This window comes from Rhizobium johnstonii 3841, assembly GCF_000009265.1.
Taxonomy (GTDB): Bacteria; Pseudomonadota; Alphaproteobacteria; order Rhizobiales; family Rhizobiaceae; genus Rhizobium; species Rhizobium acaciae.
Genome location: NC_008380.1, coordinates 125,172 through 181,195, shown reverse-complemented (window position 1 = coordinate 181,195; position 56,024 = coordinate 125,172). Strand labels below are relative to the sequence as shown.

The following is a 56,024-nucleotide window of genomic DNA, read 5'->3' as shown; positions in this document are numbered from 1 at the left end:
GGCAAAAGCGGACTTTTACGAAACTCTGGGTGTAGCCAAGTCGGCGGACGAGAAAGAGCTGAAGAGCGCCTTTCGCAAACTGGCGATGAAATACCATCCGGACAAGAACCCGGATGACAAGGACGCCGAGCGGAAGTTCAAGGAAATCAACGAAGCCTACGAGATGCTCAAGGACCCGCAGAAGCGGGCGGCCTATGATCGGTATGGTCATGCGGCCTTCGAGCATGGCGGCATGGGCGGCGGCGGCGGCGGATTTGCCGGCGGCGGTTTCTCCGATATTTTCGAAGATATCTTCGGCGAGATGATGGGTGGAGGGCGCGCGCGCCAGCGCTCGTCGGGCGGCCGCGAACGTGGCGCCGATCTTCGCTACAATATGGAAATAACGCTGGAAGAGTCTTTCTCCGGCAAGACGGCGCAGATCCGCGTTCCGACGTCGATCACCTGCGACGTCTGTTCGGGTTCAGGCGCCAAGCCCGGCACGCAGCCGAAGAACTGCGGCACCTGCCAGGGAACGGGGCGCGTGCGCGCGGCACAGGGCTTCTTCTCGATCGAACGGACCTGCCCGACCTGCCACGGCCGCGGCCAGATCATTCCCGATCCGTGCCCGAAGTGCCACGGCCAGGGCCGGGTGACGGAAGAGCGTTCGCTCTCGGTCAATATTCCCGCCGGCATCGAGGACGGCACCCGCATCCGGCTGCAGGGCGAAGGCGAGGCCGGCGCCCGTGGCGGACCGGCAGGCGACCTCTATATCTTCCTGTCCGTCAAACCGCATGAATTCTACCAGCGCGACGGAGCCGATCTCTATTGCGCCGTTCCGATCTCGATGACGACGGCCGCGCTCGGCGGCACCTTCGACGTGGCGACGCTCGACGGCACCAAGTCGCGCGTCACCGTGCCCGAGGGCACCCAGGTCGGCAAACAGTTCCGCCTCAAGGGCAAGGGCATGCCGGTGCTGCGTTCGGTGCAGACGGGCGACCTCTACATCCAGATCCAGATCGAGACGCCGCAAAAGCTCACCAAGCGCCAGCGCGAATTGCTTCAGGAATTCGAGCAGCTTTCCTCCAAGGAGAACAATCCCGAATCGACGGGCTTCTTTGCCCGCATGAAGGAATTCTTCGAAGGCTGAGCCGCAATCGACATGCCCATTACGAAAGCCGGGACGGAAACGTCTCCGGCTTTTTTGTTTTAAGAATCTTGATTTGCGACATTCGCCGTCCATGCCGGCGAATCTGTCCCGGATCGATACGGCAGCGGGCGGGACGACGACTTGCGTTAACGCAGCCAGATGATGCCGCTTGCAAGTTTTCCAAATGAATTCAGTCTCTGCCGTCAGTGCATGACCCCGGGAGCCGGAATCGATTTCGGGGTCATGCACCAAATCAAAGTGATAGAGCGTCCTTAGCGCTAGCGGGAACAAACAAACCAAGGGTATCAGCCATGGCGCCAGCCTTTTCATCTCAGTCCGAAGACGTCGACGTTCTCGCCGGCGCCATCTACACATGGTGCGCCGAGCGCAACATCAAGCTTCGCAGTCAGCAAGGCCTTTCCATCGCCAGCATTGCGATCGACCTCTATCATGCCGGCCACCAGACGCAGGACGATCTGCTGATGGCGCTGCACGAATGCGAGCTTCACTGAAGCGCGCGGCATCGAACCTCAATCAGGCGGCCTGCTTCCGGTCTTTGTGCTGATGCACTTCATCCCCCAATACCGCTGCACGCCCGCGGGTGTCCGGAAATCATCCAGACCTTGAATAGGTCGTGCTTTCCGTGGGAACCGTGATTGCTGCGATGGAATCAGGCGGTGGTTTCGGCTGATTCGCCCGTCATGAGGGTGACGATGGTCTTGACCGCTTCCTTGCCTGCCGGTGAGTTCAGCTTGTCGTAGCTCAGCGCAAGCGCATAGGCGTCGGGGCTGAGTTCGACACGGCTGCCGAATGGCGACATGCCGGCACCCTCGAAGAGAGCAGAGATGTCGACGTCGAGAAAAACCGCAATCTGATGCAGCTTGCTGGCGGAAACGCGGTTCGCCCCCTTTTCGTATTTCTGGATCTGCTGGAAAGTCAGTCCGAGTGCTTCGCCAAGCTCGAGCTGGGAAACACGGCGAAGGGCGCGAAACTGTCTGACGTTGCGACCGACGATAATATCAACCGGATCTGGCACTTCATCACTCTCTTATACGTAAACGGTCCGTTTACCATATCGTTTGCATCGGATAACTCAACCCTACAGTTGCAAAGTTCAACCAACTTTTTTTGGGCTTTACGTAACGTCAGTAGCCTTAAAGGATGGCGGCAAACCTTGAATATCCGGCGCTGGAAGACATTGGCAATGACTGTCGACGGGATCGGCTTGGCGATGTCAGGCCATCTCCGATGGTTGTATTTTTAGCCGAATTTTGAAAGTGCCATGGCTGTGGTGCCAGCCGCTGCGCCCTGACGTCCGGCAGCAGCGGCGGTACACGATCCGCGGCCAAAAAGCTGCCAGCCTTGCCATCAGCGCCGCTTCGGCTTAGCTGTCACGCTTTACGATTCCGGACATTCGATGCCGCACAAGGTTTCTCTTTCCCGTCTGAAGCTGACAGACTTCCGCAACTATGCGGCGGCGGCCCTTGCCCTTGATGGTCGGCATGCCGTGCTGACTGGAGACAACGGCGCCGGCAAGACCAATCTCATGGAGGCAGTCTCGTTGCTTTCGCCTGGCCGTGGTCTGCGCCGCGCGGCTTATGGCGACATTACCCGCGTCGGCGCGGCCGGCGGCTTTTCGATCTTCGCCGCGCTCGACGGCATGGAGGGCGACGTCGAGATCGGCACCGGCATCGAAACGGGCGAGGAGACCACCGCCCGCAAGCTGCGCATCAATGGCACGACGGCAAAGACTGCCGACGAACTGACCGACCATCTGCGCCTTCTCTGGCTGACACCGGCGATGGACGGGCTCTTTACCGGCGCCTCTTCCGACCGGCGCCGCTTTCTCGACCGGCTCGTGCTGTCGCTCGATCCCGCCCATGGCCGCCGCGCCAGCGATTTCGAACGCGCCATGCGCAGCCGCAACAAATTGCTGGATGAAGGGCGCTTCGATCCCTCTTGGCTTGCCGGCATCGAGGAGCAGATGGCAAGCCTCGGCATCGCCATGGCGCTCGCCCGGCAGGAGATGCTCGGCCTGCTGACCCGGCTGATCGAGGAAACCCGCGAAACGTCGCCCTTCCCTTCGGCATCGCTGCAGCTTTCGGGCTTCATGGACGGTCAGTTCTCGCGCCCCTCGGTCGACCTCGAGGACGACTACGCGGCGATGCTGGCGGAGAGCCGCTACCGCGATGCCGGCGCAGGGCGCACGCTCGAGGGACCACACCGGGCCGATCTCATCGTGCATCACCGCGAAAAGGCGATGGAGGCGGAACGTTGCTCCACCGGCGAGCAGAAAGCGCTGCTTGTCGGCCTGGTGCTTGCGCATGCGCGGCTGGTCGGCAATCTCACCGGCCATGCGCCGATCCTGCTGCTCGACGAGATCGCGGCCCATCTCGACGAGGGCCGCCGCGCCGCGTTATTCGACCTTATCGACGGGCTCGGCGGCCAGGCCTTCATGACCGGAACGGATCGCGCGATGTTTTCAGCACTCGGCGACAAGGCGCAGTTTTTCACGGTGGCAGACGGAAGGGTGTTCGAATGACCGAGGCGGCTTTTCCCGGCGTCGGGCGTCATGATAACATCGGCGCCATGGAACCGCTCAGCCCGGAAGAAATCGCGCGGTATCACCGCCACATCCTGCTGCCCGAGATCGGCGGCGCCGGCCAGCAGAAACTGAAAGCCGCCCGCGTGCTGGTGATCGGCGCCGGTGGCCTCGGGGCGCCGGTCCTGCAATATCTGGCCGCAGCCGGCGTCGGCACGCTCGGTATCGTCGACGACGACCGGGTGTCGCTGTCGAACCTGCAGCGCCAGGTGATCCATGATTCCGGCACGATCGGCGAATTGAAGACCGAGAGTGCCGCCTTCGCCATCGCCAGGCTCAATCCACATGTCCGACTGATCCGCTTCGAGGAACGCTTCTCCCCGGAGGCCGCCCGCCGTCAGCTCTCAGGCTTCGATCTGCTGATCGATGGCTCCGACAATTTCGACACCCGTTATGCCGCCGCCGATGCGGCTGATGAAGCGCGCATTCCGCTCGTCACCGGCGCCGTCGGGCGCTTCGACGGCTCGCTGACGGTTCTCAAGCCCTATGAAACGGCTGAGGACGGAACGCCCAACCCTAGATATCGTGACCTGTTTCCGGAAGCGCCGCCGGCTGGATTGATTCCTGCATGCGCCGAGGCCGGCATCATCGGCGCGCTGACCGGCGTCATCGGCACGATGATGGCGATGGAGGCTATCAAGCTCGTCACCGGCATCGGCGAACCGCTGGTCGGACGGCTGCTGCTCTATGACGCGCTCTCGGCCCGCTTCGACACCATCCGTTACAAACGACGCCGTACAACACAGAGACAGGCGGGATGAGGATTGTTCCGCTTGATCAGACTTTCACGCGCTGGGACGAACTGCTGGCGCTCATCCTTTCCGCCTTCGCCTCCATGAACGGCAGGATCGACCCGCCATCTTCGGCGCTCAAGCTGACGACGGCATCACTGGCCGAAAAGGCCGGGACCGAGATCGGTCATGTCGCCATCGACGGCGAAAAACTGATCGGCTGCCTCTTCCTGCGGCCGGAGGCCGATTGTCTCTATGTCGGCAAGCTCGCCGTTCTGCCTGAGGTGCAGGGCAAGGGCCTCGGCAAACGGCTGCTGGCACTTGCCGAGGAGACCGCTGCGGCGCTCGACCTTCCCGCCTTGCGGCTGGAAACGCGGATCGAACTCACCGACAACCACGCCGTCTTTGCCGCCTGGGGATTTTGCAGAACCGCCGAAAAGGCGCATCCCGGCTTTGCCAGGACGACATTCGTCGAGATGCGCAAGGTCCTTGCGCCTCCGATCTGCGTCGCCTGATTTACAGCGTTCTTCAACGACCCGGCAGTACCCGATTCGGCGGTCTATGGCCGTCGATGAAGGTGCGGATATTGATGATGACCTTGTCGCCCATGTCGATGCGGCCTTCGATCGTCGCCGAACTCATATGCGGCAGCAGCACGACCTTGCCCTCATTGGCGAGCTTGATGAGCCTCGGGTTGACGGCAGGCTCGTTCTCGAAGACGTCGAGGCCGGCGCCGGCAATCCGGCCCTCCCTCAGGCATTTGATCAGCGCAGCTTCGTCGACCACGTCGCCGCGTGCGGTGTTGACGAGATAGGCCGTCGGCTGCAGCAATGCCAGACGGCGGGCCGAGATCAGGTGGAAGGTCGCCGGCGTCGACGGACAATTGACCGAAACGATGTCGACGCGGGCAAGCATCTGGTCGAGACTTTCCCAATAGGTCGCCTCCAACTCGTCCTCGACGGCCGGATTGACGCGCTTGCGGTTGTGATAGTGGATCGACAGGCCGAAAGCCTTGGCGCGGCGGGCCACCGCCGTGCCGATGCGGCCCATGCCGACGATGCCGATGCGCTTGCCGTGAATGCGCCGGCCGAGCATCCAGGTGGGAGACCAGCCTGCCCATTCGCCCGGCTTGTCGGTCAGCACGCGCGCACCTTCGCCGAGCCTTCTCGGAACTGCGAGAATCAGCGCCATGGTCATATCGGCGGTGTCCTCGGTCAGGACGTTCGGCGTGTTGGTGACGGTGATGCCCTTGCGCGCCGCCGCCTCGACGTCGATGTGATCGGTGCCGTTGGAGAAGCTCGCAATCAGCTTCATCTGCGGTCCCGCCTGTTCGATCAGCGCCGCGTCGATGCGATCGGTGACGGTCGGCACCAGCACATCGGCGGTCTTGACCGCGGCGATCAGCTCGGGAACGGAGCGCGGCGCGTCGTCGATGTTCAGCTCGGCGTCGAAGAGTTCGCGCATGCGGGTTTCGACGGCATCCGGCAGCTTGCGGGTGATGTAGACCTTCGGTTTTTTCTTCGCTGTCATGGCTGCCTGTGGTGCCTTGTTCAGAGGTCTTTAACCAAGAGGGGTGATAATTTTCCCATTCCGGGCATTTTCTACCAGACCCGCACGCGAAGACAAACAAAACTCGTGGTGCAGCCGGGGAATGTCAGAGCCCGGAGCGCGAGCAGGCCGGGCCTGCCCGCGAATTCGAGCAAACGGAAACTTCCATGCGCAGCAAAGTCCTGAAGTCCTGCCTCGCCCTTGCCATCGCTCTGGCTGCATCCATGGGAAGCGTCGAGTTCGCCCATGCGCAGGCGGCCAAGGGGCCAAGCGGACTGCCATTGCCGCGTTTCGTCACGCTGAAATCCAAGCGCGTCAACCTGCGCATCGGTCCGGGAACGGATTACGCGGTGTCGTGGATGTACCTGAAATCCGGGCTGCCGGTGGAGATCATCCAGGAATACGACAATTGGCGCCGCATCCGCGATGCCGACGGCACCGAAGGCTGGGTCAACCAGTCGCTGCTGTCAGGCCAGCGCGCGGCGATCGCCGCCCCGTGGATGAAGACCAAGGGCAAGGGCATCTATGTCAATCTGCGCCGCGAGGCGCAGCCCTCCGCCTCGATCGTCGCCAAGCTCGAACCCGGCGTGATGCTGACGATCGGCGAATGCAACGGCGACTGGTGCCGCGCCGAATCCGACGGCGCCTCGGGCTGGGTGGCGCAGTCGGAGATCTGGGGCGCCTATCCCGGCGAAGCCTTCAAATAAGCCCTGCCCGTTTGGCGGCCTCGGAAAGCGAGGTCATCGGGCGCGGGCCGATCTGCTGGATGACGATGCCGGCAGCCAGGCAACCGAGCTTGCCGCAATCCTCGAGAGATCGTCCCTGCGTGTAACCATAGAGGAAGCCGGAGGCGAAGAGATCGCCGGCACCGGTCGTATCGACCACTTCCCTGATCCTGATCGCATCGACGTAAAAACGCTCGCGGCCCTTCAGGATGACGGCGCCATCCTCGCTCATCGTCACGGCGGCGATCTTGCAATCGGCGGCGATCCTGTTCAGCGCCTCCTCGAAATCGTCGGTCTCGTAGAGCGACAGCGCTTCCTGGCGATTGGCGAAGACGATATCGACCTTGCCGGAGCGCATCAGATCGAGGAATTCGCCGCGATAGCGGTCGACGCAGAAGCTGTCGGACAGCGTCATCGACATTTCGCGGCCGTTTTCATGGGCGATGCGGGCACAATCGAGGATCGCTTCCTTGGCGCGTGGCGGATCCCAGAGATAACCTTCGAAATAGGTAACCTTTGCGTCGGCCACGACGTCGGTCTCGACGTCTTCCGGGCCGAGCTCGACGCAAGCGCCGAGATAGGTGTTCATCGAGCGCTCGCCGTCCTCGGTGACGAAGATCATCGAACGCGCCGTCGGCGGGAAGGTGCCCTTCGGCCGGGTCTGGTAGTGGACGCCCTGGGCGCGGATGTCATGCGCGAAGATGTCACCGAGCTGATCTTGAGCGACATTGCCGAAATAGGCAGCTTTGCCGCCGAGGCTCGCCACGCCCGCCGCGGTGTTGCCGGCGCTGCCGCCGGAAGCTTCGAGCGCCGGTCCCATGCGCGAATACAAGAGTTCGGCGCGTTCGGCATCGATCAGGTTCATCGCCGCCTTGGTAATCTGGTTGTCAATGAGGAACTGGTCGTCGCAACGGGCAATGATATCCACGATTGCGTTGCCGACTGTCAGAACATCGAATCTTGTCATGAAATGGGGGGTCCCGGAGTTTGTGATAGCCGGGGTTTGGTCTTAGCGAAATTTCCGAGGTTTGGAAGGATAAATGGTGGATGGCCTCTCTATTTCTTCGCAAAAGTGCCGCCTATTCGTCATGTCCCTGTCATTTTCAATATCTAGAAATACTCGCAAGAAGACCGGCATGAGCAGCTTTCAGTTGCAGTCGGGCTCACGAGGGATGATCCCTTCGATCTTACCGGCGCGATGCTGACCACGGATGAACTGGCAGCTTCGTGATCCGGATATCCGGCACGGCCGGAGCGGAAAAGCGGGCTGTGCCCGCTTTTTTTGCTTTCGGATGCCCGGGCTGCCGGATCGGGCGGCGATTGGCTTTTCAATCCAAGCCGTTTGCTGTTACTGCATAATTCCTTAATTCAAAGTACTACAGCGTCCTTTGCGCGTCTTGAAAAGACGCGGCGCTGTAGAGGTCGTATACTCCCCGCGCAGAGCAGCCTCCCGCATGTCAGCCATCATTTTCGACGTCCTTCCCGTCTTCATTCTGATTCTCATCGGCTGGGTGATCGTTCGCAGCGGGTTGATGGCGTCGAATGTCGGCGAAGCGCTCAGCGAATTCGTCTTCAAGATCGCCGTGCCGCTTCTGCTCTTCCGCACCATCGCCGAGGCGGATTTTCACGGCGCCTCGCCCTTCCGGCTCTGGATCGTCTATTTTTCCGGCGTTGCCATCACCTGGACGGCCGGCCATATCGCCGCCACACGCCTCTTCGGCCGCGACGAACGGATCGGCGTGCTGGCCGGCGTTTCCTCGGCCTTCGCCAACAATATCTTCATCGGCCTGCCCCTCGTCGAGCGGACCGTCGGCGACGAAGGGCTGGTGGCGCTGTCGATCCTGCTTGCCGTGCATCTGCCCGTGATGATGGTCGCCGGCACGGTGCTGATGGAGCATGCCGAGCGCAAGATCGCCGGCAAAAGCGATCGCAGCATGGTGCTCGTGCTTCGCCAGATCGCTGTCAACCTCGTGCGCAACCCGCTGGTGATCGGCCTTGCGGCCGGCATGGCCATGCACCTTTCCGGTCTCACCATGCCGACAACGCTGGCAACGGTCGTCGGGCAGATCGCCGGCATTGCCGGCCCGGCGGCGCTGATATCGCTCGGCATGGCGCTGGAGAGATACGGCGTTTCCGGCAATCTCGGCATCGCCAGCGTCACCTCGAGCCTGAAGCTGCTGCTGCTGCCCGGCTGCGTATGGGCGGCGAGCCGTCTCCTCGGCCTCAGCCCCGAATGGACGGCAGCGATCGTGTTGACCTCCTCCGTCCCAACAGGCGTCAACGCCTGGCTGATCGCCAATCGCTTCGGCGTCGGTCACAGCCTCGCCGCCTCGACGATCACCGTGACGACGGCGCTCGGCGCCATCACGGTCTCGCTCTGGGCCTATTTCCTCGGCGCCTGAACTGATATCCGCACAACGAAAAGCCCGGCTTGCGGGCCGGGCTTCGATGTCATGCGATTGTCTGCCGCGTTACTGCGTCGCGGCGTTCGGATCCGGCAGCGGTCCCGGCGAATCGGCAAGCGTGTGCAGGTAGAGGATGACGTTGGCGCGCTCCTGATCCTTCGCCAGACCGGCGAAGCCCATGGCGGTGCCCGGAATGTCCTTCTTTGGCGCCAGCAGGAACTTGTTGAGATATTCGAAGGTCCACTTCTCGCTGCCACCCTTGGAGAAATCCTTCATGGGAGCGGAATAGGCGAAGCCTGCATGCGAGGCGATCGGGCGATCTACGACACCAAAGAGGTTGGGACCGACCTTGTTCGGTCCCCCTTTGGTGCCGTCATGACAGGCCTGACACTTCTTGAAGACAGTTTCACCGGCCTTGGCATCTGCAGAAGCGAGCAATTGCGCGATCGGAACGGCAACGGCAGGCGCAGCCTCGCCGCCAGCGGCGGGCGCCTCTTCGGCAACGATCGCGAAACCTTCCTTTTCCGGTGCTTCGGAATGGAAGATCCCCTCGGACGCGATGGAGACAGACATCAGAACGAAAATCGTTCCGAGCAGCGCCCCGACGGCCGTATTGACGTATGAATTCATCTGCAATGCTCCCCTTGCAGCCGGCAGACCATAAACCGGACCATCTTGAAATCGCGCGGAACCTATGTCTTTTGGTTGATCGTTGCAACTGTCTAAATGGTCTTGTGCGTGAGACTTTTTGACACTTTTCAGCCCGGAATAGAAGGCCCGAACAATGAGTGATTCAAATTTAGACGGCGTGCTCGTATTGATCCCGGCGCGCATGGCCTCCACCCGGCTTCCGGGCAAGCCGCTGGCCGATATTTGCGGTCTGCCGATGATCGTGCAGGTGGCGATGCGTGCCAGGGAGGCAGCCATCGGCCGTGTCGTCGTCGCCGTCGACGAAACAAGAGTGTTCGATGCCGTGGCCGCCGCCGGCTTCGAAGTCGTCATGACCCGCGTGGACCACCAATCGGGTTCCGATCGAATCTTCGAGGCGCTGACGAAAGTCGATCCGGAGGGAAAGGCGAAAATCATCGTCAACATCCAGGGCGATCTGCCGACGATCGATCCCGAGACGGTGCGCGCGGCCTTGCGCCCGCTCGAGAACGAGGCGGTCGATATCGGCACGCTGACGACCGAAATCGACAATGAGGAGGACAAGACGGCGCCGCACATCGTCAAGATCATCGGCTCGCCGATTTCCGGCAACCGGCTGCACGCGCTCTATTTCACGCGCGCAACCGCACCTTACGGCCAGGGGCCACTCTACCATCATATCGGCCTTTATGCCTATCGGCGCGCGGCGCTCGAACGGTTCGTCTCGCTCGGCCCCTCGACGCTCGAAAAGCGCGAATCGCTGGAGCAGCTGCGGGCGCTGGAAGCCGGCATGCGCATCGACGCCGAGGTCGTTGACACGGTTCCGCTCGGTGTCGATACTCCCGCCGACCTCGAAAAAGCGCGGCGCATCCTCTCCGCAAAGTCGAACTGACGGAACCATCATGAACATCAAGACCAACAGGATCGCCTTCCAGGGCGAATTCGGCGCCAATTCCGACATGGCCAGCCGCGATATGTTTCCGACCATGGAGCCGCTGCCCTGCCAGACCTTCGAGGATGCGTTCACGGCGGTCGACAACGGCGACGCCGATATCGGGATGATCCCGATCGAAAACACGATCGCCGGGCGGGTCGCCGATATCCACCATCTGCTGCCGGAGTCGCGGCTGCACATCATCGGCGAATATTTCATGCCGATCCGCTTCCAGCTGATGGTGCTGCCCGGTGTCACCAAGGACGAGATCCGCACGGTGCACAGCCATATCCACGCGCTCGGCCAATGCCGCAAGATCGTTCGTGCCAATGGCTGGAAGCCGGTGATCGCCGGCGATACGGCGGGGGCGGCGAAACTCGTGCAGGAAACCGGCGACCGCTCGATGGCCGCCTTGGCGCCCCGCCTTGCCGCCGATCTCTACGGCCTCGAGATCATCGCCGAAAATGTCGAGGATACGGAAAACAACGTCACCCGCTTCGTCGTCCTGTCCCGCGACGAGGAATGGGCGCAACGGAATTCGGCGGAAGAAAAGGTCGTCACCACCTTCGTCTTCAACGTCCGCAACATTCCGGCCGCGCTCTACAAGGCGCTCGGCGGCTTTGCCACCAACAACATCAACATGACAAAGCTGGAAAGCTACCAGCTCGGCGGAAAATTCGTGGCGACGCAGTTTTACGCCGATATCGAAGGCCATCCGAACGACCCGAACGTGCGTCGGGCGTTGGAGGAACTGCGGTTCTTTTCCGAGAAAGTCCGCATCCTCGGCGTCTACAAGGGGCATGCGATGCGAGGCCTGCTTTAGAACAGGATGAAGTCATCCTGTTCTAAATTAAATAGTTAGAGCATGATGTTGTCCGAAAACCGCTGACACTTTTCGGCATCATGCTCCAAGGCAAGCCCCGCAAGTCGCCTGAATTATTTATCCGGCTCACAGACACGCAGCCGATGCCCATCCGGATCGAGTACGACGAAGGTCGGGCCGAAATCCAGTTCGGTCAGTTCCTGGGCGATCGGCAGACCGCGCTGGCGCCAGTCTTCATAATGCCTGGCGACGGCGTTTTCTCCTTCGACCATGAAGGCCACTTCGCCGCGGTTGCCGATGGCGGAGGGCTGCGGCTCGACCTTGCTGCGCCGCCAGAGGCCGAGCGTGAAGCCGCCCTCAAGCGGAAAAGCGACGAAATTCGGCGCTTCCACGGCCGGTTCGCGGTTCAGCAGATTCCGGTAGAAGCTGGCGCTTTCACCGGGGTCCTTGACGTAAAGAATGATGAGGTTGGGGCTGGTCATTTCGGTTCTCCCGTTGTTTAAGAATGGCGCCGCGAGAGATCTCGCCTGCTGACAAATTATGGCAGCAGACTACCGGAGCCGTTGCGATCGCAACGCCCCGTTCTCGTCGGGCAGAATGTTGATAAGGATGGGCGGCCTAAAGCGGTCGCGCATGTCGTTTCGCAAAACCGCAGCACGCTTTTGCACGATATGCTTTAGAGCGGAAAACGGTCCTCGCAGCGCGGGTCGCGTCCGTCGATGAAGCCGAGGTCGCGCTTCAGGTAATCCGGTGTCGCTTCAAGGTCGAGGCCAGTGCGGTCTCCTCTGCGAAATCGGAAAATGTTCATGACCAGGTGCAGCAGGCCGGACGGCGCTGATTGGCGGACATCGGCAAAAGTCTCGGCCGAAATGACATCGGCAAAGGACTCGGCCGCAAAACTGTCGTTGGTGAAATGAATGGCTGGAGGCGTTACCATGATCAGTACTCCTTCCTGGTGGATTGGCACTGATAATAACCCTGGCTGCTGACAGTTTATGGCAGTAGCGTTCAGTTCTCCATCGGTACGTCCTGCGTCTCGCGCCATTCCTTGAGGAGCACCGTGCGGCGGCGCGGATAACGCACCTCGTGCAAGGCCATGTCGATGATGCGATCGGTGCGGAAATGGCGAAAATCCTGGCGTAGTTCGCACCAGGCCATGAGGACGCGCACATGCTCGTAATAGCCGAGCCCGAAAGGCCAGACGCGGCGGCGCGAGATACGGCCCTGCTCGTCGCCATAATGTAGTTCGAGGATACGCTCCAGGCGGATCGCCCTGCGGATGGCCGAAACGTCAGCCTTGTCCTCGTCCCTGCGTTTAGGACCGACAAAAAGCGCTGCCGAATCGATCATCTCGCGCATATCGGCCGGCAGCACGGCGGCAATCTTAGCCAGGGCGTCGGCGCCGGCGCCGGCAAGGCGCGGCTCGGCGGCGCGGGCCACCCAGCGCGAGCCGAGCACCAGTGCCTCCAGCTCTTCTTCGGAAAACATCATCGGCGGCAGCATGAAGCCGGGCTTCAGCACATAACCGATGCCGGCTTCGCCTTCGATCATCGCGCCCTGGGCCTGCAGGCTGGCAATATCGCGATAGAGCGTGCGCAGGCTCACCCCGGTCTCTTGTGCCAGCACGGTGCCAGTCACCGGCCGCCGGTAACGCCGGAGCGTCTGGAGCAGCGTCAGCAGCCGTTCCGAGCGGGCAACCGGCATGGCGCTAGCGCTTCCACTCCACCCAGTCGCGCATCAGGCGGTGGGCGATCGCCCCTTTCGGCGGCGAGGCCCTGCCTGTCGCGCTCGGGCGTTCCAGCATCTCGATCGTTTCCTCGCGGGTGAACCAGCGGCAATCTTCCAGCTCGGTCTCATCGCGGCTGATTTCGGTGGATTTCGCCTCGGCGTAACAGCCGATCATCAGTGAATGCGGCATCGGCCAGGGCTGCGAGGCGTGATAGCGGATGCGGCCGGTGCGGATGCCCGATTCCTCCAGCGTTTCGCGACGCACGGCGTTTTCGATGGTCTCGCCGGGTTCGAGGAAGCCGGCAAGACAGGAATACATGCCGGGCGCGAAATGCGGACTGCGGCCGAGCAGGCAGAGGTCGCGCTGCTCGTCGACCGTCAGCATGATGACGACGGGGTCGGTGCGCGGGAAGATCACGTGTTCACAGGCAGCGCAGACACGTTTGTAGCCGCCGATGTGGATCTCCATCGCCGAGCCGCAGCGGCCACAAAAGCGATTGTCGCCATTCCAGCGGATGAGGCTCGCGGCCTGGGCGAATTCGCCGAGCAACACTTCGTCGATCAGCATTTCGCGAAACAGCGTGCGGCCGTCGGCAGGCTTGTACTGGCTGGTGAGGTCGTCGACGTCGATGCCGACGGGAACGGCAAGGCGCGGCTCGCCGCTCTTGCGGTAACCGAGAAGCACGGTCTCGTCCCAATCCGGCTGCAATTCCTGCAGCTCGTAGCGGGCAAAGAGCGGGTCGAGCACTTGGCCGTCATGCTTCAGCACCAGCTTATCCCTGGTGAAGGCGAAGATATGAGTGCCTTCCTTGGCCAGCGCCTTTTCGACAGATTGTTCGTCGCGATGCTCGGAATCGCGGTTGAGGTCGTTGGCGGCAAAGGCCGTGAGATTGCTGGGTTCCGGATGCGGCACATCCGAATCGAAAAGCGAATGACTCATGATGAAAGGGCTTCCCGCAACTTCGCTGTAAATTCGTCTCTCTTTCCGTCCTCGTAGGGCTCCGCGCGCCCGAAGCCCCAGACGGGACCCGGCCAATTGGCATCGCCTTCGAAGCGGGCAATGACATGAACATGAAGCTGGCGGACGATATTGCCAAGAGCCCCGATATTGATTTTTGTCGCGCCGGTGATCTTCTTCAGCGCCTTGGCGACCAGCTCCGTCTCGAAGGCAAGCAGCACCTGGTCGAGCGGCGTCAGTTCGAAGATTTCGGTTATATCAGCCCGGCGCGGCACGAGAATAAGCCAGGGCCAGCGGGCGTCCTTCGACAATCTCAGATCGCAGAGGCCGGTGACCATGATGCTGACGCTGTCGTTTTCCAGCCGGGGGTCGAGCGCGAAACCTTTCAAAGGGCATTCCTCCTGTCTTTTCCTACGACTAGCAGTTTTTTCGCATGTTGGCTTGCTTTTGATGACGATATTGCCGATATGTGCATCCGGGAGGTTGGTGGTGGACGAGCCACTCGCCAACCGGGTCAGGTCCGGAAGGAAGCAGCCCTAACGAGCCCGGCACGGGTCATCGTGCCAGCCTCCCACCTTCTCTCCACGAAGTGCCCGACAGTCCGGGCGACAAGCAGGGCGATGAGCGACACCGAGCGACAATCAAAAGATGCCGCCTCGACGGGCACCGGATACCGAGTGCTGGCTCGCAAATACCGCCCCAAGGATTTCACGGACCTGATGGTCGGCCAGGAGCCGATGGTCCGCACCCTCACCAACGCCTTCGAGACCGGCCGCATCGCGCAAGCCTACATGCTGACCGGCGTGCGCGGCGTCGGCAAGACGACGACGGCGCGCATCCTGGCGCGGGCGCTGAACTACAAGACATCGGAAATCGACAAGCCGACGATCGACCTTCGCGCGCCGGGCGAACACTGCCAGGCGATCATGGAAGGCCGGCATGTCGACGTGATCGAGATGGACGCCGCCTCCCATACCGGTATCGACGATATCCGTGAGATCATCGAGCAGGTGCGCTACCGGCCGGTTTCGGCGCGCTACAAGGTCTATATCATCGACGAAGTGCACATGCTGTCGACGCAGGCCTTCAACGGCCTGCTGAAGACGCTGGAAGAGCCGCCCGAGCATGTGAAATTCATCTTCGCCACCACCGAGATCCGCAAGGTGCCGATCACCGTGCTGTCACGCTGCCAGCGCTTCGACCTGCGCCGCATCAGCGCCTCCGATCTCGTCGGACTGTTCACCACGATCGCGGCCAAGGAAGGCATCGAGGCGGAACCGGACGCGCTGGCGATGATCGCGCGTGCTGCCGAAGGCTCGGCACGCGACGGCCTGTCGCTGCTCGACCAGGCGATCGCTCATGGCGCAGGCGTCGTGCAGGCGGAAGCCGTGCGCGGCATGCTCGGCCTTGCCGATCGCGCCCGGATCGTCGATCTCTTCCAGCATATCGTCAAAGGCGATGTGGCCGCTGCCCTCGGCGAGTTCCAGAACCAATACGAAGCCGGCGCCAATCCGGTGGTGGTGCTGACCGATCTTGCCGATTTCACCCATCTGGTGACGCGGTTAAAATATGTGCCGGATGCGGCAAACGATCCTTCGCTCAGCGAGGTCGAACGCACTAAGGCAGCGGAATTTGCGAAGTGTGTTGCAGTGACGACGCTGTCGCGCATCTGGCAGATGCTGCTCAAGGGCATTCCGGAAACGGAAGGCTCGTCGCGGACGGCAGGGGCGGCCGAGATGGTGCTGATCCGGCTTGCGCATGCCGCGCATCTGCCGGCGCCCGAAGACGCGGCGCGGCGGCTTGCCGAATTTTCCGGTGACAATACCGGTCCGCGGCCCTCCTCCTCGCCGTCCGGCAATGGCGGCGGCAGCGGTACACGGGTTCCCTATCAGAGCAGTGTCGCGGCGCGTGCAGCGGAAACCGCGCCGAGCCAGCCACCCTCTTCCGCGCCGGTGGCGATGCTGCGGGCCGTGCCGAGCAGCCAGTCGGAGACGATGGCTGTCGGGCGGATCGAGCCGAAACCGGCGGAAGCACCGAAGCCGCTCGTCCCGGTCAATTCGGTCAATGATATCGTCAACCTCGCCACCGAGAAACGCGATCCGAAGCTGAAGGCGATGGTGCGCACCTTCCTGCGCCCGGTTCGGATCGAAGCCGGCCGGCTCGACGTCAGCCTGGCTCCCGGTGCGCCGACCACACTGCTCAACGAGCTCGCCGTCAAGCTGAAGGAATGGACCGGCATCCATTGGATCGTCAGCCTCAGTCGCGACGAGGGCCAGCCGACGCTGGTCGAAGCGGAGGCCAGGACGCGGGAACAGCATGTGATCGACGCGCGCCAGGACCCTGACGTGGCGGCAATCCTTGCACATTTTCCCGGTGCCAAGATCATCGACGTGCGCGTACGGGCGCCCGAACCGGAGGAGGAAGGCGAGGCGACGCCGCCGGCCGCCGCCGAATCCGAGGAAGGTGACATCCTGCCGGGCGACGACATAGAATTCTGAGGTTTCAAGAAGGAGCGAGACGATGCGGGACATCATGGGCATGATGGGCAAAGTCAAGGAAATGCAGGCCAAGATGGAGCAGATGCAGGCGGAGATCGCCGAGCTCACGGCCGAAGGCAAGGCGGGCGGTGGCCTCGTCACCGTCCTCATCTCGGGCAAGGGCGACCTGAAGAGCCTGAAGATCGATCCGTCGCTGTTCAAGGAAGACGATGTCGAGATCCTCGAGGACCTGATCGTCGCCGCCCATAAGGACGCCAAGGACAAGGCCGAGGCGCTGGCCGCCGAAAAGACCAAGGCGCTGACCGCCGGCCTGCCGATCCCACCGGGCTTCAAGCTGCCATTCTGAGGCGATGAAAAGCTGAACCGCTCTAACGCGCTTCGTCGGCTTGGGATTCCAGCATGGCCCGAAGCTTGTAGTGAATTGGGGCCGCGAGATATCGCGTCCGATCTGCGCCCGGAAGCCTTCGGCCGAAGGCCTCCATTAGCTCGGGCATCGTAATCTTGTCTCCCGAAAAAGACGTGTATTCCATCGGCATCCCGGGCTCGACCACGCCGCCCCGGATGACGCGGCAATAGATGCCGGGACGGGCGGCGGCGGTGTAACGCTTGACGAATTTCGGATCGGCCATCCTCGCGGCGAAGGTGGCGCAGGGCATGCGGCATGATGTGACTTCGAGGACGAGATCGCCGGTGAGGAAACGGTCGCCGACGGCGACGTCGCGATTGTCGAGATCCGATATCACCATGTTTTCGCCGAACGTGCCGGGTTCATAAGGCCGGCCGAGCTCCCTGCTCCACCAGTCGAGCGTCAGCGATCCCTCGACATAGACCGCCTGGTCGACGCCGCCATGGTGTTTGCGGTTGCAGATCGCATCGCCGACCAGACCTTCGGCGTCGATCATCACCGCGCCGGTGACGGCGTGTTTGAAGATGCCGGTCTTGTAGCTCTTGCCCGGCAGACTTTCCGGATTGCCGGTGCACAAGGCCAGGATTTTCATGGGATGGCCGATCCTTCCGCGATTCCGTTTTCGTTCCATATCAGTTAAGAACGGCGCATGGCAAAACGAGTCACCGGCCCCGAAATCGAAAAACTCATCCAGCTTCTGGCGAAGGTGCCGGGCCTCGGGCCGCGTTCGGCGCGCCGGGCGGCACTGCATCTGATCAAGAAGAAGGACCAGTTGCTCGGCCCGCTGTCGCATGCAATGGGCGAGGCCTATGACAAGGTGAAGATCTGCTCGCGCTGCGGCAATGTCGATACGGTCGATCCCTGTATTGTCTGCACCGACGTCCAACGCGATCAATCCGTCATCATCGTCGTCGAGGACGTATCGGATCTCTGGGCGCTGGAGCGGGCAGGCGCGATGAACGCCGCCTATCACGTGCTCGGCGGCACGCTGTCGCCGCTCGACGGGGTCGGTCCAGACGATCTCAATATTCGCGGCCTGATCGACCGGGTCGGCGAAGGCGGCATCCGGGAACTGATCATCGCGGTCAACGCCACCGTCGAGGGACAGACGACGGCGCATTACATCACCGACCAGCTGCAGGGGCTCGACGTGAAGATCACGCGGCTGGCGCATGGCGTGCCCGTCGGCGGCGAGCTCGACTATCTCGACGAGGGCACGCTTGCGGCGGCACTTCGAGCGCGGACGGTGATATGAGAGGGTTGCATATGCTGAAAGATGGTCCACGGCGGCTGCGGATATTCGCACTCGCTTTAGCGGCAGCTCTCCTGCCCCTCTCCTGTTACGCGGCCCCTTCGAAAGCCGATGTCGAGGTGCAGTTCGAAAAATGGGTGCAGGCCGACCTCTGGCCGGAGGCGAAGGCGAACGGCATTTCGGAGAAGGTCTTTCAAGCGGCTTTCTCCGGCATCACGCTGAACTGGAACCTGCCCGATCTCGCTCCGCCCGGTTTCCCGCCGCCGAAGGAGCAGAAGCAGACGCAGGCCGAATTTTCTTCGCCCGCTCCCTATTTCAACGAGGACCAGCTGAAGAAGCTTGCCGCAACGGGACGCGGCTTTGCCGCCCAATATGGCTCGACGCTGAAGCGGATTGAAAAGACCTATGGCGTGCCGGGCTCGATCGTGCTTGCCATCTGGGGCCGGGAGACGGGCTTCGGCGCCGCGAAGATCCCCAATTCGGCGATCGAGGTGCTGGCGACCAAGGCCTTCATGTCGACGCGCAAGGAGATGTTCCGCACCGAGCTGGTGGCCGCACTTCATATTCTCGACGGCGGCGACGTCACACCTGCCAACTTCAAGGGTTCGTGGGCGGGCGCACTCGGCCAGCCGCAATTCATGCCGACCAGCTATCTAAAATATGCCGTGGATTTCGATGGCGACGGTCACCGCAATATCTGGACCTCGGTGCCCGATACGCTCGCCTCGATCGCCAATTACCTGGTCAAGAAAGGCTGGCAGCGCAACCGCGACTGGGGCTTCGAGGTGTCGATACCGGAGGCGGTCTCCTGCGCGCAGGAGGGACCCGATCTGGCAAAGCCGCTCTCGCACTGGACCTCGCTCGGCATCGACCGCATCTCCGGCAAGGGCTTTCCCTCTGGCGAAATGAAGGCTGAGGGCATGATGCTGGTGCCGGCCGGCCGCGACGGACCGGAATTCATCGTCACGCCGAATTTCTACATCATCAAGGAATACAATAATTCCGACCTCTACGCGCTCTATATCGGCAATCTTGCCGACCGGATCGCCTATAATGGCGGCGCCTTCCAGGGCAAATGGGGCGATGTTGGCAAGATGCTGCGCTCGGATGTCGCCGCCATGCAGAAGGCGCTGGAACGGCAGGGCTATGATGTCGGCGGTTCCGACGGTCTGCCGGGCTACAAGACGCGGCGTTCGATCGGCCAGTGGCAGGCCAAGAACGGCATGAAGCCGACATGCTTTCCGGAGGCGACGATGAAGGGCAAGTTGAAGTAGGCGGCTTCAGAGATTGCGTTTCAAACCTTCATGGCTGGCGACGAAACCGAGCCTCTCGTAGAAGCGGATCGCGTCCCCCCGCGTCTTGTCCGGTGTCAGCTGCACCAATCCGCAGCCGCGCTCGGCGCATTGGGCGATCGCCCATTCGATGAAGTGCGAGCCGAGGCCCGAGCCGCGAAGATCGCTTGCGACACGCACGCTTTCGATCTGGCCGCGCCACATGCCCGTCCTCGAAAGACCGGGAACAAAACTCAGCTGCAGGCAGCCGACGACCCGATCGGTCGCGTCGTTGGCGACGGCCAGAAGCTGATTGGCGTCCGCCTCGATCGCCGCGAAGGCCGAGAGATAACGCGCGTCGACGGGATCCGAAACGATCTCCCTGGTGCCGCCAAGATTGTCATCGGCCAGAAGCCGGACGATGGCGGCAAGATCGGATTGGCGGGCGAGCCTGAATCTATATATGCCTGATCTCTGCATAGCTGGTCTCAATGATGCAGATCGATCGGCGCCTTGTGGAAGACGTCGTTATCAGGCGGAATGGCCTGGCGTTCGATCATGCGGTGGACATGCAGCGGACCTTCGCCGCGGTGAAGCGCACGAAGCCTGTCGGTATTTTCGGCATCGGCCTGCGTGCGCCGCTGGTTGTGTCTTATGTATTCGACCCAGGTCGGCGTATGGTAGGTTTCCGTCCAAAGGCTGGGATTTTCGAGATCACGCATCAGCGCCCAGTTGCGGGCGCCGTCGCGGATGCGGATCCGGCGGCGTTCGCCCATCAGTTCCATGAACTCGGCAAGGTCCTCATCGGCGATCTCGTAATCGACCTGGATGACGATCGGGCCGCTGCGCGGCGTGATGTCGAGACTGAGGGCCGGTTCGATGAAGCGGTTCAGCGGATCGAGGTTGAGCGAGGCGAAGGCCGGCATGGAAAAACGCAGGCCGATCGCGATGCCGAGCAGCATGACGACTGATGACATCAGCAGCGCATCGGCGACGCCGTAGCGATCGGCGGCGATGCCCCACAGCCAGCTGCCGCCGGCAATGCCGCCGAAGGTGACGGTCTGATAAAGCGACAGCGCCCGGCCGACCACCCAGCGCGGCGTCGAAAGCTGGACGATGGTGTTGAACAGCGAAAGTGCGGAGACCCAGCAGGCGCCGGAAACGAGCAGCCCGGCAGAGGTGAGGACGGCGCTCGGGCTCAAGGCTGCGATGACAGCACTCAGTGCAAAGCCGGCAAAGGAGAGGCGGACGATCATCTCGCTGGAAAGCACCTGGCGAAGCCTGGCATTCAGCACCGCGCCGCCGATCGCGCCGATGCCGAAGGCGCCGAGCATGAAACCATAGGTCAGCGGCCCGCCGGCAACGAGATCGAGGGCGACTACCGGCAGCAGCGCCAGGATCGAGCTGGCGCCAATGCCGAAGAGCAGTCCCCTGACAAGGACCTTTTCGAGATTGGGCGACATCGAGACATAACGCAGGCCGGCAAAGATGGCGCTGCCGAGCGCCTCTCGCGGCAGGGTCGAGACGGGGGCGGCTGGCCGCCAGCGCAGCAGGGCATAGATCAAGGCGAGGTAACTCAGCGTATTCACCGCGAAGGCCGCGGCCGCGCCGGCAGCCGCGACGATGACGCCGCCGATCGCCGGGCCGACGCTGCGGGTGATGTTGAAACCCATGCTGTTCAGCGTGACCGCGGCCGGCAGATCGGCACGCGGCACCATATCGCCGACCGAAGCCTGCCAGGAGGGATTGTTGAGCGCGGTGCCGCAGCCGATCAGGAAGGTGAAGAAGAGCAGCAGCCAGGGCGTGATCCAGCCGAGCAGGGCTGAGGCCGTCAGCAGCGCCGAGACGGTGAGCATCATGCACTGCGCCGTCAGCATGACCCGGCGGCGGTCATAATTGTCGGCCAGCGCACCCGATATCAGCGAAAACAGCATGATCGGCAGCGCCGTCGAGGTCTGCACCAGCGCCACCATGTCCTCCGAGGCGGTGATCGTCGTCATCATCCAGGCGGCGCCGACCGCCTGGATCAGGCCGCCGAAATTCGAAGAAAGGCTCGCGAACCAGATGGTGCGGTAGGTATCGTGCCGCAAAGGCGCCAATGTCGACGAAGTGTAGGCCACGATTTCTCCCGCTTTTGTTATTGCGCGCCAACGGCAATATATGCGCAAGACCGGCGCTGGCCATAGGCCTCATCACGTCGCCGGAAGCGAATTGGCCGAATCGGTCGCAGACCTTGCAATTTCGGAAAAACCCGACTATATGCCTCTCAAATTCTTGATCGCTTGATGAAGAGTGGGCCGCAAGGACCCGCTCTTTTTTATTACCGCGATCGCCGAAAAAGCATGAAATTGCGAGGAGCGCACCGCTTGTCGGATCTGACAAACGCAGACAATGAACGTGAGCCGCGGCTGATTACCGAAACCGGGCTCGACCAGCGTCTTGCCGATATCATCGAACCCGTTCTCGTCGACCTGGGCTTCCGGCTTATCCGCGTCCGCATGATGAACCAGAACGGTGCGACGATGCAGGTCATGGCCGAACGCAACGACGGCACAATGACGGTTCAGGATTGCGAAGAAGTCTCGATGGCGATTTCTCCCGTCCTCGATGTGGAAGATCCGGTCGATAAAGAGTATCATCTGGAAGTGTCTTCGCCCGGCATCGACCGTCCGATGGTGCGGAAATCCGATTTCGTCCGCTGGCAGGGCCACCTTGTGAAATGCGAGACGTCGATCCTGATCGACAATCGCAAGCGCTTCCGCGGCAAGATCGTCGAAGCAGGCACAGATGGTTTCACGCTCGAGCGTGACCAGATCGCCTATGGGGAAGAGCAGAAGGTCACCATTCCCTTCACGGCGCTTAGCGATGCGAAGCTCATTCTGACCGACGACCTGATCCGCGACGCGTTGCGCGCCGACAAGCTGGCGAAAGCCCAGGCCGCCAACCAGAACGAAGCGGACGACGAAGAATAACCGATCAACAGACCGCTCCAGGGACGGGACCCCTGGAGTAAAGACGGAGAAACAAGACAATGGCAGTCAGTGCGAACCGGCTCGAACTTCTGCAGATCGCAGATGCAGTGGCGCGCGAAAAAGTCATCGACCGCGAGATCGTGCTGGCCGCAATGGCCGATGCCATCCAGAAGGCGGCACGCTCCCGTTACGGCACCGAGTCCAACATCCGGGCCGACATCAACCCGAAGACCGGTGAAATCCGCCTGCAGCGCCTGCTCGAAGTCGTCGAGAAGGCCGAGGATTATTCGACGCAGATCCCGCTGGAGCTGGCCCGCGACCGCAACCCGGACGCCGCACTCGGCGATTTCATCGCCGATCCGCTGCCGCCGATGGATTTCGGCCGCATCGCCGCACAGTCGGCCAAGCAGGTGATCGTGCAGAAGGTGCGTGAAGCCGAGCGCGACCGCCAGTTCGACGAATTCAAGGATCGCGTCGGCGAAATCGTCAACGGTACCGTCAAGCGCGTCGAATACGGCAACGTCATCGTCGATCTCGGCCGTGGCGAAGGCATCATCCGCCGCGACGAAATGATTCCGCGCGAAAATGTCCGCTATGGCGATCGCGTCCGTGCCTATGTCTATGATGTCCGTCGCGAGCAGCGCGGCCCGCAGATCTTCCTGTCGCGCACGCATCCGCAATTCATGGTGAAGCTCTTCACCATGGAAGTGCCGGAAATCTACGACGGCATCATCCAGGTGAAGTCGGTCGCCCGCGATCCGGGTTCGCGCGCCAAGATCGCGGTGATCTCGAACGACAGTTCGATCGATCCGGTCGGCGCCTGCGTCGGCATGCGCGGCTCACGCGTTCAGGCCGTCGTCGGCGAGCTTCAGGGCGAAAAGATCGACATCATCCCGTGGAGCCAAGACCCGGCGACCTTCGTCGTCAACGCTCTGCAGCCGGCCGAAGTCGCCAAGGTCGTTCTCGACGAGGATGCCGAGCGTATCGAAGTCGTAGTTCCCGACGAGCAGCTGTCGCTTGCGATCGGCCGCCGCGGCCAGAACGTCCGCCTCGCTTCGCAGCTGACCGGCTGGGATATCGACATCATGACGGAGGCCGAGGAATCGGAACGCCGCCAGAAGGAATTCAACGAGCGCACCAACCTGTTCATGGATTCGCTCGACGTCGACGAGATGGTCGGCCAGGTTCTGGCTTCGGAAGGTTTTGCCGCTGTCGAAGAACTGGCTTATGTCGATCTCGACGAAATCTCTTCGATCGACGGTTTCGACGAGGAGACGGCGCAGGAAATCCAGCAGCGCGCCCGCGAATTCCTCGAGCGTCTCGAAGCCGAGATGGACGAGAAGCGCAAGGCGCTCGGTGTCCAGGACGAACTGCGTGAAATCAACGGCATGACCGCCCAGATGATGGTGGCGCTCGGCGAAGATGGCATCAAGTCGATCGAGGACTTTGCCGGCTGCGCTGCCGACGATCTCGTCGGCTGGTCGGAGCGCAAGAACGGCGAAACGAAGAAGTTCGAGGGCCTGTTCTCGAAGTTCGACGTCTCGCGCGTTGAAGCAGAACAGATGATCGTCCAGGCCCGCCTTTCGGCTGGCTGGATCACGCAAGAGGACCTGGCGAAGGGGACCGAAGAAGAGGTCACCGAAGCCGAACAAGAAGCATGATGACCGCGCATGAACCGGACGCTCCTCTCGAGGACGACGATCTTGCAGGTTATGACGTGAACGGACGCATGTGCATCGTGACGCGCGAAAGCGGATCGCCGGAAGAGCTGATCCGCTTCGTCGCCGCTCCCGATGGAACAGTTGTCGCCGATCTGAAGCGCGAGCTTCCGGGACGCGGATGCTGGGTGAAGATCGACCGGTCGCTGGTCGACAGGGCGGTGGCGAAGAAGCTCTTCGCCCGCGCGCTGAAGACGGATGTAAAGGCGGCGGACGATCTCGGCGAGAGTGTCGACCGGCTGCTCGCGGCGCAATTGATGCAGATGATGAACATGGCGCGGAAAGCCGGCCAGTTCGTCAGCGGGTCCTCGAAAGTGGATGCCGCGGTCAGAAGCGGAGCAGCCCTTGCGGTGTTCCACTCGACTGGTGCAGCGGACGACGGCGTCCGGAAAATCGACCAGGCCCGCAAGGCCTGGCACCTCGGAATGGAGACCGAGGAGGAGATACCTTCCTTCCGTCTCTTCTCGGAGAGCGAAATGGAAGGCCTGATGGGCCAGAATGCTTTTATCCATGCCGCAGTGCTTGCAGGGCAGGCGGGTGAAGGTGTAGTGAAGCGCGCAAAGATGCTCGAACAGTACCGTATTGGCGGTCAGTCCCGGGCAGCGGGCGGCGCTGGCCGGCTAAAACAATGAGGCGGTCACCGGCATCGGCCGGTCCCATCCTCATTGATCGACAGTATTGAACGACAGGGTCTGATCTAGTCATCGCTCCCTGTCCGAAGGAACGGGAACGAATGACCGATAGTAACGACGACAAGACAATCAGCGTAGCGGGCAAAAAGACACTCACCCTGAAACCATCGGGGATGAGCCAGGGCACCGTTCGCCAGGATATGGGTCGAGGTCGCACCAAGGCGGTCGTCGTCGAGACCCGTAAGCGGCGCCCGATGCGCCCGGAAGACGAAAAGCCGATTACGCCCGTCGCTCCAGCGGCCCCCGTGCGCGCAGCCGAACCGGCGCCCGCACCCGTGCAGGCGCGTCCGCAGCAGCCGACGCCGGCTCCGCGGGTTCAGCAGGGCAACAACAACCAGACGAACCAGCGTCCGCCGCAGCAGTCCCACCAGCCGCCGCGCCAGAACGATCGCCCGCGCCCGGTGGTGCTGAACCATCTGTCGCCGGAAGAGATGGACGCCCGCCGCCGCGCGCTTGCCGACTCACAGGCGCGTGACGCCCAGGATGCGATCCGCCGCGCCGAGGAAGAAAAGCGCCGTGCCGCCGAAGAGGTTATCCGCAAGGCAGCCGAAGCGGAAGAAGCTGCCCGCAGGGCCGCTGAAGAGGCTATCCGGCAGGCTGAGGCACCCGCTGTTGCTGAACCCGCAGCCGCAGAACCGGCTCCGGCCGAAGCACGCACCGACGCGCCACGGCCGCCGCAGCCCGCATCGTCGGCGCCGGCCGCACGCCGGCCCGACGCGGCTGGAGCACCTGCTGCCCGTCCGGCACCCGGCGCTGCCGTCCCCGGCGCCGTTCGCGGCCGTCGCGACGAAAAGGAAGAAGACGATCGTGGCGCAGCGCGCGGCGGTCCGGTCCGTGGCCGCGTCGTTCGCCCGGAACCCGCAAAGCCGGTCACCACGCGTCCGAAGACGGATGAAGAGCGCCGTCGCGGCAAGTTGACGATCACCACTGCCAACGTCGACGGCGAGGATAATGCCCGCGGTCGTTCGCTCTCGGCGATGCGTCGCCGACAGGAGAAGTTCCGCCGCGGTCAGATGCAGGAAACCCGCGAGAAGATCTCCCGCGAGGTGGTTCTGCCCGAGACCATCACCATTCAGGAACTGTCGCAGCGCATGTCCGAACGCGCCGTCGACGTTATCAAGTACCTGATGAAGGAAGGCCAGATGATGAAGCCGGGCGACGTCATCGACGCCGACCTTGCCGAAATCATCGCCGGCGAATTCGGCCATACGGTCAGGCGCGTGTCGGAATCCGACGTCGAACTCGGCATCTTCAACGTGTCCGACGAGGATGGCGAACTGGTTTCGCGCCCACCCGTCGTTACCATCATGGGCCATGTCGACCACGGCAAGACCTCGCTGCTCGACGCCATCCGCCACGCCAACGTGGTCTCCGGCGAAGCCGGTGGCATCACGCAGCATATCGGCGCCTATCAGGTGGAGCAGAACGGTCAGAAGATCACCTTCATCGATACGCCCGGCCACGCCGCCTTCACGGCAATGCGTGCCCGCGGTGCGCAGGCGACCGACATCGCGATCCTGGTCGTCGCAGCCGACGACAGCGTGATGCCGCAGACGATCGAATCGATCAACCACGCCAAGGCGGCCGGTGTTCCGATCATCGTGGCGATCAACAAGGTCGACAAGCACGAGGCTGATCCGCAGAAGGTCCGCAACCAGCTGCTGCAGCACGAAGTCTTCGTGGAATCCATGGGCGGTGAAGTGCTTGACGTCGAGGTTTCGGCCAAGACCGGCAAGAATCTCGACAAGCTGCTCGAGGCGATCCTGCTGCAGGCGGAAATTCTCGATCTGAAGGCCAATGCGAACCGGACCGCGGAAGGCACTGTCATCGAAGCCCAGCTCGATCGTGGCCGTGGTTCGGTCGCGACCGTGCTCGTCCAGAAGGGTACGCTGCGTCCAGGCCAGATCATCGTCGCCGGCGACGTCTGGGGCCGCGTGCGTGCTCTCGTCACCGACAAGGGCGACCATGTGAAGGAAGCCGGCCCGGCAACGCCGGTCGAGGTTCTCGGTCTTTCCGGCACGCCGCAGGCGGGCGACAAGTTCGCCGTCGTCGAAAGCGAAAGCCGCGCCCGCGAAATCTCGGAATATCGTCAGCGTCTGGCCCGCGATAAGGCGGCTGCCCGCCAGTCGGGACAGCGCGGTTCGCTGGAACAGATGATGATGCAGCGCCAGAGCGTCGGCATCAAGGAGTTCCCGCTGGTCATCAAGGGTGACGTGCAGGGCTCGATCGAAGCGATTGCCGGCGCGCTGGAGAAGCTCGGCACCGACGAAGTTCGTGCCCGCATCGTCCATTCGGGCGCCGGCGGTATCACCGAGTCGGATATCTCGCTCGCCGAAGCCTCGAACGCGGCCATCATCGGCTTTAACGTTCGTGCGAATACGCAGGCACGCCAATTCGCCGAGCGCGAAGGCATCGAAATCCGCTACTACAACATCATCTACGACCTCGTGGATGACGTGAAGGCAGCGATGTCGGGCCTCCTGTCTCCGGAACGGCGCGAAACCTTCATCGGCAACGCCGAGATCCTCGAGGTGTTCAACATCACCAAGGTCGGCAAGGTCGCGGGCTGCCGTGTCGTCGAAGGCAAGGTCGAACGTGGTGCCGGCGTCCGCCTCATCCGCAACGACGTCGTCGTTCACGAAGGCAAGCTCAAGACGCTCAAGCGCTTCAAGGACGAAGTGTCCGAAGTGCCTATGGGTCAGGAATGCGGCATGGCCTTCGAAAACTACGAGGACATGCGCGCCGGCGACGTCATCGAGTGCTTCCGCGTCGAGCACATCACGCGCACGCTCTAAACTGCTGCGCCTGAACTTTTCCGAAAGCCATCCGCCAGCCGGCGGATGGCTTTCGGGTTCCTGCCGACTTGACCTTTTCGGCCAAAAGAGTCATGGACGCTCTCCTTTGACGGGTTCGATTCCCAGCCGCATCGGCAAATAGAGATAACAATGACCAGACCAACTTCTTCCGCGCCTTCGCAGCGCATGCTGCGCATTGGCGAACAGGTTCGCGCCGCTATCACCCAGGTACTGCAACGCGGCGAAGTGCGTGACGACGTCATCGAGGCGACCGTGATCTCGGTCTCGGAAGTGCGCATGTCGCCGGACCTCAAGATCGCCACCGCCTACGTGACGCCGCTCGGCGTTTCCGACCACAGCATCGTCATCGAGGCCCTGAACCGCCATGCGAGGTTCATCCGCGGCCGGCTCGGACCGCAGCTTCGGCAGATGAAATACATGCCGGAGGTACGCTTCCGCGACGATACCAGCTTCGACAACTACAAGAAGATCGACGAGCTGCTGCGTTCGCCCGAGGTGAGCCGCGACCTCGACGGCGATAATGACGAACAATAAACAGAAGAGACGCATGTCCAAACCACGCAAACCCAAGGGCCGGCCGATTTCCGGCTGGTTAATCCTCGACAAGCCGGTGGATTTCGGCTCGACGGAAGCCGTTTCCAAGATCAAGTGGCTCTATAAGGCTGAGAAGGCCGGTCATGCTGGCACGCTCGATCCGCTCGCCTCCGGCATGCTGCCGATCGCGCTCGGCGACGCGACAAAGACCGTTCCCTATGTGATGGACGGCCGCAAGATCTATGAATTCACGGTGAGCTGGGGCGAGGAGCGGGCGACCGACGACCTCGAGGGCGACGTGACCAAGAGTTCGGACAAACGTCCGAGCGAACAGCAGATTCGCGATATCCTGCCTGGATATATCGGCACTATCAGCCAGGTGCCGCCGCAGTTTTCCGCTATAAAGATCGCAGGTGAACGCGCCTATGATCTGGCGCGCGAAGGTGAAACCATCGAAATCCCCTCGCGTGAGGTCGATATTTTCCGGCTGACCTTGCTCGCCTGCCCGGACGCCGACAGCGCGCATTTCGAAGTGGAATGCGGCAAGGGTACCTATGTCAGGGCGCTGGCACGCGATTTCGGCCGCGAACTCGGCTGCTACGGCCACGTGTCGGGGCTGCGGCGCACCTTCGTCGCGCCTTTTGCGGAAGGGGCCATGGTGCCGCTCGCGGATCTCGTGGCACTGGAGGCGATCGAGGATATGGACGAGCGCCTGGCGGCCCTCGACGCGCTGCTGATCGACACCTGCGAAGCGCTATCCTCCCTGCCCCATCTCGTCATCAACGACGACCAGGCGCACCGGTTGAAGATGGGCAACCCGATCCTGGTGCGTGGCCGCGATGCGCCGGTTGCCGAAAGCGAAGCCTATGCGACGGCCCGCGGCAAGCTGATCGCGATCGGCGAGATCGGCCAGGGCGAGTTCCGCCCGAAGCGGGTTTTCGCCTGAGCCTATCTGGCTTTCTGACAAGACAGCGATTGTCAGGCGGTAGCGATGCGATATCTTCCCTGTCGGGCCGCCATAGCGGCCCGAGGGGCCATGGGGGCCCGACAGAGGGAAAGATTATGCGCGGAACTGCTATCGGAATCCTGACGTTCTTTTCGATGTTTCTCGCCGCCGCCGGCGCTCGATCGGCCGAGCGCTGGGCCGAGCTCCCGGCCTTTCCTTCGATGCCGGTGGCAAAGACGAGCGGCATGGCCGAGGTGAACGACATCAAGATGTATTACGCCGAATACGGCGAAGGCGACCCCATCCTGTTCATTCATGGCGGTCTTGGAAATGCCGACGTCTGGGGTCACCAGGTCGCCGATTTTGCCAAGGATCATCTGGTCATTGTTGCCGACAGCCGCGGACATGGGCGTTCGACGCGCAGCCAGCAACCCTTCGGTTACGATCTGATGACGTCTGATTACGTCGCCCTTCTCGACTATCTGAAGATCGACAAGGTGACACTTGTGGGATGGTCGGATGGCGGCATCATCGGCATCGACATGGCGATGAAAAATCCGGAAAAGCTGACGCGCGTCATTGCCCAGGCAGCCAACGTCACGACCGACGGCGTCAAGGCTGACGTGATGAACAACAAGACCTTCAACGACTACATCAACGTCGCCGGCGAATATTACAGGAAACTGTCGCCGACGCCGAACGAGTACGAGGCCTTCGTGACACAGATTTCCCACATGTGGGAGACCCAGCCGGCATGGACGGCAGCGGATCTTGGAAAGATTGCGGTGCCGGTCACGCTCGCCATCGGCGACCATGACGAGGCGGTGAAGCTCGACCATACGGAAATGATGGCGAAAGACATTCCGGGCGCCAAGCTCGTGATCCTGAAAGACGCCAGCCATTTCGCCATGCTGCAGGATCCCACGGGTTACGATGCGATGATCCGGGACGCCATGGCGGGCCGTTGAAAACCGCTGCGGGCGCTCCCCTCTTTCCATCGCGGCTTATTTGGTTTATAGGCAGCGCCAGCGTCAGGTTTGCCTGCTCGCATTCACGGCCAAAGCTGGACGACATCCCGGCTTTTGGCGACTTTATCTCCTCCTCTTAGAAAGGATCACCCGATGTCGATCACTGCTGAGCGCAAGTCTGCGCTGATCAAGGAATATGCGACCGTTGAAGGCGATACCGGTTCTCCGGAAGTCCAGGTCGCGATCCTGACCGAACGCATCAACAACCTGACCGAACACTTCAAGGACCACAAGAAGGATAACCATTCCCGCCGTGGCCTGCTGACGATGGTTTCGAGCCGCCGCTCGCTTCTTGATTATCTCAAGAAGAAGGATGAAGGCCGCTATTCCAAGCTGATCACCAGCCTGGGTATCCGCCGCTAAGATTGTCCGGCGGGCGCTTTCCGAGCGCCCGCCGGATCTGTTTCGGGACGACGTTCCCGATGAAATGTTCCAGCCGCGCCCTATCTTTTAGCGGTGGAAAGACCGGCAGACCCGGATGGGCCGGTTCTGCCAAACCAACCGTTGACCTGTCATGGGGCAGGATTGCCGGATGCTTTCGGCCAAGGCTTGTCAATGAGCTTTGGCCCGGTTTCTCAGGAACGCCTGAGGAAACCGAGGATGAAAAGCCTCCCGTTGTCTTGCCCGTGATACGTCACATTGATTGCGGTCGACTGTGCGCTGCGCCTTGATATCGGCGATGGCGCGTGCTCCCGCATTGAAGGACAAGACATGTTTGATACACACACAGTGGAAATCGAGTGGGCCGGCCGCCCGCTGAAGCTCGAAACCGGCAAGATCGCCCGTCAGGCCGACGGCGCGGTTCTCGCCACCTACGGCGAAACCGTCGTTCTCGCCACCGTCGTCTCGGCCAAGGCGCCGAAGGCCGGCCAGGACTTCTTTCCGCTCACCGTCAACTACCAGGAAAAGACCTATGCGGCCGGCAAGATCCCCGGCGGCTATTTCAAGCGCGAAGGCCGTCCGAGCGAGAAGGAAACCCTGGTTTCCCGCCTGATCGACCGCCCGATCCGCCCGCTGTTCCCTGAGGGCTACAAGAACGACACGCAGGTTGTCGTTACCGTTATCCAGCATGACCTCGAAAACGATCCCGACGTGCTGTCGATGGTTGCCACCTCGGCTGCGCTGACGCTGTCCGGCGTTCCCTTCATGGGCCCCGTCGGCGGTGCGCGCGTCGGCTACATCAACGGCGAATACGTTCTCAACCCGCATCTCGACGAGATGGACGAATCGAGCCTCGACCTCGTCGTCGCCGGCACCTATGACGCCGTGCTGATGGTGGAATCCGAAGCCAAGGAACTTAACGAAGACGTCATGCTCGGCGCCGTCATGTTCGGCCACAAGGGCTTCCAGCCGGTTCTCGACGCGATCATCAAGCTCGCCGAAGTGGCCGCCAAGGAGCCGCGCGACTTCCAGCCGGCAGACTATTCCGCGCTCGAAAGCGAAATGCTCGGCCTTGCCGAAGGTGAACTGCGCAATGCCTACAAGATCACTCAGAAGGCTGATCGCTACGCCGCCGTCGACGCCGTCAAGGCGAAGGTGAAGGCGCATTTCCTCCCCGAGGAAGGCGAAGCCAAGTACACGGCCGAGGAAGTCGGCGCGATCTTCAAGCACCTGCAGGCGAAGATCGTCCGCTGGAACATCCTCGACACCAAGAGCCGCATCGACGGTCGCAACCTCGAAACCGTCCGTCCGATCGTTTCGGAAGTCGGCCTTCTGCCACGCACCCACGGTTCGGCGCTGTTCACCCGCGGCGAAACCCAGGCGATCGTGGTTGCCACGCTCGGCACCGGCGAAGACGAGCAGTATGTCGACAGCCTGACGGGCATGTACAAGGAGCGCTTCCTGCTCCATTACAACTTCCCTCCCTACTCGGTTGGCGAGACCGGCCGCATGGGCTCCCCGGGTCGCCGCGAAATCGGCCACGGCAAGCTCGCATGGCGCGCGATCCGTCCGATGCTGCCGACGCCTGAGCAGTTCCCCTACACGCTGCGCGTCGTCTCCGAGATCACCGAGTCGAATGGCTCGTCCTCGATGGCGACCGTCTGCGGTACCTCACTCGCTCTGATGGACGCCGGCGTTCCGCTGGCAAAGCCGGTTGCCGGTATCGCCATGGGTCTGATCCTGGAAGGCGATCGCTTCGCTGTCCTGTCCGACATTCTCGGTGACGAAGACCACCTCGGCGATATGGACTTCAAGGTCGCCGGTACCGCCGACGGCATCACCTCGCTGCAGATGGACATCAAGATCACCGGTATCACCGAAGAGATCATGAAGGTCGCCCTTGGCCAGGCCCAGGGCGGTCGTGTCCACATCCTCGGCGAAATGTCCAAGGCGATCACCGAAAGCCGCGGCCAGCTCGGCGAATTCGCTCCGCGCATCGAAGTCATGAACATCCCGGTCGACAAGATCCGTGAAGTCATCGGCTCCGGCGGCAAGGTCATTCGCGAAATCGTCGAAAAGACCGGCGCGAAGATCAACATCGAGGATGACGGCACCGTCAAGATCGCCTCGTCTTCGGGCAAGGAAATCGAAGCGGCCCGCAAGTGGATCCACTCGATCGTTGCCGAACCTGAAATCGGCCAGGTCTACGAAGGCACGGTCGTCAAGACCGCCGACTTCGGCGCCTTCGTCAACTTCTTCGGCGCCCGTGACGGCCTCGTCCACATCTCGCAGCTCGCTTCCGAGCGTGTTGCCAAGACCCAGGACGTCGTCAAGGAAGGCGACAAGGTCTGGGTCAAGCTGCTCGGCTTCGACGAACGCGGCAAGGTTCGCCTGTCGATGAAGGTCGTCGACCAGGCCACCGGCCAGGAAATCCCGAACGAGAAGAAGAAGGAAGAAGCGGCCGAATAAGCCGCCTTCCAAATTTGCTATCGGGCGCGGGAATGCTTCCGCGCCCTTTTTTGTATGAGAAGACGAGACGAGACCATGAGCAGCGAGACGCTGAAGACCCTGTTCCATCCCTTTGCCAGCGGCACAGTCGCGGCGCCCGGCGAGGGCGAGCGCGTGCTCTTCCTCGGCGCCGAGGCGGGCTTTGCGCTGCCGGAAGGCTTTGCTGCCTCGCTCAGCGCCGTCCAGGGCTTCCGGCCGCTCTATCGGCAGCTACTGGCCCAGCGGATCGAAGCCAAGCCGGAGATCGACGGCGAGGACTACGATGCCGCTCTCGTGCTCTGCACCAAGCACAAGGGCGAGAACGAGGCCAATCTCGCCGCGGCGATCGCCCGCACGCGGCTCGGCGGCCTGATCGTCGTTGCCGGCGCCAAGGAAGACGGCATCCAGCCGCTGCGCAAGCGGATGGAAGGTTTCAATCTCGCCGTCGATTATATGCCGAAATATCATGGTGTCGCCTTCTGGTTCGGCCGGCCGGCGGATGCAGACGAGATTATCTCCAAGCTGGCAAAGGCGCCTGTGCGCGTCGACGGCCGTTTCAATGCAACCGCCGGCATGTTCTCGCATGACCGCATCGATGCCGGATCGGAGCTGCTGACCTCGCGCCTGCCTGAGGATTTCACCGGCGACGTCGCGGATTTCGGTGCCGGATGGGGCTATCTCTCCGTCGAGATGGCGCGGAAGTCGGTTGGACTGACGCGCCTCGACCTCTACGAGGCCGATCACGCGGCTTTGGAGGCTGCCAGGGATAATCTGGCTAAGAACTGCCCGAACGCGCCTGCGCGCTTCTTCTGGCACGATCTGGCGGGTGAGCCGGTCAAGGATAAATACGATCTCATCATCATGAACCCGCCCTTCCATGAGGGGCACGCGGCCGAGCCGGCGCTCGGCCAGGCAATGATCAAGACTGCCGCATCCGCCCTTCGCGGTGGCGGCCGCCTGATGCTCGTCGCCAATCGCGGCCTGCCTTACGAGCCGGTTCTGGCGGCGAATTTCAGGGAAAGCGGCGAAACCTGCCGCAACGCCCGGTTCAAGGTTCTCTGGGCGAAGAAATAGGCTCAAGGCCTCGATACGATCATTCTTACCGAGAAAAAGGCCGTGCGCATCATCTGCGCACGGCCTTTGAGTTTCCATCGAATAGTGTTTATTCGACGTCCGCTTTGCGCAGCGTTTCCAGCGTCGGCATGGAGGTGACGTTGAAGCCGGCGTCGACGAAATGGACTTCGCCGGTGACGCCCGAGGAAAGGTCGGAAAGCAGGTAGAGAGCCGAGCTGCCGACCTGATCGATGGTCACGGTCTTGCGCAGCGGCGCATTGCGCTGGTTCCAGGAGAGGATCGCGCGCGCATCGGAGATGCCGGCGCCGGCAAGCGTGCGGATCGGGCCGGCGGAAATGGCATTGACGCGGATGCCGCGCGGGCCGTAATCGGCGGCGAGATAGCGCACCGAAGCCTCGAGCGCTGCCTTGGCGACGCCCATGACGTTGTAGTTCGGGATGACGCGCGTCGAGCCATTATAGGTCAGCGTCAGCATCGCACCACCATCTTCCATCAACGGAGCGCAGCGCTTGGCGATCTCGGTGAAGGAGAAACAGGAAATGACCATGGTGCGGCTGAAATTCTCACGCGTCGTATCGGCGTAGAGACCCTTCAGCTCGTTCTTGTCGGAAAAGCCGATGGCATGGACGATGAAATCGAGCTTGCCCCAGCGCTCGCTTATCGCGTCGACGACGGCATCGACCGAGGCGATGTCCTCGACGTCGCAGGGCAGGACGAAATCCGAGTTGACCTCGGCAGCAAGCGGCTTGACGCGCTTGCCGAGCGCATCGCCCTGATAGGTGAAGGCGAGTTCCGCACCCTGTGCGGCGAGAGCTTTTGAAATTCCCCAGGCGATCGAGTGGTTGTTGGCGACGCCCATGACGAGCCCGCGCTTACCCTGCATGATTCCCGTCATATTATTATTATCCGTTATAGCGCTGGAAGACGAGCGTGGCGTTGGTGCCACCGAAGCCGAAGGAATTGGAGAGGGCAATGTCGATCTTGGCGTCGTCGATACGCTTGCGCACGATCGGTACGCCTTCGAATTCGGGATCGAGCTCGGTGATATGGGCGCTTTCGCCGATGAAGCCTTGCTGCATCATCAGCAGGGAGTAGATCGATTCCTGCACACCGGCAGCGCCAAGCGAATGGCCGGTCAGCGACTTGGTCGACTGGATATGCGGGATCTTCGAGCCGAATACTTCGCGGATGGCGCCGATTTCCTTGCTGTCGCCGACCGGCGTCGACGTGCCATGGGTGTTGACGTAGTCGACATCGCCTTTGACGGTGGCGAGCGCCTGGCGCATGCAGCGGATAGCGCCTTCGCCCGAGGGGGCGACCATGTCGTAGCCGTCTGAAGTTGCGCCGTAGCCGACGATTTCGGCATAGATCTTGGCACCGCGGGCCTTGGCGCGTTCCAGCTCCTCAAGCACCAGCACGCCCGCGCCGCCGGCGATGACGAAACCATCCCGGTTGACGTCATAGGCGCGCGAGGCGCTGTCCGGCGTGTCGTTGTACTTGGAGGACATGGCGCCCATGGCGTCGAAGAGGTTGGACATCGTCCAGTCGAGATCTTCGTGGCCGCCGGCAAACATCACGTCCTGCTTGCCCCACTGGATCATCTCGGCGGCGTTGCCGATGCAATGCGCCGAGGTCGAGCAGGCCGACGAGATCGAATAATTGACGCCGTGGATCTTGAACCAGGTGGCGAGCGTGGCCGATGCAGTCGAGGACATCGCCTTCGGCACGGCGAAGGGGCCGATGCGCTTCGGGCTGTTGTTCTTGATGGTGATTTCGGCGGCTTCGATCAGGGTGCGGGTGGACGGACCGCCAGATCCCATGATGATGCCGGTACGCTCGTTCTGAGCGTAGTCTTTCTCTTCCAGGCCGGAATCGGCAAGTGCCTGCTTCATGGCGACATGGTTCCAGGCGCCGCCCTGCGACAGGAAACGCATGGCGCGGCGGTCGACCAGTTCGGCAAGTTCGGCCGAACCGAGCTTCGGACTGCCCCAGACCTGGCACTTGAACCCATGTTCGGCGAAATCGCTCGAAAAGGAGATACCCGACTTTGCCTGTCGCAAGGATTCGGTGACTTCGGCCGCGTCGTTTCCGATCGAGGACACGACACCCAGACCTGTGACAACTACCCGTCTCATCTGATCAAACCTTTGTTGTTTTCGTCAGCCGCTCGAAATGCGGTTTCAGGCCGTCTTGTCTTTCGATAGACCGACGCGAAGATCGGCCGCCTGATATATGGTCTCGCCGTCCGCCTTTAGCCAGCCGTCGGCGGTGCCGAGGACCAGACGGCCGCGCATGACACGCTTGAAGTCGATGCCATATTCGATCAGCTTCGTCTGTGGCCGGACCATGCCCTTGAATTTCACTTCGCCTGTTGAAAGCGCCATGCCGCGGCCTTCTTCGCCGAGCCAACCCAGAAAGAAACCGGTCAGCTGCCACATGCCGTCGAGACCGAGGCAACCCGGCATGATCGGGTTGCCTTCGAAATGGCAGGGAAAATACCAGTCATCCGGGCGAACGTCATATTCCGCCCTGAGGTAGCCCTTATCGAAGGTGCCGCCCGTTTCGGAAATCTCCGTGATGCGGTGAACCATCAGCATGGGCGGCAGAGGCAGCTGTGCATTGCCGGGCCCGAACAGCTCGCCATGTGCGCAAGCGATGAGTTCTTCATACGAGAAGCTGGACTGTCTGGTCGTCATAAAGTTTCTTTTCCCCCCGCATCAAGCCGATGGATGTGAACGTGTAGTCCAAGTTCTTCAGAAAATGAAGCACAAGCAAGGCAGCTTCATTCATCTCCCCGGACCAGGCTTGCGCCATTATTTGGTGGTCGCATACAGGAAGGCTAGGGCCGGGACCAGACCTATTTGCGTCAAAAGCCCGTTTTTGCCGCGTTTATCAGGCTCCTGTCCCCATTGAACTATTGAAAGGCTCCGATGCAAAAGTTATACCCCTTAAAGAAACATGATTGCTTTATGCCAGAATAACCGGAGTTGGTTTTGATGACGGGTGCATTCCCGATCGCAATAGAGGTAAGGCTGCGCGGTGCAGGCCTGCGCCCCACCCGCCAGCGCGTCGCGCTCGGCGACCTCCTGTTTGCCAAGGGCGACCGGCATTTGACCGTCGAGGAACTGCATGAAGAGGCGGTTGCCGCCGGCGTGCCGGTGTCCTTGGCAACCGTCTACAACACGCTGCATCAGTTCACGGAAGCCGGTCTCATTCGAGTTCTCGCCGTCGAGAGCGCCAAGACCTATTTCGACACCAATGTTTCCGACCATCACCATTTCTTCGTCGAAGGCGATAACGAGGTGCTCGACATTCCCGTCAGCAACCTGACGATCGCCAATCTGCCGGAACCGCCTGAGGGCATGGAGATCGCCCATGTCGACGTGGTGATCCGCCTGCGGGCGAAGCAGGGCTGACGACGCCTCTAAAGCGCGTCGCGCCGAATCGGCCTCATGCGATGCCCTTTAGATCTTTATTTTTATGCATGTCGCTTCACATGACATCGTCGGGATGCCGGCCAGGCTTGTGCCTGTAGGTTGGGAACGTCCAGCCGAACCACAGGGCTCCACCGCGCACCCCAAAGGCCGCCACGACGCCGCAGGCAGACGCCAGATAGAGCTGCATTCCGAGCCCATTGGCGAGCGTGAACACGCCGGCGCCGATAAGGGCTGCAGTCACGTAGATTTCCGGCCGCAACAACACCGAAGGCTCGTTTGCCATCAGATCGCGCAGGATGCCGCCGAAGGTCGCCGTCAGCGTGCCGGTGACGATCGCGATGGTAGGCGAACCGGTGGCGGCGAGGCCCTTGGCAGCACCGATCACGCAATAGGCGGCAAGGCCGATCGCATCCAGCCAGATCAGCAGGCGATAGCGCGATTCCAGCAGATGGGCGGTGAAGAAGACCATGACGCCCACGATGCAGCAGACGAGGATATAGGCGGGGTTCAGCACCCAGAAGACCGGCACGCGGCCGAGCACGATATCGCGCACGGTGCCGCCGCCCGTTCCCGTCACCATGGCAAAAAACAAAAAACCGATCAGGTCCAATTGCTTGCGCGAGGCGGCAAGTGCGCCTGTTGCGGCAAACAGCGCAATGCCGGCATAATCGAGATAGACGAGCAAGGACATGCGAACCCCGAAACCGGCAGACGTTTTATCGAAAGAACCACGGCGGCAAGGGCGGCGCAAGGCGGCGGCGCCATAAAGCTAAGGTCTTTACGTGATGCATGTCGTTGTCCTAGAACCGCTGCACACTTTTGGCGACATGCATTGGGCCACAGAGCCTTTATCCAAAAGAGGAAAGCCGTGAAAACGCTGGTGCTCGCCGTTCTGAATATCGTCCTGCTGCTTGCCATGCCGGCTGTCGCCCTCAGTCAGCAATCGCTGATCTCCGACCCTGAGATCTACGAGAAGAAACATTTCCAGGAGCAGTGCAAGACGGCCGAATTTGCCGATGGTTTCATCATCCGGCAGGACATCAACAATGACGGCCTGATCGACGCGGTGGTCAACGAGGGCCAGCTGACCTGCGACGGGCAGAAGGGGCCGCAATGCAATGACGACGGCTGTACCTATAATTTCTACCTGCAGGTTGCCGAAGGCGGTTATTTCATGATCGCGACGGCGCAAATCTATGGCTACGATTTCGTCCAGCGCTTCGGCAACATGGTGTTGGCGATGAAGATGCATCCGCGCTTCTGCGACCGCACCGAAGGTGATCCCTGCATCGTGACGGCACGCGTCCGCGGCACGAAATTCGTCACCATCTCGAAGAAATAGCTCTCAGCTCGGATAAAGCTCCGACGTGCGGCCGGCGAGATAATAGCCGACCAGGCCGTACCATTCGCGGATCGCCGTCGCCAGGTTTTGCGCATTGAGGCTCGGCTGAGTGAAATCGAGCCCCAGCCTCACCTGACCGTCAGTGCGATAATCGGTCGGCCAGGGCACGATATCGATGCCGAGCTTGCGGAAGATGCCGACGGAGCGCGGCATGTGGAAACCCGAGGTGATCAGCAGGCAATTGGAAAGGCCCTGGCTTGCCAGAAATTCCTTGGTGTTGACGGCGTTTTCGAAGGTCGTGCGCGATTGCCTCTCCTCGATCAGGCGATCCCTGCCGACGCCGAAGAGCGGGAAGAAGCGCTCGGATGCCGCCGCGTCGCCTTCATAGATGCCGGAAATGGAGCCGTCGCCGCCCGACACCAGAATGCGCGACTGCGGAAATTTCTGCGCCAGCCGCAGGGCTTCGATGAAGCGATCGGCTCCACCATTGAATTCTATGCCGTGGCGCGCCGTGTTCACCTCGTTTTCGAAGCCGCCGCCGAGCACGATCATGCATTGCAGGCTATCGGGATCGGCGGCGGGCTTTGCGAAGCGCTGCTCGAGACCCTGCATCAGCAGGTTGCCGGCCGTGGTGTAGAGCGTGACGAAGAGGATGAGGGCCGAACCAGCTGCGCCGAGGATACTTAAGGTACGCCAGCGCAGAAGGCCGGCAAGCAGGGCAAGGAAGACGAGGAAGAATGCCAGCGACAGCGGCTGCGCGAAAATCCAGACAAGCTTCGAAATCAGGAACAAGACCCACTCCTTGAGGATTGGCGGCGATCCTTCCTATCCGATTCGACGGTGACAGGAATGCGACGGTTTTATTTCGCGCGCGTGATGGCCGATCCGCTCGGTGCGACCTTCTGATTGAAGCGGCGCTGAAGCGGCCGAGGGATGAGCATGGCGGCAAGTGCAAGCACCATGGCGAAGAGGGAGACCAGCCACAGCGCATGTGCGCCCGTTAGCCGTGTCAGGACGGCCCCGGCGATCGCGCCGAGCACCATGCCGCCCCAGGGCACGATCTGGATCGTCCATTCGACACGACGATCGCCGATGATCCAGCGGCCGATGCCGCGGCCGAAGCGCGACAGGGCGCCGGTCACATAGGTCAGCCCGATCGGCAGGCCTTCAATGTGCTCGACGGCAGCGTTCACCATGCCCATGGAAAAGACTATCATGTAGAACCGTGCGAACAGCATGTTCTGCACCGTCATCATCGAGGCGAGCGCCAGAACCAGCCCGACGCAGCCAAGCACCACGAAAATGCGGCGTTGCGAGATATGGGAGATGACGATGCCTGCCGCATTGCCAAGCACGAAAACGACGATGGCGCAGATCAGGACCGCCGCGTGATAAAGATTGCCCTCGCTCAAGGCCAGTGCGGCCCGCGTCGTGTTGCCCGTCATGAACGAGACGAAATCGCCGGTCAGCAGAAGACCGGTCGCATCGGTCATGCCGGCCAGAAACGAGATCGAGCCGACAAGGGCGAGCCCGGTCAGGGTTCGTCGGGTACGGATGATGCGGCGGCGTCTTGATCTGGTCATTGGTTGAAGGTCCTGGAGCCGAATCGCTGAGGTTGCGGCAACCAACATACATCGTCCTATTGAGGAATTGGCAAAGGTGATCGGAAGGGGATGGGGGCGTTTACGTCAATCTAACGCGCGACCCGGTCGGTCGAGTTGCAATTGTCTGATCGGGCGGCTGCGGGAGCGTCCTGCCGGAATTGAAGGGGGCGGCTAGAGTCTTTATCTTTGCGAAAGCTCTGCCTGAAGCCGACTTCAGATATTTCTCGAAAGCGAAGGCCTGCGCTTCATCGGAGAAAGCGAGATAGGTCTTGAGAGACCAAGGGAGGTACTTCGAGGTATGCGAAACCTCGCCAGCGTTGTGCTTTGCCAGACGCGACTTTAGGTCACTCGTCACGCCTACGTAATAGCGATCCGGAAATTCAGTGCTATGGAGAATGTAGACGTAGTTCATGGAAGGATCATAGCCCGCCTACGTTGCTTCGCAACTTCGGCGCGGCAGCCTCCGCTTCCCTTCTCGCCCTCGTCCCGTCAATCCTTCCGGCTTGCCGAGCCGAAGCTCGAAGAGCGTAGGGTGGTGGAGCTAAGCGGGATCGAACCGCTGACCTCTTGCATGCCATGCAAGCGCTCTCCCAGCTGAGCTATAGCCCCATCAAGGTGGTCCGGCTCAGGGCCGGTCCTGGGATGTTCCTCAAGGCGTGCGCCTTCGGAGTGGCGGCTTATTACTTCCGGATTCCGGAGATAGCAAGCCTAAAAAAATGCGGCCCGGAGAATTTTTTCCTCGCCGGGCCGAAATGCGGTCTCAGACTTCGTCTTCGTCGCCGGTCACGCCGATGATGTCGCTCATGTCGTCATCATCGTCATCTTCGTCGGGTGTGAGGAAGGTATCGTCGTCGTCATCGCCTTCGATTTCGACATCGTCATCGCCGATATCGGGGATGTCGTCGCCGCTGGCGGCGTCATCGGCATCTTCCAGCGAAACCAGTTCGACTTCGGTGTTTTCAGTATCGACTTCCGCGACCTCGTCTTCTTCGGCAACTTCGGCGATCGCCGAGGTTTCTTCAAAGAAGGACAGAGGGTAGGACTTGCCGGTATAAGGAGAGACGATCGGATCCCGGTTCAGATCATAAAACTTCTTGCCGGTTTCCGGATCGGTACGCTTGGTTCCAAGTTCCGCTTTCGCCACTATGAGCCTCGTGTGAATAGCCGAATATGAGATTCGGCAGATGCCGTTCAAGCCGGCGTTCCATCGGAATTTATAAGCCGGTCCCCTTAATCGCTGTGGCTTCCCATGTCAAAGCCAAACTTTGCGATCGGAGCGCCGGGTTTTTGGCAAGCCGACGGATGACCGCCCGGCACGTTTATGTTAACGAGCCGCAACAGCTGCAGAAGCGGACGGGAATTGCGACCGGCCAAGCCCGTCTTGCGGCGAAAATAGACTGCGTTTGCAAAGGATTGCGTCATGCTGAACGGCTCCGCGTCAAAGCCCGCCACCGCCCGCAAATCCGCCGGTCTTACGGGCAGCGTCCGTATTCCGGGCGACAAATCGATCTCGCATCGTTCCTTCATGATCGGCGGGCTTGCTTCCGGCGAAACCCGGATCACCGGCCTGCTCGAAGGCGAGGACGTTATCAATACCGGCCGGGCGATGCAGGCGATGGGCGCCAGGATTCGCAAAGAAGGCGCGCAATGGGTGATCGAGGGCACCGGCAACGGTGCGCTGCTTGCGCCTGACGCGCCGCTCGATTTTGGCAATGCCGGCACCGGCGTGCGGCTGACCATGGGCCTCGTCGGCACTTACGACTTTCACTCGACCTTCATCGGCGACGCCTCGCTTTCGAAACGGCCGATGGGCCGCGTGCTCAATCCGCTGCGCGAAATGGGCGTGCAGGTCAGCGCATCCGAAGGCGACAGGCTGCCGGTGACGCTCAGAGGCCCGGGAACGCCGAGCCCGATCCGCTATCGCGTGCCGATGGCATCCGCCCAGGTGAAATCGGCCGTACTGCTTGCCGGTCTCAATACGCCGGGAGTCACCACGGTCATCGAGCCGGTGATGACGCGCGACCATACCGAAAAGATGCTGCAGGGTTTTGGCGCCGCCCTTTCCGTCGAGACGGACGGGGATGGCGTCCGCACGATCCGGCTCGAAGGCCGCGGCAAGCTGGCGGGCCAGGTGATCGACGTACCGGGCGATCCCTCCTCCACCGCCTTCCCGCTGGTTGCGGCGCTGATTGTTCCCGGCTCCGACATCACCATCGTCAACGTGCTGATGAACCCGACCCGCACGGGGCTGATCCTGACGCTGCAGGAGATGGGCGCTGATATCGAGGTGGTGAATGCACGTCTTGCCGGCGGCGAGGACGTGGCGGATCTGCGCGTGCGCCATTCCGAGCTCAAGGGCGTCACCGTTCCCGAAGATCGCGCGCCGTCGATGATCGACGAATATCCTATCCTCGCCGTCGCCGCCTGTTTCGCCGAGGGCGCGACGGTCATGAAGGGGCTGGAGGAACTGCGCGTCAAGGAGTCCGACCGTCTTTCCGCCGTCGCCGATGGCCTAAAGCTGAATGGCGTCGACTGCGACGAAGGCGAGGATTTTCTCATCGTGCGCGGCCGGCCAGACGGCAAGGGCCTCGGTAACGCTGCCGACGGCAGGGTCAGCACGCATCTCGACCATCGCATCGCCATGAGTTTCCTTGTCCTGGGGCTTGCCTCGGAGCATGCTGTGACGATCGACGACGCGGCGATGATCGCGACCAGTTTTCCGGAATTCATGCAGCTGATGACCGGCCTTGGAGCGAAGATCGAGCTGGTGGCGGAATGATGTGCCAGCTGCCGCATGTCCGCGAAGACAAACGCTTTCGCCGTTTCCACGTGCTGCCGCAGGATTGATCGTATGACAAACGAGACCTTCACCATCGCCATCGATGGCCCGGCGGCGGCCGGCAAGGGCACGCTTTCACGCCGCATCGCCGACCAATACGGCTTCCATCATCTGGATACCGGCCTGACCTATCGCGCCACGGCCAAGGCGCTGCTCGATGCCGGCCTGCCGCTCGACGACGAGGCGGTGGCGGAAAAGATCGCAAGAGAGGTTGAACTCGCTGGATTGGATCGCGATATACTTTCCAAACATGAGATCGGCGAAGCCGCCTCGAGGATTGCCGTGATGCCGGCGGTGCGCCGGGCGTTGGTGGAGGCGCAGCGACGGTTTTCGACGAAAGCGCCGGGAACCGTGCTCGATGGGCGCGATATCGGCACGGTCGTCTGCCCGAATGCGGCGGTGAAATTCTATGTAACGGCGTCGCCGGAAGTCCGCGCAAGACGCCGTTATGACGAGATCCTCGGCAAAGGCCTGACGGCGGATTTCGATGCGATCTTCGAGGACGTCAAGCGGCGCGACGAACGCGACATGGGACGGGCCGACAGCCCTTTGAAACCAGCTGATGATGCGCACTTGCTTGATACGTCGGAAATGAGTATAGAGGCCGCGTTTCAAGCTGCTCAATCGATCATCGATGCGGTCTTGAGCCGAAATGCCTAAATTCAAGCGATTTTGCGTGCTCTGAGCATGGATCGCTTCTAATACAGCAAGCCTGAAATTCCGTCCAAGCGCCGGATTGCCTTCGTCAGAGAGGGCGGACTGGGTTCAGGCCCGTTCAACGCAAACCAACCGGCGCATACGTGTCCGCTTCCGTTTCAGGACACGCAGGAGATTTTATGTCAGTAGCTACCCCCTCCCGCGAGGATTTCGCGGCTCTTCTCGAAGAGTCCTTTGCCAAGAACGACCTGGCCGAAGGCTATGTCACCAAGGGCATCGTCACGGGCATCGAGAAGGACGTCGCCGTTGTCGACGTCGGCCTGAAGGTTGAAGGCCGCATCGCGCTCAAGGAATTCGGCGCGCGCGCCAAGGACGGCCTGTTGAAGGTCGGCGACGAAGTCGAAGTTTATGTCGAGCGCATCGAAAACGCGCTTGGCGAAGCCGTTCTGTCGCGCGAGAAGGCTCGCCGCGAAGAAAGCTGGGTCAAGCTCGAAGCCAAGTTCGAAGCTGGCGAGCGCGTCGAAGGCGTGATCTTCAACCAGGTCAAGGGCGGCTTCACGGTCGACCTCGACGGTGCGATCGCCTTCCTGCCGCGTTCTCAGGTCGACATTCGCCCGATCCGCGACGTGACCCCGCTGATGCACAACCCGCAGCCCTTCGAAATCCTCAAGATGGACAAGCGCCGCGGCAACATCGTGGTTTCGCGCCGTACGGTTCTGGAAGAATCCCGTGCCGAGCAGCGTTCTGAAATCGTTCAGAACCTCGAAGAAGGCCAGGTTGTCGACGGCGTCGTCAAGAACATCACCGATTACGGTGCGTTCGTTGACCTCGGCGGCATCGACGGCCTGCTGCACGTCACCGACATGGCATGGCGCCGTGTGAACCATCCGTCGGAAATCCTGAACATCGGCCAGCAGGTCAAGGTTCAGATCATCCGCATCAACCAGGAAACCCACCGTATCTCGCTCGGCATGAAGCAGCTCGAAAGCGATCCGTGGGATGGCATCCAGGCCAAGTATCCGGAAGGCAAGAAGATTTCCGGTACCGTCACGAATATCACCGACTACGGTGCATTCGTCGAGCTGGAGCCGGGCATCGAAGGCCTGATCCACATCTCGGAAATGTCCTGGACCAAGAAGAACGTTCACCCCGGCAAGATCCTGTCCACGAGCCAGGAAGTCGAAGTCGTCGTTCTCGAAGTCGATCCGTCCAAGCGCCGTATTTCGCTCGGCCTCAAGCAGACGCTGGAAAATCCGTGGGCAGCATTCGCCCGCAGCCATCCGGCCGGCACTGAAGTCGAAGGCGAAGTCAAGAACAAGACCGAATTCGGCCTGTTCATCGGCCTCGACGGCGATGTCGACGGCATGGTGCACCTCTCCGACCTCGACTGGAACCGTCCAGGCGAACAGGTCATCGAGGAGTTCAACAAGGGTGACGTCGTCAAGGCCGTCGTTCTCGACGTCGATGTCGAGAAGGAACGTATCTCGCTCGGCATCAAGCAGCTCGGCAAGGATGCAGTCGGCGACGCCGCTGCTTCCGGCGACCTGCGCAAGAATGCAGTCGTTTCCTGCGAAGTGATCGCGGTCAACGACGGCGGTGTCGAAGTGAAGCTCGTCAATCACGAGGACATCACTTCCTTCATCCGTCGCGCCGACCTCGCCCGCGACCGCGACGAGCAGCGCCCTGAGCGTTTCTCGGTCGGCCAGGTGTTCGACGCCCGCGTCACCAACTTCTCCAAGAAGGACCGCAAGATCATGCTGTCCATCAAGGCTCTGGAGATTGCGGAAGAGAAGGAAGCCGTTGCCCAGTTCGGTTCGTCCGACAGCGGCGCTTCGCTCGGCGACATTCTCGGCGCAGCCCTGAAAAACCGCGGCGGCGAATAAGCTTCGCATCCGCCTTTGAATTGAAGAACCCGCCGGAGCGATCCGGCGGGTTCTTCATTTTCAGGCTTTAAAAAAAGCGGTTCTGCTTTTCATGGAGCGCAGAACCGCTCTATACTTTTGTTTCTACGCAATTCCGGACGGAAAACCGCTTCACACTTTTCCTGGAATTGCTTTATTCCCAGCCGACCATTCGCTGATAGAGGGCATAGACCGGATCGGCGGCCGCGCCTGCCGGCTGATGAGCCACCGGTTCGGCATCGATCATCCTCGGGGTCCTCCGCGCGGGTGCTGCGTCGGTCTCTTCGCCGTCGGGCTCGGCATCCTCGCCGCCGGACTGCGCCTGCTGCTCGTCCTGATTCTGATCCTGTGGGGCGCCGTCGCGATGGTGCTGGTGCTGGTGGTGGGTTTCGCCTGCCTTTTCGTTCGACAGTATATCCTTGGCGAACTGATAGGGCAGCTGGGTGTAGGCAAGTCCCTCCGGCATTCTTGCCGCCAGCGGCACATAGGGGGATTCGATCGTCTCCGGGACCGGTATCATTTCCGCTTGGGCGGAGACTTCCCTCGGCTGGCGGGTCTCGACAACCAAGGGCGGGATATCCGGCTGCGACGGGCGGAGCGCTGCGGTCTGGCGGACGTCCGGCGCGGCAAGTTCCATCGGCTGCTTAGTCAAGCTCCCGGTCGCCTCGCTGATGACGGCCTCATCGAGGATCGTATCGATTTCCACCGCCGCCTCGACGGGAACATCCTCCAGCACGGTTTCGATTTCCTGCTCGCGGATGAGGGTGGCGATCATCTCCGAGGCTTCTTCGGTCATGGAGGCGACGATCCCTGCCCAGTTCCTGGGAATGACGGGATCGGCCTTGTCGGACACTATGCGGGGCTGAACGGCCGATTGCTCCACCGCTTCCTGCGTATCCTCGATTTTGTCCAGGTCCGTTGACAATAATTGCTGGGCTTCGAGCTCCTGCGGCAGGGATTCTTCCGCGGCAACTTCCGCTGCCGCCACCGGGGCAGGCTGGGCCGGGGCTTCTTCAGGCTGTGGCGTTTCCGGATCGGCGGCCTCGACAGTTTCGGCGATAAGCGGCTCTTCGGCAGTCAAGAGCGCTGCAGCCTCGGTCAGCGGAGCGACCAATACCGGCACCTTTTCCGCCAGCTGGCGCGTGGCGGCAGCCGGCCTGTTGTCCTCATGCAGCTGGATTTCGGGGCGGGCTTCGGTGCGCATCGGCGAGGCGTCGTTCTGGCGATAGGAGCGTACGACGGCGCGGGCGGCGAGATCGCGATCCTTGTAGCGAACGATTTCCAGATAGGCGACGATGCGGGCGGCTTCCGGGCCCGTCGGGTTTTTCAGAGCTTCGGCAATGGTCCGCAGCGGCAGACCGTGGCCTTGCGCGGTCAGCTGGCGCTCGACCTCGTCGATTCTCGCGGCCGGCAGCCGCCGGATCGCATCGGCGAGCCGAGAGGCGAAGGCAAGATTGCTCTCGTCCTCGCCACGGTCCAGCGATAGCGAGTGGCCCGCCGCGTCGATGACATCGAAAAGGGCTTCGACCATGCGTTCGCGCGCCGCAAGAAGCAGAATATTGAGCTTGCCGGCAATGGCGGAATTGAGGTCGGCGGCTTCGACGGCGTTGACAGGCGCGGGGGCAATCACCGATTGGCCGAGACCACTGGCGACGATCGCGGCTGTCTGACCCTGGGACGAAAAGCTTGCATTGGACGCTGCACGAACGGGAGTCAACATGGCATGCTCCTTTCGTAAAGTGACGATGAAAGCAGGCTCTAGAAAAGGACCGCGCTCATCCGGTCCCCTTGCATCCCAGCAGATCCTCCTGTCCGCATGACGCAGTTCCGGCGTCATCGAAATGCATAAAAATTAACAGGAATATTAATGAATAGGCGTTAATGAATCGCTAACGGCCGCGGGCAAGCCTGCCGCCCGGCTGTTGGCAAACGCAGAATGAGGGCAATTCGCTCAGCTATGGGCGAAGATATCGGCCTCTTCCCAGCCGAGCAGGTCGAGCTTGGCGCGGGTCGGCAGGAATTCGAAGCAGGCCGTCGCATGATCGTAGCGGCCGTCGCGGATCAGCCGTTCCGTCAGCTTATCGCGCAACGCATGCAGATAAAGCACGTCGGAGGCGGCATATTCGAGCTGGGCCGGGGACAGCCTCTCGGCCGCCCAATCGGAAGATTGCTGTGCCTTGGAGACGTCGACGTCGAGCATCTCCTTGAGATTGTCCTTGAGACCATGGCGATCCGTATAGGTCCGGATCAGACGCGAGGCGATCTTGGTGCAGAAAACCGGTGTCGTCGTGACGCTGAAGGTATGGAAGAGCACGGCAATATCAAAGCGGCCGTAATGAAAGATCTTCTGATGGGTGGGGTCTTCAAGCAGGGCGACGAGATTGGGCGCCTCTTTCTGACCGGCGGCGATGCGGATGATATCGGCGGTGCCGTCACCCGGCGAAAGCTGGACGACGCAGAGCCGATCGCGGCGCGGCACCAGGCCGAGCGTTTCGGTGTCGATCGCAATCGCGCCGGTGTAGCGGGCAACGTCGGCCGCGGAAATATCGCCTTCGTGATAACGTATGGTCGCTGCCATGAGACTGTCTTTCGTTCGATGCATCCCCTACAGCGCCGCGCGTCTTTTCGAGAGCCGTAAAGGACGCTGTAGCAATTTGAATGGCTGCATAATTTTATCCATAAATCGATTCCGATTTAAGGAATTATGCAGCAGCGCTATAGCGCAAAGGCGCAGAGCGCGAAACCGCTTTCCTGCCGCTGGAGCGCCGTGCGTCCCCTTGGACGCACATAGGACGCTCTTCCTCTTTTATCTCGGCATCAGAATGTCGGCGGCGTATTGATCCAGAGAAGCACGGTTTCGCCATCGTGACGGTTGCGCCAGGAATGGTCGCGGCGGCTTTCGAAATAGAGTGAATCGCCAGGCCCGAGATCGAAGAACTGATCGCCGTCGAGCACCAGTTCGAGCCGGCCGGACAGAACATGCATGAATTCCTCACCCTCGTGGCGATAGGCGCCTTCGCTGGCAGCCCCCGGCGCCAGTACGAAACGATGGCAATCCATCATCCTGCGGCCTTCGGCAAGGAGCTGCACCGTGACACCCGGCGTTGTTTCCGGCCACTTGCGCCATTCGCCGGCGCGCACCAGCACCGGAACGTCCCCACTTTCTTCGCCGGAAAGGCGGGAGACGGTGGTGCCGTAATATTCGGCAAGATCATGCAGCGTCTTGAAACTAACACCCTGTGAGGTGCGCTCCAGCGTCGAGAGGGTCGACGAGGTGACGCCGATGTCGCCGGCCACCTGATCGAGCGTCTTGCCGTTCGCATGGCGCAGGCTGCGCAGCTTGCGGCCGAGGCCGGTATCCTGGCTTGCCTCGGCGCCATCGGCGGAAGGCTCCTCGCTCTCCAGCGCCTCGCGAATTGCTGCGGGATTAAGGCCCCGCTCGACACGATACCAGGAAATGCGCTTTAGCCGCGCCACATCGTCGGCGCTGTATTGCCGATGGCCGGTTTCCGAACGGCCGGGAACCACCAAACCCTGGCTTTCCCAAAGGCGCAGCGTCGAGGCCGACACGCCCGCCAGCCGCGCGGCTTCCGCCACCTTGTAGCGCACAGGCCCGTTATCGTTCATCCGCCAGTATCCCTGATTCCAATCGCCCCAAAGCTTTCATCAAAAAACGTGATGTTTGAAGCAAAAATGCCGCTTGTTTTCTTGCAGGAAAAATGTAGGTGTTTTATATACATCTTGCAGAAAATATACAAGATAGTTTTCAACCCTTTCAGCGGAGGAGCCATCGATGAACGCGACAAGCCTTACGGACCGGAAGAACGCCGCCATTTCCCGCGGCGTCGGCATGACAACCCAGATTTATGCGGATCGTGCAGAGAATGCCGAGATCTGGGACAAGGAGGGCCGCCGTTACATCGATTTCGCCGCCGGCATCGCCGTTCTCAATACCGGCCACCGCCATCCCCGGGTCATCGCAGCGGTCAAGGATCAGCTCGACCGATTCACCCATACCTGCCATCAGGTGGTGCCCTATGAAAGCTACGTACACCTTGCCGAACGACTGAACGCGCTGCTTCCTGGTGATTTCGAGAAGAAGACGATCTTCGTCACGACGGGTGCCGAAGCGGTCGAGAACGCCGTCAAGATCGCGCGCGCCGCAACCGGCCGCTCGGCCGTCATCGCCTTTGGCGGCGGGTTCCATGGCCGCACCTTCATGGGCATGGCGCTGACCGGCAAGGTCGTGCCCTACAAGGTCGGCTTCGGTGCGATGCCCGGCGACGTGTTCCATATTCCCTTCCCGGTCGAGCTGCACGGCGTCACCGCCGATCAGTCGCTGGCAGCACTGAAGAAGCTCTTCGCCGCCGATGTCGATCCGCAGCGCGTCGCGGCCATCATCATCGAGCCGGTACAGGGCGAAGGCGGCTTCTACTCCGCACCTGCTGCCTTCATGAAGGCGCTGCGCGAGCTCTGCGACCAGCACGGCATCCTGCTGATCGCCGACGAGGTGCAGACCGGTTTTGCCCGCACCGGCAGAATGTTCGCGATGGATCATCACGAGGTGGCGCCCGACCTGACGACGATGGCAAAGAGCCTGGCCGGCGGCTTTCCGCTCGCCGCCGTCACCGGCCGCGCCGCGATCATGGATGCGCCGGGACCTGGCGGGCTCGGCGGCACCTATGGCGGCAATCCGCTTGGGATCGCCGCTGCCCATGCCGTGCTCGACGTCATTGTGGACGAGGATCTCTGCAACCGCGCCAACCTGCTCGGCGGACGGCTGAAGCAGCGGCTGGAATCAATGCGCGAGACGGTGCCGGAGATCGTCGATATCCGCGGGCCGGGCTTCATGAACGCCGTCGAATTCAACGACCGGACGACGGGACTGCCAAGTGCGGAATTCGCCAACCGGGTGCGGCTGATCGCACTCGACAAGGGCCTGATCCTGCTCACCTGCGGCGTCCACGGAAACGTCATCCGCTTCCTCGCGCCAATCACCATCCAGGACGAGATCTTCGGCGAAGCGCTCGATATTCTAGAGGCCTCCATGCTGCAAGCAAGCGCGGCCAAGTGATCGCACCCTAGAGCGGTTCAGCTTTTCACGGAAGCGCAGAACCGCTCTAACTTTTTGTTTTACGCAATTCCGGACGGAAAACCGCTGCGCACTTTTCCTGGAATTGCTCTAGCCGGATTTCAATGGCTGCCGGCAACCGGCAGCCGCACTCCCAAGGAGGATATGACATGGCTTTCACCAGCGCACTGACCAAGCACGTTCCCTTCTCCTCGCCCCTGCTGCGCGATGCCGGCTATATCGACGGCGTCTGGACATCAGGCGATGCCACAAAGACTTTCGACGTGCTGAACCCGGCAACCGGCGAGCTGCTCGCCTCGCTGCCCGATATGGGTGCGGCCGAGACGCGGGCGGCAATCGATGCGGCCCATGCCGCCCAGCCGGGCTGGGCTGCCCGTCCGGCCAGGGAGCGCAGCACGATCCTGCGCAAATGGTTCGACCTGATGGTCGCCAATGCCGACGAACTCGCGGCGATCCTGACCGCCGAAATGGGCAAGCCGTTCCCGGAAGCGCGCGGCGAGATCCTTTATGCCGCGGCCTATATCGAATGGTACGCGGAAGAAGCCAAGCGCATCTACGGCGAGACGATCCCCGCGCCTTCCGACGATAAACGGATGATCGTCATCAGGCAGCCGGTCGGCGTCGTCGGCACGATCACGCCGTGGAATTTCCCGGCGGCGATGATCACTCGCAAGATCGCCCCGGCGCTTGCCGTCGGCTGCACCGTGGTCTCGAAGCCCGCCGAACAGACGCCGCTGACGGCGATCGCGCTTGCCGTGCTCGCCGAGCAGGCCGGCATTCCGGCCGGCGTCTTCAACGTTATCGTCGGGGTCGACGGTCCGGCGATCGGCCGCGAGCTCTGCGGCAACGAAAAGGTGCGCAAGATCAGCTTCACCGGTTCGACGGAAGTCGGCCGCATCCTGATGCGGCAGTGCGCCGACCAGATCAAGAAGGTAAGCCTGGAGCTCGGCGGCAACGCACCCTTCATCGTCTTCGACGATGCCGATCTCGACGCCGCCGTCGAAGGCGCGATCGCCTCCAAATACCGCAATGCCGGCCAGACCTGCGTTTGCGCCAACCGCCTCTACGTCCAGTCGAACGTCTATGACGCCTTCGCCGCCAAGCTTGCCGCGAAGGTCGCCGAGATGTCGGTAGGCGACGGCTTCGAGCCGGGTGTCGTGATCGGGCCGCTGATCGACGAGCAAGGCCTTGCAAAGGTGGAGGACCATGTCAGCGACGCGCTTGCCAAGGGCGCCAAGCTGCTGACCGGCGGCAAGCGCATCGACGGCGCCGGCACCTTCTTCACGCCGACGGTACTGACCGGCGTGGCGCGCGGCATGAAGGTGGCGCGCGAGGAGACCTTCGGGCCGGTGGCGCCGCTCTTTCGCTTCGACACGGTCGAGGATGTCATCAACCAGGCCAATGATACGGAATTCGGTCTTGCCGCCTATTTCTACGCCGGTGATCTGAAAAAGGTCTGGCGGGTGGCGGAAGCGCTGGAATACGGCATGATCGGCATCAATACCGGCCTGATGTCATCCGAGACGGCACCCTTCGGCGGCATCAAGCAATCCGGCCTTGGCCGCGAAGGCTCGCGGCACGGCGCCGACGACTATCTGGAAATGAAATATCTCTGCATCGGCGGCGTTTGATCCGCCGTCTCATGGCGCAAGACACCTAACGACACGCGGCATCCGCCGCGTGTCGTCAATAATGCGGCGGGCGGGTGATCGCTGGCGCGTCCAGCGACTGCTCCTCCAGCGACAGGAAGCGTTCGGTCAGCCGGTCGAGCTTGGTGCGCATCTGCTCGACCGTCTTCCATTGCTCGGCGAGCTGATCGGAAAGCTCTTCGATCGTCTTTGCCTGGTGGGCCAGCATTTCTTCCAGCCGGGTGATGTGGTTCGTCTCGTCGGACATCGATCCTCCTTTGCCGAAACCGGCAGAACAGATGGTTCTCCCAAAGCGGAAATAGGCCGCCTCGTCAATGCTTTCCATGCCCGGCGCAGCCACGCGCAAAACTGTACCGTTTGGTTACTAAAAGACCTTGCCGCGCCTGATGTTGTGGGGTAGGCCGTTATCCATCAGGGAGGAATACTGATGGATGCAGGAAACGGCTTTCTTCATCCGGACCGGCTTTTTCCGGCTGATCCGGCAACACGGACCGTCGCGCGAGACCTCTACGAGACGGTGCGCAATCTTCCGATCGTCAGCCCGCACGGGCATACCGAACCCTCCTGGTTCGCCGACGACAAGCCCTTCGAAGACGCGGCCTCGCTGCTGGTCATTCCCGATCACTATCTCTTCCGGATGCTGCACAGCGTCGGCGTCACCTTGGACGAGCTCGGCGTGCCGCGGCTCGACGGCAAGCCGGTGGCATCGGGACGGGCGATCTGGCGGACTTTTGCCGCGCACTACCACCTTTTCCGCGGGACGCCTTCGAGCCTCTGGGTCGACCACGCCATGTCGGCCGTGCTCGGCTGCACCGAGCCGCTGACACCAGACAATGCCGATGCGCTCTACGACCATATCAATGCCCAGCTTGCCCTTCCCGAATTCCGACCGCGGGCGCTGCATCAGCGATTCGGTATCGAAACGATCGCGACGACGGATGGAGCGCTCGATCCTCTGGCGCATCACCAGAAGATGGCCGCCGACGGCTGGATCGGCAAGGTGCGCACCACCTACAGGCCGGACAGTGTCACCGATCCCGATGCCGTCGGCTTCCGCGACAATCTCGTCAAGTTCGGAGAGATCACCGGCACTGAGGTAACGCGCTGGGACGGCCTGATCGAGGCGCATCGGCGCCGGCGCGCCTATTTCCGCCAGTTCGGCGCCACCGCGACCGATCACGGCGTGCCCACGGCCTTCACCGCCGATCTGCCGCTTACGGAAAAACAGGCGCTGCTCGACAAGGCGCTGAAGGGTCCGCTTTCGGCCGAGGATGCCGAGCTCTTCCGCGGCCAGATGATGACCGAGATGGCCGGACTTTCGGCCGAGGACGGCATGGTAATGCAGATCCATGCCGGCTCGAGACGCAATACCGACAGCGGACTTTTTGCGACCCGCGGCCCGAATATGGGCGCCGATATCCCGACAAGCACGGACTGGGTCGGCGGCTTGAATGCGCTACTATCAAAATATGGTCACGCACCGGGTTTGCGTGTGCTGCTCTTCACGCTCGACGAGACGACCTATGCGCGCGAGCTGGCGCCGATGGTCGGCCATTGGCCCTGCCTGATGATCGGCCCGCCCTGGTGGTTCCACGACAGCCCGCTCGGCATTCGCCGTTACCTCGACCAGGTCGTCGAGACGGCGGGCTTTGCCAATATGGCGGGTTTCAACGACGATACGCGCGCGCTGCTTTCGATCCCGGCCCGGCATGACGTCTGGCGCCGCGAAGTCTGCCGCTTCCTTGCCCAGCTCGCCGGCGAACACCGGCTTTCCAAGCGGGAAGCCGAGATCGTCGCAGGCGAGCTCTCCTATGGCAATGCAAAGAAGGCCTACAAGCTGTGACCGAACGACTGCAGACCCTTTCCGACCTCGCCCCGACGGCGAAGCTTCCCGCCTATGACCGCAACCAGCTGAAAAGCGGCATCCTGCATCTTGGGCCGGGCGCCTTCTTCCGCGCGCATTTCGCGCCGTTTACCGATGCCGCACTTGCCGCAGAGGGCGGTGACTGGGGCATCGAGGTGGCAAGTCTGCGCACTGCCGATGTCGCTGACAATCTGAGCGCTCAGAACGGGCTTTATACGACGTTGATCCGCGACAGCTCGGGCACGACGGCTGAGGTGATCGGTTCGATCCTGAAGGCGCATGTGGCGCCGCGCGATCCGGCTGGCCTGCTGGCGCGGCTCGAAGATCCCGCCATCCGCATCGTCAGCATGACGGTGACGGAAAAGGCCTATGGTTTCGATCCGGCAACCGGCGGCCTCGACCTGAAGCACCCCGATATCGTCGCCGATCTCGTCAGCCGGCATACGCCGCGCGGCGTCATCGGCTACCTCGTCGAAGGCCTTGCGCGCCGCAGGCAGAAGGGGATCGCGCCCTTTACGCCGCTCAGCTGCGACAACCTGCCGAGCAACGGCGCGGTTCTAAAACGCCTCGTGCTCGAATTCGCCTCCCGCATCGACCCCGACCTGCATCGCTGGATCGAAGCGAGTGTGCCCTTCCCTTCGACGATGGTCGACCGCATCACGCCGGCAAGCACGGAAGCGACCTATGCCGATGCCGAGCGGCTAACGGGCCGCACCGACATGGCGGCGGTCGAGACAGAGCCTTTTACGCAGTGGGTCATCGAAGATCATTTCGCCAATGGGCGGCCGGCCTGGGAAAAGGTCCGCGGCGCGCTGATGGTCGAGGAAGTCTCGGCCTACGAAAAAATGAAGCTGCGGATGCTGAACGGCGCCCATTCGCTGCTCGCCTATCTCGGTTATATCGGCGGCTATGAATTCATCCGCGACGTGATGGACGATGCAGCCCTGGCAGCACTTGCCTACCGCCACATGCATGCGGCCGCGCGCACGCTCGATCCGGTGCCGGGCATCGATCTCGATGACTATGCCAGCGAATTGATAGCGCGCTTTGCAAACAAGGCGATCGCACATCGCACTTATCAGATCGCCATGGACGGCACGCAGAAACTGCCGCAGCGGCTCCTGGAACCGGCAAGCGAGGCGCTGGCGCATGGCGACAGGGCGGAGACCTATGCGATCGCCGTTGCGGCATGGATGCGCTATGCGATCGGCGAGCACGGTAACGGCGAGCGCTATGAACTGCGCGATCCCCGTGCAGGCGAAATCGCCGCTCTCATCGCCGATATCCCGCGCACCGGCCTGGCGATCTCGGCGGCTCTCTTCACCCTTCCCGGACT

Annotated in this window: 55 protein-coding genes, 1 tRNA gene, 1 other RNA gene and 1 pseudogene (2 of these 58 cut by a window edge); 33 read left to right on the top strand and 25 right to left on the bottom strand. The window is 61.8% G+C overall.

Annotated elements, in window-relative coordinates:
* Both dnaJ and RL_RS00805 read left to right on the top strand, forming a co-directional pair.
* Window positions 1–1,126, top strand: the 3' portion of a protein-coding gene (dnaJ, locus tag RL_RS00810; RefSeq protein WP_011649969.1) for a molecular chaperone DnaJ. Its footprint begins 2 nt before the window's first position; the window shows 1,126 of its 1,128 coding nt (coding positions 3–1,128); its start codon straddles the left edge of the window (only 1 of its three bases is visible, at window position 1); it ends in the stop codon at window positions 1,124–1,126.
* 311 nt (window positions 1,127–1,437) lie between these two features.
* A complete protein-coding gene (locus RL_RS00805) occupies window positions 1,438–1,638 on the top strand; it encodes a hypothetical protein (RefSeq protein WP_011649968.1) in 201 nt (66 codons plus the stop codon).
* 158 nt (window positions 1,639–1,796) lie between these two features.
* On the opposite strand, the gene RL_RS00800 is transcribed toward RL_RS00805, so the two are convergent.
* Entirely contained in the window at window positions 1,797–2,162 is a 366-nt protein-coding gene (locus RL_RS00800) for a helix-turn-helix domain-containing protein (protein ID WP_011649967.1), read from the bottom strand.
* A 381-nt stretch (window positions 2,163–2,543) separates the two neighbouring features.
* Between RL_RS00800 and recF the strand changes: the two genes are divergently transcribed.
* The 3 genes from recF to RL_RS00785 are packed head-to-tail and all read left to right on the top strand — an operon-like array spanning window position 2,544 to window position 4,974.
* Window positions 2,544–3,668 carry a DNA replication/repair protein RecF gene (gene recF / locus RL_RS00795; protein WP_011649966.1) on the top strand — a complete coding sequence of 375 codons (1,125 nt, stop codon included), beginning with the start codon at window positions 2,544–2,546 and terminating at the stop codon, window positions 3,666–3,668.
* A complete protein-coding gene (locus tag RL_RS00790) occupies window positions 3,665–4,489 on the top strand; it encodes a molybdopterin-synthase adenylyltransferase MoeB (RefSeq protein ID WP_011649965.1) in 825 nt (274 codons plus the stop codon). The genes recF and RL_RS00790 overlap by 4 nt, the downstream gene beginning before the upstream one ends.
* Complete coding sequence (locus RL_RS00785) at window positions 4,486–4,974, top strand: GNAT family N-acetyltransferase (RefSeq protein ID WP_011649964.1); 489 nt, start codon at window positions 4,486–4,488, stop codon at window positions 4,972–4,974. Before RL_RS00790 ends, RL_RS00785 begins: the two co-directional genes overlap by 4 nt.
* 13 nt (window positions 4,975–4,987) lie before the next feature.
* Here RL_RS00785 and RL_RS00780 read toward each other — a convergent pair whose 3' ends face one another.
* Window positions 4,988–5,989, bottom strand: coding sequence for a 2-hydroxyacid dehydrogenase (locus tag RL_RS00780; RefSeq protein ID WP_011649963.1), 1,002 nt, complete (start codon window positions 5,987–5,989; stop codon window positions 4,988–4,990).
* A 185-nt stretch (window positions 5,990–6,174) separates the two neighbouring features.
* Here RL_RS00780 and RL_RS00775 point away from each other — a divergent pair, with 185 nt between their 5' ends.
* Window positions 6,175–6,714, top strand: coding sequence for an SH3 domain-containing protein (locus tag RL_RS00775; RefSeq protein WP_011649962.1), 540 nt, complete (start codon window positions 6,175–6,177; stop codon window positions 6,712–6,714).
* On the opposite strand, the gene RL_RS00770 is transcribed toward RL_RS00775, so the two are convergent.
* The gene (locus RL_RS00770) at window positions 6,707–7,699 is read right to left on the bottom strand and encodes an adenosine kinase (protein WP_003544362.1); all 993 of its coding nucleotides are present in this window, start codon (window positions 7,697–7,699) and stop codon (window positions 6,707–6,709) included. The two genes, RL_RS00775 and RL_RS00770, sit on opposite strands and share 8 nt — an antisense overlap.
* A gap of 487 nt (window positions 7,700–8,186) precedes the next feature.
* Here RL_RS00770 and RL_RS00765 point away from each other — a divergent pair, with 487 nt between their 5' ends.
* Window positions 8,187–9,134 carry an AEC family transporter gene (locus RL_RS00765; RefSeq protein WP_011649961.1) on the top strand — a complete coding sequence of 316 codons (948 nt, stop codon included), beginning with the start codon at window positions 8,187–8,189 and terminating at the stop codon, window positions 9,132–9,134.
* Between the two features lie 69 nt (window positions 9,135–9,203).
* Here the strand turns inward: RL_RS00765 and RL_RS00760 are convergent, their stop codons facing one another.
* On the bottom strand, window positions 9,204–9,767 hold the full coding sequence (locus RL_RS00760) for a c-type cytochrome (protein WP_011649960.1): 564 nt from the start codon (window positions 9,765–9,767) through the stop codon (window positions 9,204–9,206).
* 154 nt (window positions 9,768–9,921) lie between these two features.
* On the opposite strand from RL_RS00760, the gene RL_RS00755 reads away from it, so the two are divergent.
* A complete protein-coding gene (locus RL_RS00755; protein WP_011649959.1) occupies window positions 9,922–10,677 on the top strand; it encodes a 3-deoxy-manno-octulosonate cytidylyltransferase in 756 nt (251 codons plus the stop codon).
* Between the two features lie 10 nt (window positions 10,678–10,687).
* A complete protein-coding gene (locus RL_RS00750; protein WP_003544355.1) occupies window positions 10,688–11,542 on the top strand; it encodes a prephenate dehydratase in 855 nt (284 codons plus the stop codon).
* A gap of 113 nt (window positions 11,543–11,655) precedes the next feature.
* Here the strand turns inward: RL_RS00750 and RL_RS00745 are convergent, their stop codons facing one another.
* The 5 genes from RL_RS00745 to RL_RS00725 all read right to left on the bottom strand — a co-directional run bounded on the left by RL_RS00745 (window position 11,656) and on the right by RL_RS00725 (window position 14,617).
* Entirely contained in the window at window positions 11,656–12,024 is a 369-nt protein-coding gene (locus RL_RS00745; RefSeq protein ID WP_003555800.1) for a VOC family protein, read from the bottom strand.
* Between the two features lie 194 nt (window positions 12,025–12,218).
* Window positions 12,219–12,479 carry a hypothetical protein gene (locus RL_RS00740; protein ID WP_041936122.1) on the bottom strand — a complete coding sequence of 87 codons (261 nt, stop codon included), beginning with the start codon at window positions 12,477–12,479 and terminating at the stop codon, window positions 12,219–12,221.
* Window positions 12,480–12,550: 71 nt separating this feature from the next.
* On the bottom strand, window positions 12,551–13,246 hold the full coding sequence (locus tag RL_RS00735; protein ID WP_011649958.1) for a helix-turn-helix transcriptional regulator: 696 nt from the start codon (window positions 13,244–13,246) through the stop codon (window positions 12,551–12,553).
* 4 nt (window positions 13,247–13,250) lie between these two features.
* Entirely contained in the window at window positions 13,251–14,210 is a 960-nt protein-coding gene (nudC, locus tag RL_RS00730) for an NAD(+) diphosphatase (protein WP_011649957.1), read from the bottom strand.
* Window positions 14,207–14,617 carry an HIT domain-containing protein gene (locus RL_RS00725; protein ID WP_028743610.1) on the bottom strand — a complete coding sequence of 137 codons (411 nt, stop codon included), beginning with the start codon at window positions 14,615–14,617 and terminating at the stop codon, window positions 14,207–14,209. Before RL_RS00725 ends, nudC begins: the two co-directional genes overlap by 4 nt.
* Before the next feature lie 89 nt (window positions 14,618–14,706).
* Here RL_RS00725 and ffs point away from each other — a divergent pair.
* From ffs to RL_RS00715, 3 genes are all read left to right on the top strand, one after another.
* Window positions 14,707–14,803, top strand: an RNA gene (ffs, locus tag RL_RS37025) — signal recognition particle sRNA small type.
* A gap of 45 nt (window positions 14,804–14,848) precedes the next feature.
* Window positions 14,849–16,726 carry a DNA polymerase III subunit gamma/tau gene (locus RL_RS00720; RefSeq protein WP_011649955.1) on the top strand — a complete coding sequence of 626 codons (1,878 nt, stop codon included), beginning with the start codon at window positions 14,849–14,851 and terminating at the stop codon, window positions 16,724–16,726.
* A gap of 22 nt (window positions 16,727–16,748) precedes the next feature.
* Window positions 16,749–17,072, top strand: coding sequence for a YbaB/EbfC family nucleoid-associated protein (locus tag RL_RS00715; RefSeq protein ID WP_011649954.1), 324 nt, complete (start codon window positions 16,749–16,751; stop codon window positions 17,070–17,072).
* A 22-nt stretch (window positions 17,073–17,094) separates the two neighbouring features.
* Here the strand turns inward: RL_RS00715 and RL_RS00710 are convergent, their stop codons facing one another.
* The gene (locus tag RL_RS00710) at window positions 17,095–17,724 is read right to left on the bottom strand and encodes an MOSC domain-containing protein (protein ID WP_028743608.1); all 630 of its coding nucleotides are present in this window, start codon (window positions 17,722–17,724) and stop codon (window positions 17,095–17,097) included.
* Between the two features lie 57 nt (window positions 17,725–17,781).
* Here RL_RS00710 and recR point away from each other — a divergent pair, with 57 nt between their 5' ends.
* Both recR and RL_RS00700 read left to right on the top strand, forming a co-directional pair.
* Window positions 17,782–18,387 carry a recombination mediator RecR gene (recR, locus tag RL_RS00705; protein ID WP_011649952.1) on the top strand — a complete coding sequence of 202 codons (606 nt, stop codon included), beginning with the start codon at window positions 17,782–17,784 and terminating at the stop codon, window positions 18,385–18,387.
* An 11-nt stretch (window positions 18,388–18,398) separates the two neighbouring features.
* Window positions 18,399–19,658, top strand: coding sequence for a lytic murein transglycosylase (locus RL_RS00700; protein WP_028743607.1), 1,260 nt, complete (start codon window positions 18,399–18,401; stop codon window positions 19,656–19,658).
* 6 nt (window positions 19,659–19,664) lie between these two features.
* On the opposite strand, the gene RL_RS00695 is transcribed toward RL_RS00700, so the two are convergent.
* Both RL_RS00695 and RL_RS00690 read right to left on the bottom strand, forming a co-directional pair.
* The gene (locus tag RL_RS00695; protein ID WP_028743606.1) at window positions 19,665–20,120 is read right to left on the bottom strand and encodes a GNAT family N-acetyltransferase; all 456 of its coding nucleotides are present in this window, start codon (window positions 20,118–20,120) and stop codon (window positions 19,665–19,667) included.
* A gap of 23 nt (window positions 20,121–20,143) precedes the next feature.
* On the bottom strand, window positions 20,144–21,823 hold the full coding sequence (locus RL_RS00690; RefSeq protein WP_011649949.1) for an MFS transporter: 1,680 nt from the start codon (window positions 21,821–21,823) through the stop codon (window positions 20,144–20,146).
* Window positions 21,824–22,021: 198 nt separating this feature from the next.
* On the opposite strand from RL_RS00690, the gene rimP reads away from it, so the two are divergent.
* The 10 genes from rimP to RL_RS00640 all read left to right on the top strand — a co-directional run bounded on the left by rimP (window position 22,022) and on the right by RL_RS00640 (window position 34,303).
* Entirely contained in the window at window positions 22,022–22,627 is a 606-nt protein-coding gene (gene rimP, locus RL_RS00685) for a ribosome maturation factor RimP (RefSeq protein WP_003544329.1), read from the top strand.
* A 59-nt stretch (window positions 22,628–22,686) separates the two neighbouring features.
* Complete coding sequence (nusA, locus tag RL_RS00680; RefSeq protein WP_011649948.1) at window positions 22,687–24,288, top strand: transcription termination factor NusA; 1,602 nt, start codon at window positions 22,687–22,689, stop codon at window positions 24,286–24,288.
* Window positions 24,285–24,977, top strand: coding sequence for an RNA-binding protein (locus RL_RS00675; protein ID WP_011649947.1), 693 nt, complete (start codon window positions 24,285–24,287; stop codon window positions 24,975–24,977). Before nusA ends, RL_RS00675 begins: the two co-directional genes overlap by 4 nt.
* Before the next feature lie 101 nt (window positions 24,978–25,078).
* Window positions 25,079–27,832: a translation initiation factor IF-2 gene (infB, locus tag RL_RS00670; RefSeq protein WP_011649946.1), complete on the top strand. Its 2,754-nt coding sequence runs from the start codon at window positions 25,079–25,081 to the stop codon at window positions 27,830–27,832.
* A 150-nt stretch (window positions 27,833–27,982) separates the two neighbouring features.
* Complete coding sequence (gene rbfA, locus RL_RS00665) at window positions 27,983–28,387, top strand: 30S ribosome-binding factor RbfA (RefSeq protein ID WP_003544322.1); 405 nt, start codon at window positions 27,983–27,985, stop codon at window positions 28,385–28,387.
* 13 nt (window positions 28,388–28,400) lie between these two features.
* Window positions 28,401–29,333: a tRNA pseudouridine(55) synthase TruB gene (truB, locus tag RL_RS00660; RefSeq protein ID WP_011649945.1), complete on the top strand. Its 933-nt coding sequence runs from the start codon at window positions 28,401–28,403 to the stop codon at window positions 29,331–29,333.
* Window positions 29,334–29,449: 116 nt separating this feature from the next.
* Window positions 29,450–30,301: an alpha/beta fold hydrolase gene (locus RL_RS00655; RefSeq protein ID WP_028743603.1), complete on the top strand. Its 852-nt coding sequence runs from the start codon at window positions 29,450–29,452 to the stop codon at window positions 30,299–30,301.
* 153 nt (window positions 30,302–30,454) lie between these two features.
* Complete coding sequence (rpsO, locus tag RL_RS00650) at window positions 30,455–30,724, top strand: 30S ribosomal protein S15 (protein WP_003544317.1); 270 nt, start codon at window positions 30,455–30,457, stop codon at window positions 30,722–30,724.
* A 348-nt stretch (window positions 30,725–31,072) separates the two neighbouring features.
* Window positions 31,073–33,211, top strand: a complete 2,139-nt coding sequence (gene pnp, locus RL_RS00645) for a polyribonucleotide nucleotidyltransferase (RefSeq protein WP_011649943.1) — start codon at window positions 31,073–31,075, stop codon at window positions 33,209–33,211.
* A gap of 75 nt (window positions 33,212–33,286) precedes the next feature.
* Window positions 33,287–34,303: a class I SAM-dependent methyltransferase gene (locus RL_RS00640; RefSeq protein ID WP_011649942.1), complete on the top strand. Its 1,017-nt coding sequence runs from the start codon at window positions 33,287–33,289 to the stop codon at window positions 34,301–34,303.
* 88 nt (window positions 34,304–34,391) lie between these two features.
* Here the strand turns inward: RL_RS00640 and fabI are convergent, their stop codons facing one another.
* The 3 genes from fabI to fabA are packed head-to-tail and all read right to left on the bottom strand — an operon-like array spanning window position 34,392 to window position 36,999.
* Window positions 34,392–35,198: an enoyl-ACP reductase FabI gene (gene fabI, locus RL_RS00635; protein WP_011649941.1), complete on the bottom strand. Its 807-nt coding sequence runs from the start codon at window positions 35,196–35,198 to the stop codon at window positions 34,392–34,394.
* 7 nt (window positions 35,199–35,205) lie between these two features.
* Window positions 35,206–36,438: a beta-ketoacyl-ACP synthase I gene (fabB, locus tag RL_RS00630; RefSeq protein ID WP_012759646.1), complete on the bottom strand. Its 1,233-nt coding sequence runs from the start codon at window positions 36,436–36,438 to the stop codon at window positions 35,206–35,208.
* Window positions 36,439–36,483: 45 nt separating this feature from the next.
* Window positions 36,484–36,999, bottom strand: a complete 516-nt coding sequence (fabA, locus tag RL_RS00625) for a 3-hydroxyacyl-[acyl-carrier-protein] dehydratase FabA (protein ID WP_011649939.1) — start codon at window positions 36,997–36,999, stop codon at window positions 36,484–36,486.
* Window positions 37,000–37,299: 300 nt separating this feature from the next.
* Between fabA and irrA the strand changes: the two genes are divergently transcribed.
* Window positions 37,300–37,719, top strand: a complete 420-nt coding sequence (gene irrA, locus RL_RS00620) for an iron response transcriptional regulator IrrA (protein ID WP_041936121.1) — start codon at window positions 37,300–37,302, stop codon at window positions 37,717–37,719.
* 76 nt (window positions 37,720–37,795) lie between these two features.
* Here irrA and RL_RS00615 read toward each other — a convergent pair whose 3' ends face one another.
* The gene (locus tag RL_RS00615; RefSeq protein ID WP_011649937.1) at window positions 37,796–38,431 is read right to left on the bottom strand and encodes a trimeric intracellular cation channel family protein; all 636 of its coding nucleotides are present in this window, start codon (window positions 38,429–38,431) and stop codon (window positions 37,796–37,798) included.
* Window positions 38,432–38,608: 177 nt separating this feature from the next.
* On the opposite strand from RL_RS00615, the gene RL_RS00610 reads away from it, so the two are divergent.
* Window positions 38,609–39,082, top strand: a complete 474-nt coding sequence (locus RL_RS00610; RefSeq protein ID WP_003544300.1) for a hypothetical protein — start codon at window positions 38,609–38,611, stop codon at window positions 39,080–39,082.
* Between the two features lie 3 nt (window positions 39,083–39,085).
* Here RL_RS00610 and RL_RS00605 read toward each other — a convergent pair whose 3' ends face one another.
* From RL_RS00605 to RL_RS00585, 5 genes and pseudogenes are all read right to left on the bottom strand, one after another.
* On the bottom strand, window positions 39,086–39,874 hold the full coding sequence (locus tag RL_RS00605; protein WP_011649935.1) for a YdcF family protein: 789 nt from the start codon (window positions 39,872–39,874) through the stop codon (window positions 39,086–39,088).
* 68 nt (window positions 39,875–39,942) lie between these two features.
* A complete protein-coding gene (locus RL_RS00600; RefSeq protein ID WP_011649934.1) occupies window positions 39,943–40,665 on the bottom strand; it encodes a YoaK family protein in 723 nt (240 codons plus the stop codon).
* A gap of 205 nt (window positions 40,666–40,870) precedes the next feature.
* Window positions 40,871–41,098 (bottom strand): annotated as a pseudogene (locus RL_RS00595) (GIY-YIG nuclease family protein); the annotation flags it as partial.
* A gap of 121 nt (window positions 41,099–41,219) precedes the next feature.
* A tRNA-Ala gene (locus RL_RS00590) sits at window positions 41,220–41,295 on the bottom strand.
* A gap of 151 nt (window positions 41,296–41,446) precedes the next feature.
* Window positions 41,447–41,830, bottom strand: a complete 384-nt coding sequence (locus RL_RS00585; RefSeq protein ID WP_011649932.1) for a TIGR02300 family protein — start codon at window positions 41,828–41,830, stop codon at window positions 41,447–41,449.
* Between the two features lie 276 nt (window positions 41,831–42,106).
* Here RL_RS00585 and aroA point away from each other — a divergent pair, with 276 nt between their 5' ends.
* From aroA to rpsA, 3 genes are all read left to right on the top strand, one after another.
* Window positions 42,107–43,465 (top strand): 3-phosphoshikimate 1-carboxyvinyltransferase, encoded by a 1,359-nt coding sequence (aroA, locus tag RL_RS00575; RefSeq protein WP_011649931.1) that lies wholly within the window; start codon window positions 42,107–42,109, stop codon window positions 43,463–43,465.
* A 72-nt stretch (window positions 43,466–43,537) separates the two neighbouring features.
* Entirely contained in the window at window positions 43,538–44,185 is a 648-nt protein-coding gene (gene cmk, locus RL_RS00570; protein WP_011649930.1) for a (d)CMP kinase, read from the top strand.
* 176 nt (window positions 44,186–44,361) lie between these two features.
* Complete coding sequence (gene rpsA / locus RL_RS00565; RefSeq protein ID WP_003544285.1) at window positions 44,362–46,065, top strand: 30S ribosomal protein S1; 1,704 nt, start codon at window positions 44,362–44,364, stop codon at window positions 46,063–46,065.
* Between the two features lie 172 nt (window positions 46,066–46,237).
* On the opposite strand, the gene RL_RS00560 is transcribed toward rpsA, so the two are convergent.
* The 3 genes from RL_RS00560 to RL_RS00550 form a co-directional block, all read right to left on the bottom strand.
* Entirely contained in the window at window positions 46,238–47,803 is a 1,566-nt protein-coding gene (locus tag RL_RS00560) for a hypothetical protein (RefSeq protein ID WP_011649929.1), read from the bottom strand.
* A gap of 231 nt (window positions 47,804–48,034) precedes the next feature.
* Window positions 48,035–48,661 (bottom strand): ribonuclease D, encoded by a 627-nt coding sequence (locus RL_RS00555; RefSeq protein WP_011649928.1) that lies wholly within the window; start codon window positions 48,659–48,661, stop codon window positions 48,035–48,037.
* A gap of 239 nt (window positions 48,662–48,900) precedes the next feature.
* Window positions 48,901–49,710: a MerR family transcriptional regulator gene (locus tag RL_RS00550; protein ID WP_011649927.1), complete on the bottom strand. Its 810-nt coding sequence runs from the start codon at window positions 49,708–49,710 to the stop codon at window positions 48,901–48,903.
* Window positions 49,711–49,876: 166 nt separating this feature from the next.
* Here RL_RS00550 and RL_RS00545 point away from each other — a divergent pair, with 166 nt between their 5' ends.
* The gene (locus RL_RS00545) at window positions 49,877–51,157 is read left to right on the top strand and encodes a 4-aminobutyrate--2-oxoglutarate transaminase (protein ID WP_011649926.1); all 1,281 of its coding nucleotides are present in this window, start codon (window positions 49,877–49,879) and stop codon (window positions 51,155–51,157) included.
* 167 nt (window positions 51,158–51,324) lie between these two features.
* On the top strand, window positions 51,325–52,806 hold the full coding sequence (locus RL_RS00540) for an NAD-dependent succinate-semialdehyde dehydrogenase (protein ID WP_011649925.1): 1,482 nt from the start codon (window positions 51,325–51,327) through the stop codon (window positions 52,804–52,806).
* Between the two features lie 55 nt (window positions 52,807–52,861).
* On the opposite strand, the gene RL_RS00535 is transcribed toward RL_RS00540, so the two are convergent.
* Entirely contained in the window at window positions 52,862–53,071 is a 210-nt protein-coding gene (locus RL_RS00535) for a SlyX family protein (RefSeq protein ID WP_011649924.1), read from the bottom strand.
* 180 nt (window positions 53,072–53,251) lie between these two features.
* Here RL_RS00535 and uxaC point away from each other — a divergent pair, with 180 nt between their 5' ends.
* Window positions 53,252–54,667 (top strand): glucuronate isomerase, encoded by a 1,416-nt coding sequence (gene uxaC / locus RL_RS00530; RefSeq protein WP_011649923.1) that lies wholly within the window; start codon window positions 53,252–53,254, stop codon window positions 54,665–54,667.
* A protein-coding gene (locus RL_RS00525; protein ID WP_011649922.1) for a mannitol dehydrogenase family protein crosses the window boundary here: on the top strand, window positions 54,664–56,024 show its 5' portion. Its footprint extends 97 nt past the window's final position; 1,361 of the gene's 1,458 nt are visible here — the first part of the coding sequence; the start codon lies at window positions 54,664–54,666; the stop codon falls past the right edge of the window. Before uxaC ends, RL_RS00525 begins: the two co-directional genes overlap by 4 nt.

What these genes read in the sequence shown, in the direction of transcription:
- RL_RS00805 (WP_011649968.1), top strand. Translation starts at nt 1,438, where the DNA reads ATGGCGCCAGCCTTTTCATCTCAGTCCGAAGACGTCGACGTTCTCGCC.
- recF (WP_011649966.1), top strand. Translation starts at nt 2,544, where the DNA reads ATGCCGCACAAGGTTTCTCTTTCCCGTCTGAAGCTGACAGACTTCCGC.
- RL_RS00790 (WP_011649965.1), top strand. Translation starts at nt 3,665, where the DNA reads ATGACCGAGGCGGCTTTTCCCGGCGTCGGGCGTCATGATAACATCGGC.
- RL_RS00785 (WP_011649964.1), top strand. Translation starts at nt 4,486, where the DNA reads ATGAGGATTGTTCCGCTTGATCAGACTTTCACGCGCTGGGACGAACTG.
- RL_RS00780 (WP_011649963.1), bottom strand. Translation starts at nt 5,989, where the DNA reads ATGACAGCGAAGAAAAAACCGAAGGTCTACATCACCCGCAAGCTGCCG.
- RL_RS00775 (WP_011649962.1), top strand. Translation starts at nt 6,175, where the DNA reads ATGCGCAGCAAAGTCCTGAAGTCCTGCCTCGCCCTTGCCATCGCTCTG.
- RL_RS00770 (WP_003544362.1), bottom strand. Translation starts at nt 7,699, where the DNA reads ATGACAAGATTCGATGTTCTGACAGTCGGCAACGCAATCGTGGATATC.
- RL_RS00765 (WP_011649961.1), top strand. Translation starts at nt 8,187, where the DNA reads ATGTCAGCCATCATTTTCGACGTCCTTCCCGTCTTCATTCTGATTCTC.
- RL_RS00760 (WP_011649960.1), bottom strand. Translation starts at nt 9,767, where the DNA reads ATGAATTCATACGTCAATACGGCCGTCGGGGCGCTGCTCGGAACGATT.
- RL_RS00755 (WP_011649959.1), top strand. Translation starts at nt 9,922, where the DNA reads ATGAGTGATTCAAATTTAGACGGCGTGCTCGTATTGATCCCGGCGCGC.
- RL_RS00750 (WP_003544355.1), top strand. Translation starts at nt 10,688, where the DNA reads ATGAACATCAAGACCAACAGGATCGCCTTCCAGGGCGAATTCGGCGCC.
- RL_RS00745 (WP_003555800.1), bottom strand. Translation starts at nt 12,024, where the DNA reads ATGACCAGCCCCAACCTCATCATTCTTTACGTCAAGGACCCCGGTGAA.
- RL_RS00740 (WP_041936122.1), bottom strand. Translation starts at nt 12,479, where the DNA reads ATGGTAACGCCTCCAGCCATTCATTTCACCAACGACAGTTTTGCGGCC.
- RL_RS00735 (WP_011649958.1), bottom strand. Translation starts at nt 13,246, where the DNA reads ATGCCGGTTGCCCGCTCGGAACGGCTGCTGACGCTGCTCCAGACGCTC.
- nudC (WP_011649957.1), bottom strand. Translation starts at nt 14,210, where the DNA reads ATGAGTCATTCGCTTTTCGATTCGGATGTGCCGCATCCGGAACCCAGC.
- RL_RS00720 (WP_011649955.1), top strand. Translation starts at nt 14,849, where the DNA reads ATGAGCGACACCGAGCGACAATCAAAAGATGCCGCCTCGACGGGCACC.
- RL_RS00715 (WP_011649954.1), top strand. Translation starts at nt 16,749, where the DNA reads ATGCGGGACATCATGGGCATGATGGGCAAAGTCAAGGAAATGCAGGCC.
- RL_RS00710 (WP_028743608.1), bottom strand. Translation starts at nt 17,724, where the DNA reads ATGAAAATCCTGGCCTTGTGCACCGGCAATCCGGAAAGTCTGCCGGGC.
- recR (WP_011649952.1), top strand. Translation starts at nt 17,782, where the DNA reads ATGGCAAAACGAGTCACCGGCCCCGAAATCGAAAAACTCATCCAGCTT.
- RL_RS00700 (WP_028743607.1), top strand. Translation starts at nt 18,399, where the DNA reads ATGCTGAAAGATGGTCCACGGCGGCTGCGGATATTCGCACTCGCTTTA.
- nusA (WP_011649948.1), top strand. Translation starts at nt 22,687, where the DNA reads ATGGCAGTCAGTGCGAACCGGCTCGAACTTCTGCAGATCGCAGATGCA.
- RL_RS00675 (WP_011649947.1), top strand. Translation starts at nt 24,285, where the DNA reads ATGATGACCGCGCATGAACCGGACGCTCCTCTCGAGGACGACGATCTT.
- infB (WP_011649946.1), top strand. Translation starts at nt 25,079, where the DNA reads ATGACCGATAGTAACGACGACAAGACAATCAGCGTAGCGGGCAAAAAG.
- rbfA (WP_003544322.1), top strand. Translation starts at nt 27,983, where the DNA reads ATGACCAGACCAACTTCTTCCGCGCCTTCGCAGCGCATGCTGCGCATT.
- truB (WP_011649945.1), top strand. Translation starts at nt 28,401, where the DNA reads ATGTCCAAACCACGCAAACCCAAGGGCCGGCCGATTTCCGGCTGGTTA.
- RL_RS00655 (WP_028743603.1), top strand. Translation starts at nt 29,450, where the DNA reads ATGCGCGGAACTGCTATCGGAATCCTGACGTTCTTTTCGATGTTTCTC.
- rpsO (WP_003544317.1), top strand. Translation starts at nt 30,455, where the DNA reads ATGTCGATCACTGCTGAGCGCAAGTCTGCGCTGATCAAGGAATATGCG.
- pnp (WP_011649943.1), top strand. Translation starts at nt 31,073, where the DNA reads ATGTTTGATACACACACAGTGGAAATCGAGTGGGCCGGCCGCCCGCTG.
- RL_RS00640 (WP_011649942.1), top strand. Translation starts at nt 33,287, where the DNA reads ATGAGCAGCGAGACGCTGAAGACCCTGTTCCATCCCTTTGCCAGCGGC.
- fabI (WP_011649941.1), bottom strand. Translation starts at nt 35,198, where the DNA reads ATGACGGGAATCATGCAGGGTAAGCGCGGGCTCGTCATGGGCGTCGCC.
- fabB (WP_012759646.1), bottom strand. Translation starts at nt 36,438, where the DNA reads ATGAGACGGGTAGTTGTCACAGGTCTGGGTGTCGTGTCCTCGATCGGA.
- fabA (WP_011649939.1), bottom strand. Translation starts at nt 36,999, where the DNA reads ATGACGACCAGACAGTCCAGCTTCTCGTATGAAGAACTCATCGCTTGC.
- irrA (WP_041936121.1), top strand. Translation starts at nt 37,300, where the DNA reads ATGACGGGTGCATTCCCGATCGCAATAGAGGTAAGGCTGCGCGGTGCA.
- RL_RS00615 (WP_011649937.1), bottom strand. Translation starts at nt 38,431, where the DNA reads ATGTCCTTGCTCGTCTATCTCGATTATGCCGGCATTGCGCTGTTTGCC.
- RL_RS00600 (WP_011649934.1), bottom strand. Translation starts at nt 40,665, where the DNA reads ATGACCAGATCAAGACGCCGCCGCATCATCCGTACCCGACGAACCCTG.
- aroA (WP_011649931.1), top strand. Translation starts at nt 42,107, where the DNA reads ATGCTGAACGGCTCCGCGTCAAAGCCCGCCACCGCCCGCAAATCCGCC.
- cmk (WP_011649930.1), top strand. Translation starts at nt 43,538, where the DNA reads ATGACAAACGAGACCTTCACCATCGCCATCGATGGCCCGGCGGCGGCC.
- rpsA (WP_003544285.1), top strand. Translation starts at nt 44,362, where the DNA reads ATGTCAGTAGCTACCCCCTCCCGCGAGGATTTCGCGGCTCTTCTCGAA.
- RL_RS00560 (WP_011649929.1), bottom strand. Translation starts at nt 47,803, where the DNA reads ATGTTGACTCCCGTTCGTGCAGCGTCCAATGCAAGCTTTTCGTCCCAG.
- RL_RS00555 (WP_011649928.1), bottom strand. Translation starts at nt 48,661, where the DNA reads ATGGCAGCGACCATACGTTATCACGAAGGCGATATTTCCGCGGCCGAC.
- RL_RS00550 (WP_011649927.1), bottom strand. Translation starts at nt 49,710, where the DNA reads ATGAACGATAACGGGCCTGTGCGCTACAAGGTGGCGGAAGCCGCGCGG.
- RL_RS00545 (WP_011649926.1), top strand. Translation starts at nt 49,877, where the DNA reads ATGAACGCGACAAGCCTTACGGACCGGAAGAACGCCGCCATTTCCCGC.
- RL_RS00540 (WP_011649925.1), top strand. Translation starts at nt 51,325, where the DNA reads ATGGCTTTCACCAGCGCACTGACCAAGCACGTTCCCTTCTCCTCGCCC.
- RL_RS00535 (WP_011649924.1), bottom strand. Translation starts at nt 53,071, where the DNA reads ATGTCCGACGAGACGAACCACATCACCCGGCTGGAAGAAATGCTGGCC.
- uxaC (WP_011649923.1), top strand. Translation starts at nt 53,252, where the DNA reads ATGGATGCAGGAAACGGCTTTCTTCATCCGGACCGGCTTTTTCCGGCT.